Annotated in this window: 19 protein-coding genes (2 of these 19 cut by a window edge); 11 read left to right on the top strand and 8 right to left on the bottom strand. The window is 74.2% G+C overall.

Features of this window, described 5'->3' with window-relative positions; translation table 11 throughout:
- The 3 genes in view from ACWCHM_RS18280 to ACWCHM_RS18270 are tightly spaced (at most 59 nt apart) and all read left to right on the top strand, a layout consistent with a single transcriptional unit that may run on beyond the window.
- Nucleotides 1–4,278: the 3' portion of a type I polyketide synthase gene (locus tag ACWCHM_RS18280; RefSeq protein WP_454223105.1), read on the top strand. It extends 486 nt beyond the left edge of the window; only the last 4,278 of its 4,764 coding nucleotides appear in the window; the start codon falls outside the window, past its left edge; it ends in the stop codon at nucleotides 4,276–4,278.
- Nucleotides 4,279–4,337: 59 nt separating this feature from the next.
- Nucleotides 4,338–20,345, top strand: a complete 16,008-nt coding sequence (locus ACWCHM_RS18275; RefSeq protein ID WP_454219123.1) for an SDR family NAD(P)-dependent oxidoreductase — start codon at nucleotides 4,338–4,340, stop codon at nucleotides 20,343–20,345.
- An 11-nt stretch (nucleotides 20,346–20,356) separates the two neighbouring features.
- On the top strand, nucleotides 20,357–21,262 hold the full coding sequence (locus ACWCHM_RS18270) for a proline iminopeptidase-family hydrolase (protein WP_204957227.1): 906 nt from the start codon (nucleotides 20,357–20,359) through the stop codon (nucleotides 21,260–21,262).
- 24 nt (nucleotides 21,263–21,286) lie between these two features.
- Here the strand turns inward: ACWCHM_RS18270 and ACWCHM_RS18265 are convergent, their stop codons facing one another.
- Nucleotides 21,287–21,751 carry a winged helix-turn-helix transcriptional regulator gene (locus ACWCHM_RS18265; protein ID WP_204957228.1) on the bottom strand — a complete coding sequence of 155 codons (465 nt, stop codon included), beginning with the start codon at nucleotides 21,749–21,751 and terminating at the stop codon, nucleotides 21,287–21,289.
- Between the two features lie 121 nt (nucleotides 21,752–21,872).
- Here ACWCHM_RS18265 and ACWCHM_RS18260 point away from each other — a divergent pair, with 121 nt between their 5' ends.
- The gene (locus tag ACWCHM_RS18260) at nucleotides 21,873–22,739 is read left to right on the top strand and encodes an aldo/keto reductase family oxidoreductase (protein ID WP_421488951.1); all 867 of its coding nucleotides are present in this window, start codon (nucleotides 21,873–21,875) and stop codon (nucleotides 22,737–22,739) included.
- Nucleotides 22,740–22,803: 64 nt separating this feature from the next.
- On the opposite strand, the gene ACWCHM_RS18255 is transcribed toward ACWCHM_RS18260, so the two are convergent.
- Nucleotides 22,804–23,058, bottom strand: coding sequence for a phosphopantetheine-binding protein (locus ACWCHM_RS18255; protein WP_204957229.1), 255 nt, complete (start codon nucleotides 23,056–23,058; stop codon nucleotides 22,804–22,806).
- A gap of 157 nt (nucleotides 23,059–23,215) precedes the next feature.
- Between ACWCHM_RS18255 and ACWCHM_RS18250 the strand changes: the two genes are divergently transcribed.
- Nucleotides 23,216–24,811 (top strand): D-alanine--poly(phosphoribitol) ligase, encoded by a 1,596-nt coding sequence (locus tag ACWCHM_RS18250; protein WP_204957230.1) that lies wholly within the window; start codon nucleotides 23,216–23,218, stop codon nucleotides 24,809–24,811.
- A gap of 129 nt (nucleotides 24,812–24,940) precedes the next feature.
- Here ACWCHM_RS18250 and ACWCHM_RS18245 read toward each other — a convergent pair whose 3' ends face one another.
- The 4 genes from ACWCHM_RS18245 to ACWCHM_RS18230 form a co-directional block, all read right to left on the bottom strand.
- Nucleotides 24,941–26,485 carry an AMP-binding protein gene (locus ACWCHM_RS18245; RefSeq protein ID WP_454219119.1) on the bottom strand — a complete coding sequence of 515 codons (1,545 nt, stop codon included), beginning with the start codon at nucleotides 26,483–26,485 and terminating at the stop codon, nucleotides 24,941–24,943.
- A 25-nt stretch (nucleotides 26,486–26,510) separates the two neighbouring features.
- Nucleotides 26,511–27,440: an ACP S-malonyltransferase gene (locus tag ACWCHM_RS18240; RefSeq protein WP_204957232.1), complete on the bottom strand. Its 930-nt coding sequence runs from the start codon at nucleotides 27,438–27,440 to the stop codon at nucleotides 26,511–26,513.
- Between the two features lie 64 nt (nucleotides 27,441–27,504).
- The gene (locus ACWCHM_RS18235) at nucleotides 27,505–28,761 is read right to left on the bottom strand and encodes a pyridoxal phosphate-dependent aminotransferase (protein WP_281899269.1); all 1,257 of its coding nucleotides are present in this window, start codon (nucleotides 28,759–28,761) and stop codon (nucleotides 27,505–27,507) included.
- Nucleotides 28,762–28,790: 29 nt separating this feature from the next.
- The gene (locus ACWCHM_RS18230) at nucleotides 28,791–30,137 is read right to left on the bottom strand and encodes a KamA family radical SAM protein (protein WP_281899267.1); all 1,347 of its coding nucleotides are present in this window, start codon (nucleotides 30,135–30,137) and stop codon (nucleotides 28,791–28,793) included.
- A gap of 356 nt (nucleotides 30,138–30,493) precedes the next feature.
- Here ACWCHM_RS18230 and ACWCHM_RS18225 point away from each other — a divergent pair, with 356 nt between their 5' ends.
- From ACWCHM_RS18225 to ACWCHM_RS18210, 4 genes are all read left to right on the top strand, one after another.
- Entirely contained in the window at nucleotides 30,494–31,681 is a 1,188-nt protein-coding gene (locus ACWCHM_RS18225) for a cytochrome P450 (RefSeq protein ID WP_204928163.1), read from the top strand.
- Nucleotides 31,678–31,914 (top strand): ferredoxin, encoded by a 237-nt coding sequence (locus ACWCHM_RS18220; protein WP_088642118.1) that lies wholly within the window; start codon nucleotides 31,678–31,680, stop codon nucleotides 31,912–31,914. The genes ACWCHM_RS18225 and ACWCHM_RS18220 overlap by 4 nt, the downstream gene beginning before the upstream one ends.
- Nucleotides 31,915–32,060: 146 nt before the next feature.
- Nucleotides 32,061–53,282 (top strand): SDR family NAD(P)-dependent oxidoreductase, encoded by a 21,222-nt coding sequence (locus ACWCHM_RS18215; RefSeq protein WP_454219116.1) that lies wholly within the window; start codon nucleotides 32,061–32,063, stop codon nucleotides 53,280–53,282.
- A 218-nt stretch (nucleotides 53,283–53,500) separates the two neighbouring features.
- Nucleotides 53,501–53,767, top strand: coding sequence for a PqqD family protein (locus ACWCHM_RS18210; RefSeq protein ID WP_204928161.1), 267 nt, complete (start codon nucleotides 53,501–53,503; stop codon nucleotides 53,765–53,767).
- 106 nt (nucleotides 53,768–53,873) lie between these two features.
- Here the strand turns inward: ACWCHM_RS18210 and ACWCHM_RS18205 are convergent, their stop codons facing one another.
- A complete protein-coding gene (locus tag ACWCHM_RS18205) occupies nucleotides 53,874–54,482 on the bottom strand; it encodes a TetR/AcrR family transcriptional regulator (RefSeq protein WP_204957237.1) in 609 nt (202 codons plus the stop codon).
- Nucleotides 54,483–54,564: 82 nt separating this feature from the next.
- On the opposite strand from ACWCHM_RS18205, the gene ACWCHM_RS18200 reads away from it, so the two are divergent.
- Nucleotides 54,565–56,313: an MFS transporter gene (locus tag ACWCHM_RS18200; protein ID WP_204957238.1), complete on the top strand. Its 1,749-nt coding sequence runs from the start codon at nucleotides 54,565–54,567 to the stop codon at nucleotides 56,311–56,313.
- Nucleotides 56,314–56,613: 300 nt separating this feature from the next.
- On the top strand, nucleotides 56,614–57,390 hold the full coding sequence (locus ACWCHM_RS18195; RefSeq protein ID WP_454219113.1) for a thioesterase II family protein: 777 nt from the start codon (nucleotides 56,614–56,616) through the stop codon (nucleotides 57,388–57,390).
- Between the two features lie 174 nt (nucleotides 57,391–57,564).
- Here ACWCHM_RS18195 and ACWCHM_RS18190 read toward each other — a convergent pair whose 3' ends face one another.
- Nucleotides 57,565–57,671, bottom strand: partial view of a DUF5988 family protein gene (locus ACWCHM_RS18190; RefSeq protein WP_204957240.1) — the 3' end only. 163 nt of this gene lie beyond the right edge of the window; 107 of the gene's 270 nt are visible here — the last part of the coding sequence; the start codon falls outside the window, past its right edge; the stop codon is at nucleotides 57,565–57,567.

Here is a 57,671-nt window from a genome sequence, read left to right as displayed (position 1 = left end):
CCGAACAGCTGGGGCGCCGGCAGCATCGTGTCCGGCCGGCTGTCGTACACCCTCGGGTTGGAGGGGCCGGCGGTCACCGTCGACACCGGCTGCTCGTCGTCGTTGGTCGCCCTGCACTGGGCCTGCCAGTCGCTGCGCTCCGGGGAGTCGTCGCTCGCCGTCGCCGGTGGGGTCACCGTGATCGGCACCCCCGACGCGTTCGTCGAGTTCTCCCGGCAGCGGGCGCTGTCCTTCGACGGCCGCTGCAAGTCGTTCGCCGCCGCCGCCGACGGCACCGGCTGGGCCGAGGGCGCCGGGTCACTGGTGCTGGAACGGCTCTCCGACGCCCGCCGCAATGGCCACCCGGTGCTCGCCGTCATCCGGGGCTCCGCGATCAACCAGGACGGCGCGTCCAACGGCCTCACCGCCCCCAACGGGCCCTCCCAGCGTCGGGTGATCCGCTCCGCGCTGGCCAACGCCCGGCTCGCCGGGCAGGAGATCGACGCGGTCGAGGCGCACGGCACCGGCACCCGGCTCGGTGACCCGATCGAGGCGCAGGCGCTGTTCGCCACGTACGGCCGGGACCGGCCCGCCGACCGGCCACTGTGGCTCGGTTCGCTGAAGTCCAACATCGGCCACTCGCAGGCCGCCGCCGGGGTCGGCGGGGTGATCAAGATGGTGCAGGCGATGCGGCACGGGGTGCTGCCCCGTACCCTGCACGTCGACGAGCCCAGCGGCGAGATCGACTGGTCGCCCGGCACGGTCAAGCTGCTCACCGAGCCGGTGGAGTGGCCGCAGACCGGCCGGGCCCGCCGCTGTGCGGTCTCCTCCTTCGGCATCAGCGGCACCAACGCCCACGTCGTGCTCGAAGAGGCGGTCCCGGCCGAGGAGGACGAGCAGCCGGCCACCCCGGCGGTGCTGCCGTGGGTGCTCTCCGGGCACACCGACCGGGCGCTGCGGGCCCAGGCGCGGCGGCTGCTGTCGCACCTGGACGCCGTACCGGCCGACCCGGCCGCCGTGGGGCGGACGCTGGCCGGCCGGGCGCGGCTCGACCATCGGGCCGTGGTGCTCGGCGGCGACCTGCCGGACCTGCGGACGGCGCTCGGCGCGGTCGCCGACGGGCTGCCCGCCGCCACCTCGGTCACCGGCACCGCCGACGCCGCCGGTCGGATCGTGTTCGTCTTCCCCGGCCAGGGCGCCCAGTGGGTCGGCATGGCCGCCGCGCTGCTGGACTCCTCGCCGGTGTTCGCCGAGCAGATGGGCCGCTGCGCGGCCGAGCTGCGCGCCTACGTCGACTGGGACCTGCTCGACGTGGTCCGGGGGGTGCCCGGCGCGCCCTCCCTGGAATGGGTGGACGTCGTCCAGCCCGCCCTGTGGGCGATGATGGTCTCCCTCGCCGCCACCTGGCGCAGCTACGGCGTGGAACCCGACGCGGTGGTCGGCCACTCGCAGGGTGAGATCGCCGCCGCCTGTGTGGCCGGCGGGCTCTCCCTGGCCGACGGGGCGCGGGTGGTGACCCTGCGCAGCCGGGCCATCGGCGAGAAGCTGGCCGGCCGGGGCGGCATGGTCTCGGTCGGGCTGCCGGCCGACCGGGCGCAGGAGCGGATCGCCAGGTGGGCGGGCGACATCTCCCTCGCCGTGGTCAACGGTGCCGGTTCGGTGGTGGTCTCCGGCACCCCGGAGGCGCTGCGCGAACTCATCGCCGAGCTGAGCGGGGAGGGGGTGCGGGTCAAGCAGGTCGCCGTCGACTACGCCTCGCACTCCGCGCAGGTGGAGCTGCTGGAACACCGGCTGCTGGAGGACCTGGCCCCGATCAACCCGAAGACCGGGACGATCCGGATGCTCTCCACCGTCACCGGCGACTGGGTGGACACCGCCACCCTCGACGCCCGCTACTGGTACGACAACCTCCGCAACACGGTCCGGTTCGACCCGGCGATCCGCTCTCTCGCCGGGCAGGGCTGGACCGGGTTCGTGGAGGTCAGCCCGCACCCGGTGCTCGGCATAGGGATGCAGGAGACGCTGGAGTCGGCGGACCGGCCGACGGTGGTCACCGGCACCCTGCGCCGCGACGACGGCGGCCTGGACCGGCTGCTCACCTCCCTGGCCGAGTTGTACGTCCGGGGCGTCGACGTGGACTGGGCCGCCGCCCTGCCCGGCACCCGCCGGGCCGACCTGCCCACCTACGCCTTCCAGCACGAGCGTTACTGGATCGCGCCGACCGTCGCCGCCCCGGTTTCCGGCGGCACCGACGCCGGGTTCTGGGACGCCGTGGAACGCGCCGACGTCGACCTGCTCGCCGACGGGCTCGGCGTCGACAGCGCACTGGTCGGGGAGGTGCTGCCCGGCCTGACGTCGTGGCGGTCCCGGCAGCGTGACGTCGCCACCGTGGACGGCTGGCGGTACCGGGTGGTGTGGCGGCCGACCGAGGTGCCCACCGGCGGGCAGCTCACCGGCGTGTGGTGGGTGGTCGCCCCGGCGGCACTGGCCGACGACGAGCGGCTGCGTACGCTCGCCGACGGCCTGACCGCCCGGGGCGCCGAGGTGGTCACCGTCACCGGCACCGACCACGCCGGCCGGGAGGCCCCCGCCGGGGTGCTCTCCCTGCTCGCCCTGGACGACGGCCCCGACCCGCTGGGTGTCGGCCTGTCCGCCGGGATCACCGCCACCGTGTCGCTGGTGCACGCGCTGGCCGCGTCCGACTTCACTGGCCGGCTCTGGTGCGTCACCGCCGGTGGGGTCGGGGTGGACCGGTTCGAGCCGGTCGCCGACCCGGCCCAGGGCGCACTGTGGGGCCTGGGCACGGTGCTCTCCCTCGACTACCCCGGCTGGTGGGGCGGCCTGGTCGACCTGCCCGCCGAGTGGACGCCGCAGACCGTCGACCGGCTGGCCGACGTGCTGACCGGCGGCGGCGAGGACCAGGTGGCGCTGCGGGCGGCCGGCACGCTGGCCCGCCGGATGGTCCGCCGTCCGGTGACCGGGGCACCCGAGCGGCGCTGGCGACCCGCCGGCACCGTCCTGGTCACCGGCGGCACCGGCGGGGTCGGCGGGCACGTCACCGAATGGCTGGTCGGCAACGGCGCGCAGCGGGTGGTGCTGGCGAGCCGGCGCGGCCCGGACGCCCCGGGTGCGGCCGACCTGACGGCCCGGCACCCGGAGGTCGAGGTCGTCGCCCTCGACGTGGCCGACCGGGACGCGGTCGCCGCGCTGCTGGCCGACCTCGGTGACGAGCTGACCGCCGTGTTCCACGCCGCCGGGGTGCTGCACCCCGAGGTGCCGTTGGGGCAGACCGGCCTGGACGACTTCGCCGACGTGTGCCGGGCGAAGGTGCTCGGCGCGGTGCACCTCGACGAGTTGACCGCCGACCGGCCGTTGGACGCGTTCGTGGTGTTCTCCTCAGGCGCTGCGGTGTGGGGCAGCGCCGGGCAGGCCGGGTACGCGACCGCGAACGCGTACCTGGACGCGTTGGCGCACCGGCGGCGCAGTCGGGGCGCGGTCGCCACCTCGGTCGCCTGGGGTAGCTGGGGCGGCGGCGGTGGCATGGCCGGCGGCGAGGTCGGGGCGCACCTCGACCGGCTCGGTGTCGGCGTGATGGACCCCCGGCTCGCCGTCGATGCGCTCGGACAGGCCCTCGACCACGACGAGAGCCACCTTGTCGTCGCCGACATCGACTGGGCCCGGTTCGCTCCCATCTACACCCTTTCCCGGCCCCGGCCGCTGCTGGCCGAGCTGCCCGACGCCGCACCGGAGGCCGCCGAGACCACCGAGGCGGGGGCGTCGTCGGCGCTCGCCGACCGGCTCGGCACGCTGCCCGAGGCCGAACAGCGCGCCCTGCTGCTGGAGACCGTCCGCACCAACGTGGCCGCCGTCCTCGGCTACGGCGACGCCGACCTGGTCGAACCGCAGCGGGCTTTCAAGGAACTCGGCATGGACTCGGTGACCGCCGTCGAGCTGCGCAACCGGCTCAGCGCCGCCACCGGCGTACGGCTCTCCGCCACCCTGGTGTTCGACCACCCCAACCCGACCGCCCTGGCCGACCAGCTCCGGGCCGAACTCGGCTACACCGGCGACACCGCCGGCGGCCTGCTGGCCGAACTGGACCGCCTGGAGGTCACCGTGGCCGGCCTGACGCCGGAGGAGATCGAACGCAACCGGGTCACCGCCCGGCTCCAGTCGCTGCTGGCGAAGCTCAACGAGACGCTCAGCACCACCACCGGCACCACCCTCGTCGACCGGCTGGAGACGGCCTCCGCGGACGACGTGTTCGACCTGATCGACAAGGAACTCGGCATGACCTGAGCCGCCACCGCGCTCCCGGAGCAACGTGTCCCGCTGGCAACGAGTTTGGTGAGGTTCGGATGGCGAACGAAGAGAAGCTCCTCGAGTACCTGAAGCGGGTCACCGCCGATCTGCACCGCACCCGGGAGCGGCTGCGCGAGGTCGAGTCGCAGGAGCAGGACCCGATCGCGATCGTCGGCATGGCCTGCCGCTACCCGGGCGGGGTCAACTCGCCCGAGGACCTGTGGCGGCTGGTCGCCGACGGTGTCGACGCCATCGGCGAGTTTCCCACCGACCGGGGCTGGGACACCGCCGCCCTCTACGACGCCGACCCGGACGCCGCCGGCAGCAGCTACGTCCAACAGGGCGGGTTCGTCCACGACGCCGACGAGTTCGACGCCGAGTTCTTCGGCATCTCGCCCCGCGAGGCGTTGGCCATGGACCCGCAGCAGCGGCTGGTGCTGGAGACGAGCTGGGAGGCGTGCGAACGGGCCGGCATCAACCCCGACACGTTGCGCGGCGGCCCGGTCGGCGTCTTCGTCGGCTGCGGCGGCCAGGACTACTGGGACCGGCTCACCGTGCTGCCCGAGCCGGTCGAGGCGTACATGAGCACCGGCAGCTCCGGGGCGGTCATCTCCGGCCGGGTCGCGTACAGCCTCGGGTTGGAGGGGCCGGCCGTCACCGTCAACACCGCCTGCTCGTCGTCGCTGGTCGCGCTGCACCTCGCCGCGCACGCGCTGCGGCAACGGGAGTGCGGGTTGGCGCTGGCCGGCGGCGTCACCGTCATGTCGACGCCCGGCGCGTTCGTCGCGTTCAGCCGGCAGCGGGGGCTCGCCTCCGACGGCCGCTGCAAGCCGTTCTCCGACGACGCCGACGGCACCGGCTGGGGTGAGGGCGTCGGCATGCTGCTGCTGGAACGGCTCTCCGACGCCCAGCGCAACGGCCACCGGGTGCTCGCCGTCATCCGGGGTTCCGCGATCAACCAGGACGGCGCGTCCAACGGGCTCACCGCCCCCAACGGGGTGGCCCAGCAGCGGGTCATCCTCCAGGCGCTCGCCAACGCCGGCCTCACCTCCGGCGACGTCGACCTGATCGAGGCGCACGGCACCGGCACCACCCTCGGTGACCCGATCGAGGCGGAGGCGCTGATCGCCACGTACGGGCGGGACCGGCCGGCGGACCGGCCGCTCTGGCTCGGCTCGGTCAAGTCGAACATCGGCCACGCCCAGGCCGCCGCCGCCGTCAGCGGCGTGATCAAGATGGTGATGGCGCTGCACAACGGCGTCCTGCCCAAGAGCCTGCACGTGGGGGAGCCGTCCACCCACGTCGACTGGTCCGCCGGCACGGTGCAGCTGCTCACCGAGGCGCGGCAGTGGCCCGACCACGGCCAGCCGCGCCGGGGCGGGGTGTCGTCGTTCGGGGTGAGCGGCACCAACGGGCACGTGATCCTGGAGCAGGCTCCCCCCGTTGAGGTCGTCGAGTCGGCCGGGACCGCCGAGCCGCCGGTGGTGCTCTGGCCGCTGTCCGGCCGGTCGGCGGCGGCGCTCGCCGGGCAGGCCGCCCGGCTGCGGGAGTTCCTCACCGACGAACGGCCGGTCGACGTCGGGTTCTCGCTGGGCACCACCCGGGCCGCCGGCGCGTACCGGGGTGTGGTGCTCGGCGACGACGTGGCCGGTCTGGAGACCCTGGCCGCCGGCGGTGGTGTGTCGGGTCGGGTGACCTCCGGTCGCACGGCGGTGGTGTTCACCGGGCAGGGTGCGCAGCGGGTGGGGATGGGTCGTGAGTTGGCGGCGGCGTTCCCGGTGTTCGCGGCTGCGTTGGACGAGGTGTGTGCGGCGTTCGGGCCGTTGTTGGATGGTGATCTGCGGGAGGTGATGTTCACCGATCCGGATGGTGTGTTGGATCAGACGGGGTGGACGCAGCCGGCGTTGTTCGCGGTCGAGGTGGCCCTGTTCCGCCTGGCCGAGTCGTGGGGTCTCAAGCCCGACTTCGTGGCCGGTCACTCGATCGGTGAGTTGGCCGCCGCCCATGTGGCCGGTGTCTGGTCGTTGGAGGACGCGTGCCGGGTCGTTGCCGCGCGTGGGGGTCTGATGCAGGCGCTTCCGGCGGGTGGGGCGATGCTGGCCATCGCCGCCCCACTGGCCGAGCTGGATCTCGGCGACGTGGACGTGGCGGCGGTGAACGGTCCCCGGGCGGTGGTGGTGTCCGGGACCGAGGAACAGATCGCGGCGCTGGAAGGCTCCCTCGAGGTGAAGACCCGTCGGTTGCGGGTGTCGCATGCGTTCCACTCGCATCTGATGGACCCGATACTGGCCGAGTACGGGCGGGTCGTAGACGGCGTGACGGCGAGCCCGGCGGGTATCCCGCTGGTGTCGACCGCGACTGGTGATCTCGCCACCGATGCCGAGTTGGGTTCGGTCGGGTATTGGCAGGGTCAGGTGCGGGGGACCGTCCGGTTCGCCGACGCGGTGGCGGCTCTCGCGGCCCGTGGGGTGACCCGGTTCATCGAGATCGGGCCGGACAGTGTGCTCACCGCGATGGTCGCCAACTGCGTCGACGACGCGGTGACCGTCGCGTTGCAGCGGCGGGACCGGGAACAGGTCACCGCGTACGCCGCCGGGATGGCGCAGGCGTGGATCAGCGGCGTCGACCTCGACTGGGCGGCGGTCAACCCCGGCGGCCGGACCGTCGACCTGCCCACCTACGCCTTCCAGCACCAGCGGTTCTGGCTGGACGCCCCGGCCGACCCCGGTGACGCCACCGCGATGGGCCTGGACTCCGCCGACCATCCGCTGCTCGGCGCGGCCGTCACCCTCGCCAACGCCGACGGGGCCGTCCTCACCGGCCGGCTCTCCCTCGACCGGCACCCGTGGCTCGCCGACCACGCCGTCGGCGGCGCGGTGGTCTTCCCCGGCACCGGCTACGTCGACCTCGCCCTGCACGCCGGTGCGCAGGTAGGCGTCGAGACCGTCGACGAGTTGACCATCGAAGCCCCGCTGGTCCTGCCCGAACACGGCGGCGTCCAGCTCCAGGTCGTCGTCGGCCCCGCCGGCACCGACCACACCCGCACCCTCCAGGTTTACGCCCGCAGCGCCGACACCGACGCCCCGTGGACCCGGCACGCCAGCGGGGTGCTCGCCCCCGGGCCGCGTACCACCGGGACCGCGCTCACGCAGTGGCCGCCGGCCGACGCCGAAGTGGTGCCCATCGACGACCTCTACCAGCACCTGGCGGCCGGCGGCCTCGTCTACGGCCCGGTGTTCCGGGGCCTGCGCCGGGTCTGGCGGCGCGGCGACGAGTTCTTTGCCGAGGTCACCCTGCCGGAGGGGGTGGACGCCGACGGGTTCGGCCTGCACCCCGCCGTGCTCGACGCCGGCCTGCACGCCCTCGGCCTCGCCGACGGGGACACCTTCCGGGGTCTGCCGTTCGCCTGGACCGGCCTCACCCTGCACGCCACCGGCGCGGCCGGTGTCCGGGTCCGGCTCACCCCGGTCGGCTCCGGGGTCCGGATCGCGGTCGCCGACGCGGTCGGCGCACCCGTCGCCACCGTCGACTCGCTGGTGCTGCGCCCCGTCCAGGCGACCCGTCCGGGCGGGGTCGCCGACGCGCTGTTCGACCTGACCTGGCCGGAGATCGGTACCCTCACCGGCACGGTCGTCCCCGCCTGGGCCCACCATCCGGCCACCGGCACCGCGCCGGCCACCCCCGAGGTGGACCTGCTGGTGCTGACCGCCGGCAGCGCCGGGGATGCCGCCGGTCCGCAAGCAGTGCACGACGAGGTGAACCGGGTCCTCGGCCTGGTGCAGGAGTGGCTGGCCGGCCCCGACACCCACCGGCTCGTGGTGCTCACCCGGCGTGCCGTCGGCGGCGACGGGACCGACCTGACCGGGGCGGCCGTCTGGGGGCTGCTCCGCTCGGCGCAGGCCGAGAACCCCGACCGGCTGCTGCTGGTCGACACCGACCCGGACGCGGACGTGGCCGGGACGCTCGCGCTGGCCCTGGCCACCGGCGAGCCACAGGTACGGGTCCGCGACGGCGTGGTCTCGGTGCCCCGGCTCACCCGTCAGGTCGTCGAACCGTCCACCCCGGACGCCCCGCTCTACGGCAGCGGCACGGTGCTGGTCACCGGTGCGACAGGTGCCCTCGGCGCGGCCGTGGCCCGGCACCTGGTGACCACGCACGGGGTGACCCGGCTGCTGCTGGTGTCCCGCCGGGGTCCCGCCGCGCAGGGGGCCGACGACCTGGTCGCCGAGCTGACCGCGGCCGGCGCGCGGGTCGAGTTGGTCGCCTGCGACGTGGCTGACCGGGATGAGTTGACCGCCGTGTTGGCCGGTGTGTCGGACCTGTCGGCGGTGGTGCACACCGCAGGTGTGCTTGACGACGGTGTGGTGTCGTCGCTGTCCGCCGAGCGTTTGTCGGCGGTGCTGCGGCCCAAGGTGGATGCGGCGTGGTTGCTCGACGAGGCGACCCGGGGTCGGGAGCTGTCGGCGTTCGTGTTGTTCTCGTCGTTGTCCGGGGTGCTGGGTGCGCCGGGGCAGGGTAACTACGCGGCGGCGAACGCGTTCCTGGACGCGCTTGCCACCACCCGTCGGGCTGCCGGGTTGTCGGCGGTGTCGTTGGCGTGGGGGCTGTGGGGTGAGGGTTCGGCGATGACCGACCGGCTCGGCGACGCCGACCGGGAGCGGATGTCCCGGGGCGGGGTGCTGCCGCTGACCACCGCCGACGGGCTGGCCCTGCTCGACACCGCCGTGGCCAACCCGTACCCGACCGCGGTGCCGGCCCGGCTCGACCTGGCTGCCCTGCGTACCCTCGGCGAGGACCTGCCGTTGCCGTTCCACGGCCTGGTCCGCCCGGCCCGGCGGACGGCCGCCCGTGCCGCCGCAGGCGTCGCCACCGGGTGGGCGGCGGACCTCGCCGCGCTGTCCGCCGAGGAACGCGAACGCGCCGCGACCGCCCTGGTCCTCAGCCAGGTAGCGGCGGTGCTCGGGCACGCCTCCGCCGAACGCATCGACGCCGGCCGGGCGTTCCAGGAACTGGGCTTCGACTCGCTCACCGCCGTCGAGCTGCGCAACGGGCTCTCCGCCGCCACCGGCCTGCGGCTGCCCGCCACCCTGATCTTCGACTACCCGTCGCCGCGTGACCTGGCCCGGCACCTGCTCAGCGAGATCGCCGGCCCGGACGGCGTCGACGCCGTCCGGAAGGTCGCCACGACCGTCGCCGAGGACGAGCCGCTGGCGATCGTCGGGATGGCCTGCCGCTACCCCGGCGGCGTCACCTCGCCCGAGGACCTGTGGCGGCTGATCGCCGACGGCGCGGACGCCATCGACGGTTTCCCCACCGACCGGGGCTGGGACCTGGCCCGGCTCTACGACCCGACCAGCACCCGCCCCGACACCACGTACGTGGACAGGGGTGGTTTCCTCACCGACGCCGCCGAGTTCGACCCGGTCTTCTTCGGCATCTCCCCCCGCGAAGCGGTGATCATGGACCCGCAGCAGCGGTTGCTGCTGGAGGTGTCGTGGGAGGCGTTCGAGCGGGCCGGCATCGACCCGGGCACGCTGCGCGGCTCGTCCACCGGCGTGTTCGCCGGGGTCATGTACCACGACTACGTCTCCGGGCACAGCGCCGGCAGTGTCGTCACCGGTCGGGTGGCGTACACGCTCGGGCTGGAGGGGCCGGCGGTGTCGGTCGACACGGCGTGTTCGTCGTCGTTGGTGGCGATGCATCTGGCGGGTCAGGCGTTGCGGTCGGGTGAGTGTGATCTGGCGTTGGCCGGTGGGGTGACGGTGATGGCGACGCCGGAGACGTTCGTGGAGTTTTCGCGGCAGCGGGGGTTGGCGCCGGATGGTCGGTGCAAGCCGTTCGCGGCGGCGGCCGACGGGACGGGGTGGTCCGAGGGCGTCGGCGTGCTGGTGTTGGAGCGGTTGTCCGACGCGGTGCGCAACGGGCACCGGGTGCTGGGCGTGGTTCGCGGTTCGGCGGTGAACCAGGACGGCGCGTCGAACGGGCTGACCGCCCCGAACGGTCCCTCGCAGCAGCGGGTGATCCGGCAGGCCCTGGCGAATGCCGGGGTGTCGGCGGCTGAGGTGGACGTGGTGGAGGCGCACGGTACGGGTACCACGTTGGGTGATCCGATCGAGGCGCAGGCGATTCTGGCGACGTACGGTCGGGATCGGGAGCGGCCGTTGTGGTTGGGTTCGGTGAAGTCGAACCTGGGTCACACGCAGGCGGCGGCTGGTGTGGCGGGTGTGATGAAGATGGTGCTGGCGATGCGGCACGGGGTGGTGCCGCGTACGTTGCACGTGGACGCGCCGAGCCCGCACGTGGACTGGTCCGCCGGCGACGTACGGCTCGCCACCGACGAGGTGAGCTGGCCGGAGCTGGACCGGCCGCGTCGGGCGGCGGTGTCGTCGTTCGGCATCAGCGGCACCAACGCCCACCTGATCCTGGAACAGGCCCCCGAAACCGCGCCGCCCGCGCCGCCGGCCCCGACGCCGGTGCCGCTGTGGCCGGTCTCCGGCCGGTCGGCCAGCGGCCTCGCCGCCCAGGCTGCCCGTCTCGCCGACTTCCTCGCCGACGCCGACCTGGACCCCGCCGACGTGGCGTTGACCCTCGGCACCGGCCGGGCGGCCCTGGAGCACCGGGGGGTGGCCGTCGGTGACGGCGTCGCCGGTCTCCGCGCCCTCGCCGCCGGCCAGGGCGTGCACGGCCACCTGACCACCGGTCGTACGGCGGTGTTGTTCACCGGTCAGGGCGCGCAGCGCGTCGGTATGGGCCGTGACCTCGCGGCGGCGTACCCGGTGTTCGCGGCTGCCCTGGACGAGGTGTGTGCCGCGTTCGCGCCCCTGCTGGACGGTGATCTGCGGGAGGTGATGTTCGCCGACCCGGACGGTGTCCTGGACCAGACGGGGTGGACGCAGCCGGCTCTGTTCGCGGTCGAGGTGGCCCTGTTCCGCCTGGCCGAGTCCTGGGGGTTGAAGCCTGACTTCGTGGCCGGGCACTCCATCGGTGAGCTGGCCGCCGCCCACGTCGCCGGGGTGTGGTCCCTGGAGGACGCGTGCCGCGTGGTGGCGGCCCGTGGCGGCTTGATGCAGGCCCTTCCGGCTGGTGGGGCGATGCTGGCGATCGCCGCCCCGTTGGCCGAGTTGGACCTGGGCGACATCGACGTGGCGGCGGTGAACGGTCCCCGTGCGGTGGTGGTGTCGGGGACCGAGGAGCAGATCGCGGCGCTGGAAGCCTCCCTCGAGGTGAAGACCCGTCGGTTGCGGGTGTCGCACGCGTTCCACTCGCACCTGATGGACCCGATGCTCGCCGGGTACGGGCAGGTCGTCGAAGGGGTCACCGCCAACCCGGCGGGCATCCCGCTGGTGTCCACCGCGACCGGCGGCCTCGCCACCGACGACGAGTTGGGTTCGGTCGGATACTGGCAGGGCCAGGTGCGGGGCACGGTGCGGTTCGCCGACGCCGTCGCCGCCCTCGCCGCGCGGGGGGTGACCCGGTTCGTGGAGATCGGGCCGGACAGCGTCCTCACCACCATGGTCGCCGACAGCGTCGGCGACGCGGTGACCATCGCGTTGCAGCGGCGGGACCGGGAACAGGTCACCGCGTACACCACCGGGATGGCGCAGGCGTGGACCACCGGCGTCGACCTCGACTGGGCCGCCATCCACCCCGGCGCCCGGCAGGTCGACCTGCCCACCTACGCCTTCCAACGCCAGCACTACTGGCTCTACGACCCGGCCCTCGTCGGCGCCGGCCTGCTCGCCGCCACCCACCCGCTGCTCGACGCCACCGTGCCGCTGGCCAACACCGACGGCGTCGTCTTCACCGGCAGGTGGTCGCTGCACACCCACCCGTGGCTCGCCGACCACGCCGTCGGCGGGACCGTCGTGTTCCCCGGCACCGGCCTGGTCGAACTCGCCATCCACGCCGGCGACCAGGCCGGCGTCGGCCTGCTCGACGAACTGACCCTGCACGCGCCGCTCGTCGTCCCCGCCGCCGGCAGCGTCGAGGTGCAGGTCGCCGTGGAGCCGCCCGACCCGACCGGCCGTCGGGCCGTCCTGGTGCACTCCCGGGAACGCGACGACGTCCCGTGGACCCGGCACGCCACCGGCGTCCTCACCGCCGGGGACACCCCGGGTGTCGCGCTCACCGCGTGGCCCCCCGCCGACGCCGAGCCGCTGCCGCTGGTCGGCCTCTACGACGACCTCGCCACCGGCGGCCTCGACTACGGCCCGGTCTTCCAGGGCCTACGCCGCGCCTGGCGGGCCGGTGACGAACTCTTCGCCGAGGTCGACCTCCCCGACGGTACGGAAACCGACGGCTACGGCCTGCACCCGGCGCTGTTCGACGCCGGCCTGCACGTCCTCACCCGCGCCGACGGCGACACCCCCCGGGGGCTGCCGTTCGCCTGGTCGGGGGTGACGCTGCACGCCACCGGCGCGACCAGCCTGCGGGTCCGGCTCACCCCGGCCGGCAGCGGGGTCCGGATCGCCGTCGCCGACGCGGTCGGCGCACCCGTGGCCACCGTACGGTCGCTGGTGCTCCGCCCCGTGCAGGTCACCGCCGGCACCGGTGTCGCCGACGCGCTGTTCGGCCTGGACTGGCAGCCGGTCACCGTCATCCCGACCGCCACCACCTGGACCTGGCACCCCGACACCGTGGGGGCCACCCCGACCGACGGCGGCCCCACCGACGCGGTGGTGCTGCGGGCCGGCGGCACCGACGACGTGCACGCCGAGCTGCACCGGGTGCTGGCGGTCACCCAGCGCTGGCTGGCCGGGGACGACCCCGCGCCGCTGGTCGTCCTCACCCGCCACGCCGTCGGCGACGACGTGACCGACCTGGCCGGCGCGGCGGTCTGGGGGCTGCTGCGTTCCGCGCAGGCGGAGAACCCCGACCGCATCCTGCTCGTCGACGCCGACACCGACCGGCCCGACGACGCCCTGCCGGCGGCCCTGGCGGCCGGCGACCCGCAGGTGTCGATCCGCGACGGCGTCGTCCGGGTGCCCCGGATCGTCCGCCGGACGCTCCCGGCGACCCCGTCGGACGCCCCGCTCTACGGCACCGGCACGGTGCTGGTCACCGGTGCGACAGGTGCCCTCGGCGCGGCCGTGGCCCGGCACCTGGTGACGGCGCACGCCGTGCCGAGGCTGCTGCTGCTCTCCCGCAGCGGCCCGGCCGCCGCCGGTGCCGACGACCTCGTCGCCGAGCTGACTGCCGCTGGCGCGCGGGTGGACCTGGTCGCCTGCGACGTGGCCGACCGGGACCAGTTGACCGCCGTCCTGGCCGATGTGCCGGACCTGTCGGCCGTGGTGCACACCGCCGGTGTGCTCGACGACGGCGTGGTGTCGTCGCTGACCCCGGACCGGGTCTCGGCGGTGCTGCGGCCCAAGGTGGATGCGGCGTGGCTGCTCGACGAGGCGACCCGGGGTCGGGAGCTGTCGGCGTTCGTGTTGTTCTCGTCGTTGTCCGGGGTGCTGGGTGCGCCGGGGCAGGGCAACTATGCGGCGGCGAACGCGTTCCTGGACGCGCTCGCTGCCACCCGCCGCGCCGCCGGGCTGCCGGCGGTGTCGTTGGCGTGGGGGCTGTGGGGCGAGGGCTCGGCGATGACCGACCAACTCGCCGACGCCGACCGGGAGCGGATGTCCCGGGGCGGGGTGCTGCCGCTGACCACCACCGACGGGTTGGCCCTGCTCGACACCGCCGTCGCCGGCGGACCGGCCACCCTCGTCCCGGCCCGGCTCGACGTGCCGACACTGCGTACCCTCGGCGACCGGCTGCCCCCGGTGTTCCGCGCCCTGACCGGGCCGACCCGGCGCACGGCCACCGCCGCCAGCGCCGTCGACCGGGCGGGCGGCGACTGGCTGGCCGGCCTGCCGGAGCAGGAGCGGGCCGGTGCCGTCCGGCACCTGGTGCACACCCACGTCGCCGCCGTGCTCGGCCTCGCCGGCCCGGACGCGGTCGAGGCGGACCGCACCTTCCAGAGCCTCGGCTTCGACTCGCTCACCGCCGTCGAGCTGCGCAACGCGCTCTCCACGGCGGCCGGCCTGCGACTCCCGGCCACTCTGATCTTCGACTACCCGACGCCGGTGGCCCTCGCCGAGTTCCTGTACGGCGAGCTGAGCGGCGCGCTCGACGTACCGCAGGAACGGCGCAGCGCCACCACGGCGTTCGGTGACGAACCGGTGGCGATCGTCGGGATGGCCTGCCGCTACCCCGGCGGGGTGTCCTCCCCGGAGGACCTGTGGCGGCTCGTCGCCGACGGCGTCGACGCCATCGACGGCTTCCCCACCGACCGGGGCTGGGACCTGGCCCGGCTCTACGACCCGACCAGCACCCGCCCCGACACCAGCTACGCCGACCAGGGCGGCTTCCTGCCCGGCGCGGCCGGCTTCGACCCGGCGTTCTTCGGCATCTCGCCCCGCGAGGCCGTGCTGATGGACCCGCAGCAGCGGCAACTGTTGGAGGTCTCCTGGGAGGCGTTCGAGCGGGCCGGCATCGACCCCTCCTCGGTCCGCGGCTCCGCCACCGGTGTCTTCGCCGGCCTGATGTACCACGACTACGTGACCGGGCACAGCGCCGGCAGCGTCGTCTCCGGGCGGATCGCCTACACCCTCGGCCTCGAAGGCCCCGCCGTCACCGTAGACACGGCGTGTTCGTCGTCGTTGGTGGCGATGCACCTGGCGGGTCAGGCGTTGCGGTCGGGTGAGTGTGATCTGGCGTTGGCCGGTGGGGTGACGGTGATGGCGACGCCGGAGACGTTCGTGGAGTTCTCGCGGCAGCGGGGGTTGGCGCCGGATGGTCGGTGCAAGCCGTTCGCGGCGGCGGCCGACGGGACGGGCTGGTCCGAGGGCGTCGGCGTGCTGGTGCTCGAACGCCTCTCCGACGCCCGGCGGAACGGACACACCATCCTCGGTCTCGTCCGGGGCTCGGCGGTCAACCAGGACGGCGCGTCGAACGGCCTGACCGCCCCCAACGGGCCGGCGCAGCAGCGGGTGATCCGGCAGGCCCTCGCCAACGCCCGGGTGTCGGCCGCCGAGGTGGACGTGGTGGAGGCGCACGGTACGGGCACCACGTTGGGTGATCCGATCGAGGCGCAGGCGATTCTGGCGACGTACGGTCGGGACCGGGAGCAGCCGCTCTGGTTGGGTTCGGTGAAGTCGAACCTGGGTCACACGCAGGCGGCGGCGGGTGTCGCCGGGGTGATGAAGATGGTGCTGGCGATGCGGCACGGGGTGGTGCCCCGCACGTTGCACGTGGACGCGCCGAGCCCGCACGTGGACTGGTCCGCCGGCGACGTACGGCTCGCCACCGAGGCGGTCGACTGGCCCGCCAACGGCCACCCCCGTCGGGCGGCGGTGTCGTCGTTCGGCATCAGCGGCACCAACGCCCACGTCATCGTCGAGGAGTACCCGCAGCCCGTCGTGGCCCCCGAGCCGACGCCGGCACCGGCCGTGGTGCTCTGGCCGCTCGCCAGCCGCTCCACCACCGGCCTCACCGCCCAGGCCACCCGGCTGCGGGACTTCCTCACCGACGAACGGCCGGTCGACGTCGGGCATTCGCTGGCCGTCGGTCGGGCGGCGCTGGATCACCGGGCGGTGGCCGTCGGTGGTACGGCCGCCGACCTGGCCTCCTCCCTGGAGGCGCTGACCTCGGGTGCCGGCCTGTCGGGTCGGGTCACTGCGGGTCGTACGGCGGTGTTGTTCACCGGGCAGGGTGCGCAGCGGGTGGGGATGGGTCGTGAGTTGGCGGCGGCGTTCCCGGTGTTCGCGGCTGCGTTGGACGAGGTGTGTGCCGCGTTCGGGCCGTTGTTGGACGGTGATCTGCGGGAGGTGATGTTCACCGACCCGGACGGTGTTCTGGACCAGACCGGGTGGACGCAGCCGGCGTTGTTCGCGGTCGAGGTGGCGTTGTTCCGGCTCGCCGAATCCTGGGGGTTGAAGCCGGATTTCGTGGCCGGTCACTCGATCGGTGAGTTGGCTGCCGCGCACGTAGCCGGGGTGTGGTCGTTGGAGGACGCGTGTCGGGTGGTGGCAGCGCGTGGTGGTCTGATGCAGGCCCTTCCGGCGGGTGGGGCGATGCTGGCGATCGCCGCCCCGCTTGCCGAGCTGGACCTCGGTGACATCGACGTGGCGGCGGTGAACGGCCCCCGCGCGGTAGTGGTATCCGGCACGGAGGAGCAGATCGGCGCGCTGGAAGCCTCCCTGGAGGTGAAGACCCGTCGGCTGCGGGTGTCGCATGCGTTCCACTCGCACCTGATGGACCCGATGCTGGCCGAATACGGGCAGGTCGTCGACGGGGTGACCGCCAATCCGGCGGGCATTCCGCTGGTGTCGACCGCGACCGGTGACCTGGCCGGTGACGACGAACTCGGCTCGGTCGAATACTGGCAGGGCCAGGTGCGGGGCACCGTCCGGTTCGCCGACGCGGTCGCCGCCCTCGCCGCACGCGGAGTCACCCGGTTCATCGAGATCGGGCCGGACAGTGTGCTCACCGCGATGGTCGCCGACAGCCTCGACGACATGGTGACCATCGCGCTGCAACGCCGGGACCGGGAACAGGTCGAGGCGTACGCCACCGGGATGGCGCAGGCGTGGACCACCGGCGTCGACCTCGACTGGGCGGCGGTCAACCCCGGCGGCCGGACCGTCGACCTGCCCACCTACGCCTTCCAGCACCAGCACTACTGGATGCAGGACACCGGCGCGGACCGGGACGTCACCGCCGCCGGGCTGCTCGACGCCGGGCACCCGCTGCTGTCGGCCGTCACCACCCTGCCCGACACCGACGGGCTGATCGCCACCGGGCTGCTGTCCCGGCGTACCCACCCGTGGCTGGCCGAGCACGCGCTGGGCGACACGATCGTGCTGCCCGGCACCGGACTCGTCGAACTCGCCGTCCGGGCCGGGGACCAGGTCGGCTGTGGCCGGCTGGCCGAACTCACCCTCCAGGCGCCACTGGTCGTCCCCGACGACGACGGCGTCCAGGTGCAGGTGGCCGTCGGCGCGCCCGGCGAGGACGGCGGCCGGCCGGTCACCGTCTACTCCCGGCACCGGGACGTGCCGTGGACCCGGCACGCCACCGGCCTGCTTACCCCGGCCCCGGTAGACCCGCCGGCCGACCCGGCGACCGCCTGGCCGCCGGCCGCCGCCACCCCCGTCGACGTCGACGGGATCTACGAGCGGATGGCCGACGCCGGACTGGTCTACGGCCCGGTCTTCCAGGGCCTGCGGACCGCCTGGCGGCACGGCGACGAGGTGTACGCCGAGGTGGCGCTCCCCGCCGACGTGCTCGACGCCGACCGGTTCCACCTGCACCCCGCCCTGTTCGACGCGGCCCTGCACGCCGTCGGGCTGAGCCGGGGCGAGGGCCGGCCCGGCGTCCCGTTCTCCTGGACCGGGGTCACCGTCCACGCCACCGGGGCGGACGCGCTGCGGGTCACCGTCACCCCCGCCGGCCCCGACGAGGTCGCCCTCACCCTCACCGACCGCAGCGGCGCACCCGTCGCCCGGGTCGACTCGCTGGTGCTGCGGGAGATCGACACGTCCCAGCTCGCCGCAGCCCGCACCGGTCGGCAGGACCACCTCTACCGGGTCGACTGGACCCCGGTGCCGCTGCCCGCCACCCCGGCCACCGGCCGGTGGGCGCTGGTCGGCGTCGACGAGTTCAAGGTGGCCGCCGCGCTCGACACCGTCGGCCTGCTCGCCGAGACCCACCCCGACCTGACCGCCCTCACCGCCGCCCTGGACGCGGGCGGGGCCGCGCCGGACGTGGTGCTGGTCGCCAGCGTCCAGCCCGACTCGCGGGACCTCGCCGCCGGTGCCCGGCACACCACCGGTCAGCTGCTCACCCTGCTGCAGGGCTGGCTCGCCGACGAGCGGCTGGCGTCGTCCCGGCTGCTGGTGCTCAGCCACGGCGCGCAGGGCACCCGCGTCACCGAACCGGCCGCCGCGGCGGTCTGGGGTCTGGTCCGGTCCGCCCAGTCGGAGAATCCCGGCCGGATCGTCCTGGTCGACCTCGACGACCACGACGGGTCGGCCCAGGCGCTCCCGGCGGTGCTGGCCGGCGGCGAACCGCAGCTCGTCGTCCGCGAGGGCGTCGCCCACGCCGCCCGGCTGGTGCCCGCCACCGCGCCCGACGGCACCCCCGGCAGCGCCTTCACCGAGGGTGGGACCGTCCTGCTCACCGGGGCCGCCGGCACCCTCGGCGGGCTCGTCGCCCGGCACCTGGTCGACACGTACGGGGTGCGGCACCTGCTGCTGGCCAGCCGGCGCGGGCCGGACGCCCACGGAATGGCCGCGCTGTGCGACGACCTCACCGCCCGGGGAGCGGAGGTCACCGTGGCCGCCTGCGACCTGGCCGACCGGGACGCGGTCGCCGCGCTGCTCGCCGCAGTGCCCGCCGGGCACCCGCTGACCGGGGTGGTGCACGCCGCCGGGGTGCTCGACGACGGGATCATCCCGTCGCTGACCCGGGACCGTCTCGACGCGGTGCTGCGCCCCAAGGTCGACGCCGCAACCCACCTGCACGAGTTGACCCGCGACGCGGACCTCACCGCGTTCGTGCTGTTCTCCTCGGCGGCCGGCGTGCTCGGTGGCCCGGGGCAGGGCAACTACGCGGCGGCGAACGCCTTCCTCGACGCGCTGGCGGGCGCGCGGCGGGCCGCCGGGCTGCCCGCCCAGTCCCTGGCCTGGGGGCCGTGGGCCGGCGGCGGGATGGCCGACGACCTTGGCGGCACCGACCGGGCCCGGATGTCGCGGGGCGGGGTGCTGCCGATGTCCACCGGGGAGGGGCTGGCCCTGCTGGACGCGGCGCTGGCCCGTGCCGAGGCGGTGCTCGTCCCGGTCAAGGCCGACCTGGGCACCCCGGCGGGGGACGAGGTGCCGGCGATCCTGCGGGCCCTGGTCACCCCGACCCGGCGGGCCGCGTCGGCAACGAACCGGCCCGATCCGGCGGCGCTGCGGCGTACCCTCGGCGGGCTGGACGCCGACGGCCAGCAGGCGTTGCTGGCCGACCTGGTCCGCTCGCGCGCCGCGGCCGTGCTCGGCCACGGCGGTGCCGACGACCTCGACCCGGCGCTGCGCTTCGTCGAGCTGGGCTTCGACTCGCTCACCGCGATGGAGCTGCGCACCGCGCTCAACGAGGCGACCGGACTGCGACTGGCCACCGGGGTGGTCTTCGACCACGGCAGCGTCGACGAACTCGCCGCGCTGCTGCGCACCGAGCTGGCCGCGCCACCGGCCGAGGAGCGGGCCGGCACGCCCGACGCCGCCGCCGACACGATGAGCGCGCTGTTCCGCACCGCCGTCAAGAGCGGCCGGGTGCAGCAGGGCCTGTCCCTGCTGTACGCGGTGGCCGACATCCGGCCCACCTTCGACGGCCCGGCCGACCTGCCGCAGGTCCCCGCCCCGCGCCGGCTCGCCCGGGGCGACCAGGGGCCGGCGATCATCTGCTTCCCGTCGCCGATGGCGCTCGGCGGCGACCAGCAGTACGCCCGGTTCACCGCCGAGTTCGGCGGCACCCGGGACGTGTGGACCCTGCCGGTGCCCGGATTCGGCCGGGACGAGAGCCTGCCCGCCTCCGCCGACGCGGCGGTACGGGTCTTCGCCGAGATGGTCCGTCCGATCGCCGAGCAGGGGCCGTACGTGATCGTCGGATACTCCTCCGGCGGGTTGTTCGCCCACGCCACCGCCGGTGAGCTGGAGCGGCAGGGGCACGGCCCGGCCGGGGTGGTGCTGCTGGACACCTACCTCACCACCGGCAGCACCACGGCGACGTTCTTCACCCACATGCTCGACTCGCTGCTGGACCGGGAGGCCACCTTCGGCGAGTTCAGCAGCGCCCGGCTGTCGGCGATGGGCCGCTACGTCCGGCTGTTGCAGAGCTGCCCGGTGGAGGCGATCGACACGCCGGTGCTCTTCGTCCGGCCGCAGGAGTCCATCGTGGCCGGCGGGGACGACGACGGGTGGCGGGCCACCTGGGAGACCCCGCACACGCTCCGGGAGGTGCCCGGCGACCACTTCACCATGATGGAGGGGCAGGTCGCCACGACCGCCGGGGTGGTACGGGACTGGATCGCGCAGTGACGACACCGGGAGTGGACGACATGACACTGGCACCGACCGCGAAGGGCACCGTCGAGTTCGGTGACCACCGGACCTGGTACCGGGTGACGGGCGAGCTGCACGACGGCAAGCCGCCGCTGGTGGTGCTGCACGGCGGGCCCGGCAGCACCCACGACTACCTGCTGAACATGGCCGGGTTGAGCCGGTCCGGCTGGCCGGTGGTGCACTACGACCAGCTCGGCAACGGCGGCTCCACCCACCTGCGGGGCCGGGGCGCCGACTTCTGGACCGTCGAGCTGTTCCTCGCCGAACTCGACAACCTGCTGGACCGCCTCGGCATCGCCGAGGAGTACGTGCTGTTCGGGCAGTCCTGGGGCGGGGTGCTGGCGGCGGCCCACGCGGCCGACCGGCCGGCCGGGCTGCGCGGCCTGGTGATCGCCAACGCGCCCGCGTCGTACCCGCTGTGGCTGCCGGAGCTGGACGTGCTGCGGGCCGCGCTGCCCCCCGGGGTGGACGCGACGCTGCGCCGGCACGAGGCCGCCGGCACCACCGGCAGCCCGGCGTACACGGCCGCGATGATGGTGTTCTACCAGCGGCACGTGTGCCGGCGGAAGCCGTTGCCGCCGGAGCTGATGGCCACCTTCATGGAGATCAACGGCGATCCGACCGTCTACCACGCGATGAACGGGCCGAGCGAGTTCCACATCACCGGCACGCTGCGCGACTACTCGCTGCTCGACCGGCTGCCGCAGATCGACACCCCGACCCTGGTGATCAGCGGCGAGTACGACGAGGTCACCCCGGCGGCCGTGCGCCCCTTCCACGATCTCGTCCCCGGGGCCCGCTGGGAGATCATCGAGGGGGCCAGCCACCTGCCCCACCTGGAGACCCCGGAGCGGTTCACCGAGATCCTCACCCAGTTCCTCGACAAGCTCTGAGCCCCGACCGCCCCGGCGGCCCGCTCAGGCGGGGCGGGCCGCCGGGGCGGGGTGCCGGGCGTCGTAGGCCGCCCGGTGGGCGTGCACGTCGTCCAGGTGCGTTTCGGCCCACGTCTTGAGGGCACGCATCGTCTCGTGCAGCGAGAAGCCGAGGTCGGTCAGCTCGTAGGTGACCGTGACCGGCACGGTCGCCGTCGCGGTCCGGCTGACCAGGCCGTCGCGTTCCAGGGTGCGCAGCGTCTGGGTGAGCATCTTCTGGCTGACCCCGGCGAGCAGGCGGGACAGCTCCGAGTAGCGCATCGGTCGGGGGGTGCCGGCGCAGTCCGCGCCGAAGGGGTGCGACCCGTCGGTACGCAGCGCGGCCAGCACCAGCGCGACCCACTTGTCGGAGATCCGGGCGAGCAGTTCCCGACTGGGACACTGTGCCACGAACGCGTCGTACGCCACCGCCGTCTCCGCGCGGCGCTCGGCCGCCGTCCTCGTCGTCATGGCCGTTCCTCCCACAGTCGGTGTGCTACGCACTTTCAGGTGCCTACTTCCCATCAGAAACCTACCTCACCGATAGTGGTCCGGTACCAGCCCGTTCACCAAGAAAGGCCGAGGTAACCGCATGCTCACCCGTACTCTGCCCGGCGGCACCTGGACGCTGGGCGACCTGACCGTCAGCCGGTTCGGCTACGGCGCCATGCAGCTCGCCGGCCCCGGGGTGATGGGACCGCCCGCCGACCCGGACGCCGCCCTGGCCGTCCTGCGGGAGGTCGTCGCCCTCGGCATCACGCACATCGACACCAGCGACGCCTACGGGCCGCACGTCACCAACCGGCTGATCCGCGAGGCCCTGCACCCGTACCCCGAAGGGCTGCACCTGGTGACCAAGGTCGGCGCGACCCGGGACCCGCAGGGCGGCTGGCCCATCGCGCGGGAGCCGGAGCAACTGCGCCGGGCCGTCGAGGAGAACCTGGAAAACCTCGGCGTCGAGGCCCTGGACCTGGTCAACCTCCGACTCGGCGACGCCATGGGCCCCGCGGCCGGCTCCCTCGCCGAGCCGTTCGAGACGCTCCTCGCGCTCCAGCAGGAGGGCCTGATCCGGCACCTGGGACTGAGCAACGTGACGCCGGAACAGGTCGCCGAGGCGCAGTCGATCGCCCCGATCGTCTGCGTGCAGAACCTCTACAACCTGGCGTACCGCCACGACGACGCGCTGATCGACAGGCTCGCCGGGCAGGGGGTGGCCTACGTGCCGTACTTCCCGCTGGGTGGCTTCAGCCCGTTGCAGTCCGCGGCGCTGTCGGCCGTGGCCGCCCGCCGGGACGCCACGCCGATGGCCGTCGCGCTGGCCTGGCTGTTGCAGCGCTCACCCAACATCCTGCTCATCCCCGGCACCTCGTCGGTGGCGCACCTGCGGGAGAACGTCGCCGGGGCGGCGCTGACCCTCACCGCCGAGGACCTCGCCGACCTGGAGGCGATCGGCCGCTGACCGGCAACCACGAACAGTGCCCGTGACCGGTCCGGTCACGGGCACTGTTCGGGACGCGTGCCGCTCACACCGCAGCGGGCGCGCCCCGCATGTCGGTCAGCACGCGCCACAGCGTCTGCGGGGTGGCGAACGTCTCCATCGACATCGCCTCGTCGACGAAGCGCACGTCGTACTCGCTCTCCAGGGTGGCCAGCAGTTCGACCATGGCGAGGGAGTCCAGGCCGGAGTCGCGCAGGCTGGTGCCGGCCAGCAGCGTCTCCTCGGGGTCGAGGAAGGGCAGGTGCTGGCGCAGGATGGCCTCGAACCGTTGATCCCACATGTCCGCGATTCCTTCCGGTGCAGGGTGAACAGACGCTAACAACGCCCGTGGGCGCTGACGACCCGACAATTCCCCGGCCCTCGGCCGACCCGGGTAAGGGGTCGTTAGGGGGGTCGATGCGGGTGGGGGCCGGCGGGGCCGCCGATACGCTCCGGCCATGAGTCGAGAGAACTTCGCGCGCACGCATGCCTCCGTGGAGACGCTGCACGAGTTCCTGTTGGCGGGCGCCCGGCTGACGCCCGACAAGCCGGCCGTCATCCAGGCCGTCGGCGGCGAGGTCGGCTCCATCTCGTACCGTCAGCTCGCCCAGCGGGTCGACGGCTACGCCGCTGCCCTCGACGAACTCGGCCTGGACATCGGCGACCGGGTGATCCTGGAGTCGGACACCTCGCCGACCGCCATCGCGGTCTTCCTGGCCTGCTCCTCGCTGGGCCTGACGTTCATTCCGGTCAGCCCGGAGACCCCGGCCCAGCGGCTCGCGCTGATCGCCGAGAGCACCGCCGCCGCGCTGCACCTGCAACCCGTCGACGGCCGCCGCGAGGGTGTGCCCGCGCCGCTGGGCACCGCCCGGTTCGGCCCGGACGGCATCCAGGTCGAGCGGACGCCCGCGCCGCGCACCCGGCACCGCCGGGAACTGGTGCCCACCGACCCGGCCTACATGATCTTCACGTCCGGCACCACCGGCCGGCCCAAGGGCGTGGTGATGAGCCACCGGGGCGTGCTCGCCTTCTTCCGGGGGATGCTGCGGCACGGCATCGTCTCCGCCGAGGACCGGGTCGCCACCACCTCGCCGTTGCAGTTCGACTTCTCGCTGCTCGACATCGGCCTGGCGCTGGGCAGCGGCGCGGCCGTGGTGCCGGTGCCCCGGTCGCTGCTGCGCTGGCCGCGCCGTTTCGTGCAGTTCCTCGCCGACAGCGGCGCCACCCAGGTCAACGGCGTGCCGTCGATCTGGCGGGGGGTGCTGCGGCACGAGTTCGCCGGGTTGGCCGCGCTCGGCGAGCAGATCCGCGGGGTGCTCTACTCGGGCGAGAACTTCCCCCTGCCCGAGATGCGGGAGCTGCAACGCGCCCTGCCGCACGCCCGGGTGGTCAACTGCTTCGGCAGCAGCGAGTCCATCGCCGCGTCCTTCACCGACGTGCCCAACCCGCTGCCCGAGGACGTCGACCGGATCTCCATCGGCCACGCCCACCCAGGCGCGGAGATGCTGCTGATCGACGAGGACGGCCGGCCGGTCGACGAGCCGGGTGTCGTCGGGCAGATCCACCTGCGCAGCGCCGCCCTGTTCCACGGCTACTGGAACGACCCGGAGGCCACCGCCGCCGCGCTGGTCCCCGACCCGCTCAACCCGGCCACCGGGCAGGTGGTCTTCCGCACCGGCGACCTGGCCTACCGGGGCGAGGGTGGGGAGCTGTACTTCACCGGCCGGGCCGACTCCCTGGTCAAGATCCGGGGCAACCGGGTCGAGCTGGGTGAGGTGGAGCGCCGGGTCCGCGAGTTCCCGGGCATCGCCGGCGCCGCCGCGCTGATGCTGCCGCAGGAGGGCAAGGACCCGGTGCTGGCCGCGTTCGTGGTGCTCGACGAGGGCGTCACCGGTGTGGAGGAGATGGAACTGGGCGCGTTCTGCCTGGAGGCGCTGCCCGACTACATGGTGCCGCAGCAGGTCCGGGTGATCGACGAACTGCCGGTCAACGCCAACGGCAAGATCGACCGCCGGGCCCTCGCCGAGCGCGCCGGACAGCCCGCGCAGCGCTGACCCGGCCCCCGACGGCCCCTGGCCGGTCCCTTCAGGAGGGGGACCGGCCAGGGGTTTTCTCCTGCCGGCACCCGGGGGTGGACGGCACGATGCCCGGCCCGGAGTGCTCCGGGCCGGGCATCGACAGGGTCAGTTCCCGGCGGCCTCGCGGGCCAGCCGGGCGCGGTCGACCTTGCGGTTGGAGTTCAACGGGAACTCCGGCACGTGCCGGTACGACCGCGGCAGCATCCCCTTGGGCAGGATCTGCCGCAACTGCCGGGACAGCTCCGCCGGGGCGGTCGGCGCACCCGTGTAGAAGACCACCAGTTCGGTGCCGCCGGCCCCGGTACGGGCCACGGTCACCGCGTCCTCGATGCCGGGGCAGCCCCGCAGGGCGTGCTCGATCTCGGCCAGCTCCACCCGCCAGCCGTGCACCTGCACCTGCGAGTCGAGCCGACCCAGGTAGATCAGCTCCTTGTTCTCCAACCGCCGGACCCGGTCCCCGGTGCGGTACCAGCGCCGGCCGTCGCGCAGCAGGAACCGGCCCTCGTCGTCGGCCGGGTCGAGGTAGCCGGGGGTGAGCTGCGGGCCGGTGATGCACAGCTCCCCCTCCACCTCGCTGGCCGTGCCGTCGGCGTCGAGCAGCACCCCGTCGTGCCCGTCGTGCAGCGTCCCGATCGGGACCAGCCCGTTGACGCACAGCCCCGGCGAGGTCTGCGGCGACCAGCGGTGCCCGGTGATGGTCACGGTCAGCTCGGTCGGGCCGTAGATGTTCTCCAGCGTCGACCCGGAGGCCGATGCCTGCCAGTCCACCGCGTCCGCCGCGTGCAGCGCCTCCCCGGCGAAGAAGCTCCACCGCAGCGACGGCATCGCCGCCACCGCCAGCCGGCCGGTCCGCCGGACCAGGGTGATCGCGCTCGGGGTGGAGAACCACACCGTCAGGCCCCGCTCGGCGACGAACGCCGGCACGTCGCGGTAGGCCGCCGGCGGCACCGGGTGCACGCTCGCCCCCGCACCCCAGGCGCAGAACAGGTCGAACATCGCGCAGTCGAAGTTCAGGTCGAACGACTGGGAGAACCGGTCGTCCGGACCAAAGTCGTATCGGTCGTCCAGCACCGAGAAGTAGTGCCGCAGGTTCCCGTGGGTGATCGGCACCCCCTTGGGCCGCCCCGTCGACCCCGAGGTGAACAGCACGTAGGCGACGTCGTCCGGGCCGGCGGCGCGGGGCGTGGCCAGCGGCGTCGCCCCCACCACCGGCAGCCGCAGCCCGCTGCCGCTGCCGCGCGGGTCCACCACCGGCGCGAACACCGGCACCCCGGCCACCGCGTCGCCCAGCTCGGCCCGGACCGCCAGCCCGGCCTCGTCGAGCAGCAGGGTGGACACCCCGCACGCGGTGAGCATCCCCGCCGTCCGGGCCGCCGGGAACTCCGGGTGCAGCGGTACGGCGGTCGCGCCGACGTACAGGGTGGCCAGCAGCCCGGCGTACGACTCCAGGGTCTTGCCGGCCAGGATGCCGACCACCCGGGGCGGCCCGTCCGGGCCGGCGGCCAACGCCCCCGCCCAGCGCAACGCGGTGGCGTGCAGCTCCTCGTAGCTGACCGGCCCGGACGGCAGATGCAGGGCGGTGGCCCGGGGCGCCGCGGCCAACCCCTGGAGGAACCGGCCGTGCAGGGCGTAGTCGGTGTGCTGGGTCATCTCGTCCTCCGTGCTCTGCCGACCGTCAGGCGGCAACGCTGCGGCGGATCGGCCGCAGCGCCCGCCGGGGGTCCACGATGGTGGTCCGGAAGTTGCGGACGGTCGCGCCGACCCGGCCCCACAACCGGTCCGGTCCGCAGACGTGCACCGTCTGCACCCCGGACCGCTGGAACGTGGCGACCACCTCCGGCCAGCGCACCGGGGTGACGATCCCGTCGAGCAGCATCGTCCGTACGCCGTCGGCGGTGGTGCGTACGGTGCCGTCCTGGTCGGCGACGACCGGGATCTGCGGGTCGGTGAAGTGCAGCGACCCGAACAGCTCCGCCTCCACCCGGTCGCGCAACGGTCCGAACGCGGCGGCGTGCAGCGGCGGGTCCATCACGTACAGCGGCAACCCACCGCCGGCCCGCAGCCGCTGCGCCAGCCAGTCGGTGCGCCCCTCGTGCAGGGTCACCATCCAGAAGTCGGTATCCACGTAGCAGGAGATCTCGTACCACTCGCCGGCCTCGTCCAGCTCGGCCAGGATCTCCCGCAGCCGCTCGGCCGGGGTACGGACGAACGACATCGTCACCACGCCCCGCTGCTCGGCGGTGAAGTACTCCGTCTCGATCCGGGACAGCCGCGCCGTCATCCGGACCGCCTCGGCGAAGTCCAGCGCGCCGCTGAACACGGCGGCGGCCTTGCCCCCGAAGCTGGGCCCGGCGATCAGGTCCGGCCGCAGGTCCATGGTCCGTTCCGCCCACCGGGCCAGCGCCACGCAGTTGACCAGGAAGGCCACCTGGGCGTACTCGGAGTAGTCGCTGTCGCTGTCGCGGTACCTGGCGAACAGGTCGTAGTCCAGGGCGTCGCTGGCGGTGGCGAGCAGCTCGCGGGCGTCCCGGTCGATGAGCATGAACTTCGCGACGTCGGCGAAGTCGCACGGACCCATCCCGGGGAAGACGATGGCGCTGGTCATCTGGGGCGTCCTTGTCGTCGGGGCAGACCGGCACCGGCGCGGTCGGCGGGGGAGTCGGTGCGGGTCACCGGGGAAGCTTGGCCAGGGCCTGCTCGATGCGGACCAACGCGTCGGCGACGTGCGGCACCGTCAGCGGGTCGGCGGCGGTCTGCGTCTGCCGCTGCTGCTCCCGGGTCTCGCCGTAGAGCATGCTGGTGGCGGCCCGGAACCGCAGCGCCTCCGGCCGGTCGCCGAAGTGGTGGCCGGAGAGCACCGCTATGCCCAGCTCCTCCAGCAGGTAGCGCTGCAACCCTGCGCCGTCGGTGATGCCCTGCTCGGCCAGCGGCTCGCGCAGCGGCGCGAAGTCCGGGTAGACGTAGAACGCGCCGGTCGGCGGCCGGCAGGTGGCACCCGCCTCCACCATGATCCGGTGCACGGCGCCGGCCACCGCGCCGTGCAGCGCGGCGTCCTCGACGAGCCGCTCGCGGATCTCCGGCGGCTCGGCGAAGGCGTACCGGGCGACCGACTGCATCGGCCCGGCCAGGGTGGACCAGATCTCGCTGGCGACCGAGGCCACGTCGGCCCGGAGGCGTTCACCCCATCCACCGGCGGGGAACCGGGCCGCGCCGATCCGCCAGCCGCCGAGCGCCAGGTTCTTGCTGAGCCCGGTGAGCACCACGGTCCGCCGGGGGGCGACCTCGGCGGGGGAGAGCAGGTCCGTGCCCGGGGTGTGCAGGATGTCCCGGTAGATCTCGTCCGAGACGATCAGCAGGTCCTCCTCCTCGGCGATCGCGCACAGCTCGCGGACCAGGTCGTCCGGGGCGTGCGTGCCGGTCGGGTTGTCCGGCGAGGTGAGCACCAGAAGGCGCGGGTCGTGACCCAGCACCCGGGCGGCGCGGATCGTCTCCCGCAGCGCCGCCGGGTCGGGCACCCCGCCGCACGACTCGGGGACCGGCACCCCCAGCGCGGTCTTGCCGGCCAGCCGGGCCTGCGGGGCGTAGGTGACCCAGCTCGGCGCGGCGAGCAGGGTGTCCCCGCCGACGACCAGTTGCAGGGCCATCAGCAGCGGCTTGCTGCCCGGCGCGATGATCACCTGGTCGGCCTCGGTGGGCAGCCGGCGACGGGAGAAGTACCCGGCCACCGCGTCCCGGGTGGCGGCGTCGCCGACCACCGGCCCGTAGGCGTTACGGTCGCCGCCTTCGGTCAGTGCCCGCAGCAGCGGCGGGAACACCGGCAGGCGGGACTCGCCGAAGCCCAGGTGCACGATGGACTCGCCGGCGGCGATGCGCTGTGCGACCAACTGGTCGAGTGCGAGGTTGGGCGAGATCTTCCGGCCGGCCATCGCCAGCTCCCTTCGGGTCGGTGGGTGGTTCAGGCGGTGACGGCCGCGCCGGGGCGGGCCGCGCTGGGGCTGACCGCGGCGAGGATGTCCGCCGGGGCGCTCGGGTCGATCTCCAGGTCGCTCAGCCAGGCCGCGTCGGCCGACCAACGGGCCCGGAACGGCCTGCCGACCAGCCGCCGGTCGCGAGCCTGGATCAGCCGGAGCTGGAAGAAGTCGCCGTCCGGGGTCCGCTCGACGCCGTCGACCAGGACCTTGCCGGGGGTGGCCGACATGACCGGTCCGCGCACCGTCCGGGCCAGGCCGGGCAGGTCCTGGTACGCGGTACGGAAGATGTCGGCGGCCCGGGTGAGCGGCACCTGGAAGTAGTCCCGGGGACCGGTGTCCCGCTCGACGAACATGTAGTAGGGCACCGCGCCGACAGCCAGCTCCGCCCGCCACATCTCGCTCCAGGCGCGGGCGTCGTCGTTGACGTAGCGGATCAGCGGGGCCTGGCAGTAGACCACCGCCCCGGTCGACCTGATCCGGGCGATGGCCCGGCCGGCGACCTCGGTGGCCAGCTCCCGGGGGTGGCTGAAGTGCGCCATCACCGCGACACTGCGCCCCGACGCGACCACCTGCTCGAACAGCCGCAGCAGGTCGTCGGCGTCGCTGTCGGAGACGAACCGGTACGGCCAGTAGGCGACCGCCTTGGTGCCGAACCGGATGGTGCGCACCGTGTCGACGGCCAGCAGCGGCTCCACGTGGCTGCGCAGCCGCTCCGTCGACATGATCATCGGGTCGCCCCCGGTGACCAGCACGTCGGTCACCGCCGGGTGCCGGTGCAGGTAGCTCACCAACTGCTCCGGGCCGGGTGCGGCGAACCGCAGGTCGGCGTCCCCGACGAACTGTGCCCACCGGAAGCAGTAGGTGCAGTACGCGTGGCAGGTCTGCCCCTGCTGCGGGAAGTACAGCACCGTCTCCCGGTACTTGTGCTGCATGCCCGGCAACTCCTGGCCGTCCAGGCTGGGCACGTTGTGCTGCTGCTGCCCGGACGGGTGCGGGTTGAGCCCCGCGCGGATCCGGGCCACCTCGCCGCGCAGCCCCTTACGGTCACCGGCGCGCAGCAGGTCGCCGACGATCCGCTCGTCGGCGGCGGCGAGCATGCCGCGCTGCGGGAACACCAGCCGGAAGATCGGGTCGTCCGGGATACGGTCCCAGTCGATCAGGTGCGACAGGACGTACTCGTTGACCCGGAACGGCAGCACCTGGGAAATGGTGCGGACCGCGTGCAGATTGTCGGCCGACAATCCGTACCGGGCGCCCAGCTCATCGATGTGGTGCGGCCCGAAGGAGTGGAACCGCCCCGGATCGGCGGTCGTGGAAACGAGCAGGGACATCAACCATCCTCCATGGGGGGTTGCGCCCACCGACGTGGCGTGACTCAATCACCGGTGCGCGCCCGCGAGAATCGCTCGACGGTCAACAGCGCGTTGCCTCGCCCACACGCTAGTGGCGGCCCGTCCGCCCGGACCCCTAGCGGAACCCCAGAGCCGCCCCTTAGCGCAGTCGGTAGGGGGAGGCTAGGGGCGTCGCGGGGGTGTAGGTGGATTTCCTTTCCTGATTACGTATCCCTCGCCTGGTCCGGCCGGCGCCCGGCGTGTCGCCCGGATACGCCGTACCGCACCGAGCGGCCGAAGAACATCGACGCCAGCGCCGGATCACGTGCGCCCGGTGCGACCCGAGGGAGTGCTCCGTGACGATCGATCAGGAGATCCGTAAATATCCGTTCAGCGAGGCGCCCGGGATCGACATCGACCCCGTCTACGGGCTGCTGCGCAGCACCGAGCCGCTGGCCCGGGTGCAACTGCCGTACGGCGAGGTGTCCTGGCTGGCCACCCGGTACGAGGACGTCAAGACCGTGCTGACCGACCCGCGGTTCAGCCGGGCCGCGGCGCAGGGCAAGGACCAGCCCCGTACCCGCGAGGAGATGACCTACGAGGGCATCATCGGGCTCGACCCGCCGGACCACACCCGGCTGCGCAAGCTCGCCGGCAAGGCGCTGACCGCCCGCCGGGTCAACGAGATGCGCGAGGGCGCCCAGCGCATCGCCAACGAGTACGTCGACGAGATGATCGCCAAGGGCTCCCCGGGTGACCTGGTCGAGCTGTTCGCCCTGCCGTACCCGATCACCGTCATCTGCGAGCTGCTCGGGGTGCCGTTCGAGGACCGGGCCCAGTTCCGGATCTGGACCGAGGGGCTGACCAGCACCAGCGAGCAGCTGATGGTCTACGCCGAGCAGCTGTTCGGCTACATGGGCAAGCTCGTCGCCCAGCGCCGTGAGCAGCCCACCGACGACCTGCTCGGCGCGCTGGTCAAGGCCCGCGACGAGGGCGACCGGCTGACCGAGCAGGAACTGCTGTCCATCGCCGGGGTCGGGCTGCTGCTCACCGGCGTCGAGACGGTCTCCACGCACATCCCCAACTTCGTCTACGCGCTGCTCACCCACCCGGAGCTGATGGCGCAGCTGCGCGCCGACCGGAGCCTGGTGCCGGCGGCCGTGGAGGAGCTGCTGCGGATGATCCCGCTGAACCCGGCCGCCATGTTCCCCCGGTACGCGGTGGAGGACGTGGAGCTGAGCGGGATCACCGTGCGTGCCGGTGAGCCGGTGCTGGTCTCCCTGCCCGGGGCCAACCGGGACCCGGAGATCTTCGACAACCCGGAGACCTTCGACTTCACCCGCGAGCAGAACCCGCACGTCGCGTTCGGCCACGGCCCGCACCACTGCCTCGGCGCGCAGCTGGCCCGGATGGAGCTGCAGGTCGCCCTGCACACCATCCTGGACCGGTTCCCCGAGCTGAGCCTGGCCGACGGCGACGCGGGCGTGTCGTGGAAGTCCGGCCTGCTGGTCCGGGGCCCGAACAAGCTGCTGGTGGCCTGGTGACCGCTGTGGACACCAGGTGGACCGTCACCGTCGACCGGGACGCCTGCATCGGCACCGGGGTCTGCGCCGGCGCAGCCCCCCGCCAGATCGAGATCCGGGCGGGCAAGGCGTCCGCCCTGGCCCCGGAGACCGCCCCCGACGAGGCGGTCATCGACGCCGCCGACATGTGCCCGATGTCCGCGATCACGGTCCGCGACGCCGCCTCCGGCGCGCTGCTCGCGCCCGAGGAGTAACACCGCCCCGACCGGTGAACCCACCGGTCGCCGCGAGGCCGCCGCGACCGGTCCCCCTACCGGTCGCGGCGGCCTTGCCGTGATCGGGCGCCGAAAGCCGACACACCGAGCCGGGCGTCGAACCCGGAGACCTAGTGGAGCGTGCCATGAGCGAGTCCGTGAACCCCACCGGTGCCGAGCCCGACGCCCTGTCGGCACTGCGGCGACGGCTGGAGGGCCGCACGGCCGACGAGCAGGACCGGGCGCTCACCGCGCTGGTCCGGGAGCAGGCCCGCGACGTGCTGCGGACCGTACTGCCGGACGGCCCGGACGCGGTCGAGCCCGGCCGGCCCTTCCGCGACCTGGGCTTCGACTCGCTCGCCGCGGTCGAGCTGCACCGTCGGCTCGCCGCCGCGACCGGCCTGGACCTGCCGGTCACCCTGGTCTTCGACCACCCGACGCCGCAGGCGGTCGGGCGGCTGCTGCGGACCCTGCTCGGTGGGGACGCCGCGCCCGCGCCGGTCGCCGCGCCGCTGCGCCGGCCCGCCGCCGACGACGAGCCGATCGCGGTGGTCGGTATCGGCTGCCGCTACCCGGGGCACAGCACCTCCGCCGACGACCTGTGGCGGCTGGTCTTCGAGGGCCGCCACGTGATCAGCGACTTCCCGACCGACCGGGGCTGGGACACCGACGGCCTCTACGACCCGGACCCGGGCAAGCCGGGCAAGACCTACGTGCGTCAGGGCGGTTTCCTGGAGGGCGCGGCCGAGTTCGACGCGGACTTCTTCGGCATCAGCCCGCGCGAGGCGATGACGATGGACCCGCAGCAGCGGCTGGTGCTGGAGACCGCCTGGGAGGCGCTGGAGGACGCCGGTATCGACTCGGCGTCGCTGCGCGGCAGCCAGACCGGTGTCTTCATCGGCGCCGAACCGCAGGAGTACGGCCCCCGGCTGCACGAGGCCCCGGAGGGCCTGGACGGCTACCTGCTCACCGGCAACGCGCCGAGCGTGGTGTCCGGCCGGCTCGCCTACACCTTCGGCTTCGAGGGCCCGACGCTGACCGTGGACACCGCCTGCTCGGGTTCGCTGGTCGCCCTGCACCTGGCCTGCCAGGCCGTGCAGCGCGGCGAGTGCACCACGGCGTTGGCCGGTGGGGTCGCGGTGATGGTGCACCCGGGCGCGTTCACCGCGTTCAGCCGGCAGCGGGGCCTCGCCCCGGACGGGCTGTGCAAGCCGTTCGCGGCGGCGGCCGACGGCACCGGCTGGGCCGAGGGGGTCGGCATCCTGGTGCTGGAGCGGCTCTCCGACGCCCGCCGCAACGGCCACCGGGTGCTCGGGGTGATCCGGGGTTCGGCGATCAACCAGGACGGCGCGTCCAACGGGTTGACCGCCCCGAACGGGCCGTCCCAGCAGCGGGTGATCATGTCCGCGCTGGCCTCGGCCGGTCTGGCCGCCACCGACGTCGACCTGGTCGAGGCGCACGGCACCGGCACCCGGCTCGGCGACCCGATCGAGGCCCAGGCGATCATCGCCACCTACGGCCGGGAACGCCCCGCCGACCGGCCGCTGTGGCTCGGTTCCCTCAAGTCCAACATCGGCCACTCGCAGGCCGCCGCCGGCGTCGCCGGGGTGATCAAGGTGCTGATGGCGATGAAGCACCGGGTGCTGCCGCAGACCCTGCACGTCGACGCGCCCACCCCCAACGTGGACTGGTCGGCCGGCACCGTCGCGCTGCTCACCGAGGCCCGCCCGTGGGACGACCCGGGCCACCCGCGCCGGGCCGGGGTCTCCTCGTTCGGGGTCAGCGGCACCAACGCGCACGTCATCGTCGAGGAGCCGCCGGCTGTCGACGACGAGGCCGTGCCGGCCGTGCCGCAGCTGCCCAGCGAGGTGCTGCCGGTGGTGCTCTCCGCCCGCAGCGAGGCGGCGCTGCGCGACCAGGCCGCCGCGTTGCTCGCCGTCGTGAACACCGACGGGGACGCCCCGGAACTGCTCGACGTCGCGTACTCGCTGGCCACCACCCGGACCGCGCTGGAGCAGCGGGCGGTGCTGGTGGCCCGGGACCGGCCCGGGGCCAGCCGTGACCTGGCCGCCCTCGCCGCCGGTGGCGACGTGCCCGGCGTACACCTGGGCCAGGCCACCGGTGGTGGGCTCGGTTTCCTGTTCACCGGGCAGGGCAGCCAGCGGCTGGACGCCGGCCGGCGGCTGCACCGCAGCTACCCGGTCTACGCCGCCGCGTTCGACGACGCCTGCGGCTGGCTCGACCTGCAACTGGACGTGCCGCTGGCCGACGTGCTGTTCGCCGAGCCCGGCACCGCCGAGGCGGCCCTGCTCGACCAGACCGCCTACACCCAGTGCGCGCTGTTCGCGGTGGAGGTCGCCCAGTTCCGGCTGCTGGAGTCGTGGGGGATCCGGCCGGACCTGCTCGCCGGGCACTCGATCGGTGAGCTGGCCGCCGCCCACGTCGCCGGGGTGCTTTCCCTGGAGGACGCCGCCCTGCTGGTCGCCGCGCGCGGCCGGCTCATGCAGCAGCTCCCCGCCGAGGGCGCGATGATCTCGGTGCAGGCCACCGAGGAGCAGGTCCGCCCGCTGCTGGCCGGCCGCGAGGAGCAGGTGGGCCTGGCCGCGGTGAACGGACCGACCTCGGTGGTGGTCTCCGGCGACGAGGACGCCGTGCTGGAGGTGGTCGCCGCCCTCGCCGCCGCCGGGCACAAGACGAAGCGGCTCAAGGTCAGCCACGCCTTCCACTCGCCGCTGATGACGCCGATGCTCGCCGAGTTCGGCCGGTTGGCGCACGTGCTCACCTACCGCCCGCCGACCATCCCGGTCGTCTCCACGGTCACCGGCCGGCCGGTGCTCGCCGGTGAACTGTGCGACCCCGACTACTGGGTGCGGCACGTGCGTGACAGCGTCCGGTTCGCCGACGCCGTCCGGGCGATGGTCGACGAGGGGGTCACCACCTTCCTCGAACTGGGTCCGGCCGGCGTGCTCTCCGCGATGGGTCCGGCCTGCCTCGACGACGACGCCGACGTGGTCTTCGCCCCGCTGCTGCGCGCCGACCACGACGAGGAGACCGACGTCGTCACCGCCGTCGCCCGCGCCCACGTGCGGGGCGTGCCGGTGGACTGGACGGCGTTCTTCGCCGCCCGGGGGGCCCGCCGGGTCGCGCTGCCCACGTACCCGTTCCAGCGTCGCCGGTTCTGGATGGAATCCGGTGGCGGCAGCGCCGACGCGACCGGCTTCGGTCAGCTCGCCGCCGGGCATCCGCTGGTCGGCGCGGTCGTCGGCCTGGCCGGCGGCGAGGGCGTGGTGCTCACCGGTCGGGTGTCGCTGCGCAGCCACCCGTGGCTGGCCGACCACACCATCTCCGGGGTGGCGCTGCTGCCCGGCACCGCGTTCGTCGAGCTGGCCGTGCGGGCCGGCGACCAGGTTGGCTGCCCCACCGTCGAGGAGCTGACCCTGGAGGCTCCGCTGGCGCTCGACGAGCGCGGTGTCGCCCTCCAGGTGGTCGTCGGCGTCGCCGACCCGGCCGGCCGCTGCCCGGTGGCCGTCTACTCGCGGCCCGACGGGTCCGACCCGGACGACCAGCTCTGGACCCGGCACGTCAGCGGCTTCCTCACCCCGGAGCCCGCCGACGCCGGGCAGCCGCTCACCCAGTGGCCGCCGCGCGACGCCCGCCCGGTCGACCTGGCCGGCATCTACGCCGAACTCGCCGACCAGGGCTACGGTTACGGCCCGGTCTTCCAGGGCCTCAAGGCCGTCTGGCGACACGGCCAGGAGGTGTACGCCGAGGTCGCGCTCCCCGCCGACAGCCGGGCCGAGGCGGCCCGGTTCGGCCTGCACCCGGCGGTGCTCGACGCCGCCCTGCACGCCATCGACGCGGCCCGCCGGGGCGAGCCCACCGACGACGAGGTGCGCATCCCGTTCGCCTGGAACGACGTCACCCTGCACGCCGCCGGTGCGGCCGAGGTGCGGGTGCGGATCGCCCCGGCCGCCGGAGACAGCGTGTCGGTGACCCTCGCCGACGCCACCGGCGCACCGGTGGCCACGGTGCGGTCGTTCGTCTCCCGGCCGGTCTCCACCGCCCAGCTCACCGCGGCCCGGGGCGGCTACCACGAGCGGCTGTTCCGGCTGGAGTGGACGAAGCTCGGGCACCGGCCCGCCCCGGCGGGCACCCCCCGCTGGGTGGTGCTCGGCGACGAGCGGATCGGCTCGGCCACCCGGCACGCCGACCCGGCCGCGCTGGGTGCCGCGATCGACGCCGGCGCGACCGCGCCCGAGTTCGCGTTCGTCGGCGTCGCCGCCGGTGACGTCCGGGCCGCCACCGCCGGTGCGTTGACGTTGGTGCAGCAGTGGCTGGCCGACGCGCGGCTGGCCGGCACCCGGCTGGTCTTCGTCAGCCGTGCCGACGACCTCGCCACCGAGGCGGTCTGGGGTCTGCTGCGGGCGGCGCAGACGGAGAACCCGGACCGGTTCGTCACCGTCCGGCTCGCCGACGCTCCCGCGCCGCTGCTGGCCGCCGCCCTGGCCACCGGCGAACCGGAACTGCGGGTACGCGACGGGGAGATCAGTGTGCCCCGGCTGGCCCGGGTCGCCACCACCCCCGACGGCAGCGACGACGCCGGTTGGCCGACCGACGGTACGGTGCTGGTCACCGGCGGCACCGGCGGGCTCGGCGCGCACGTCGCCAGGCACCTGGCCGGCAACCACGGCGTACGTCATCTGCTGTTGACCAGTCGTCGTGGGCCGGCGGCGGCCGGTGTGGCGGAGCTGCGCGCGGAGCTGGAAGCGGCCGGCGCGAGCGTCGAGGTGGCCGCCTGCGACGCGGCCGACGCCGATGCCCTGGCCGCGCTGCTCGCCGCCGTCCCGGCCGACCGGCCGCTGCGGGCGGTGGTGCACGCCGCCGGCATCGTCGACGACGGGACGATCGGCTCGCTCACCCCGCAGCGGATCGACGCGGTGCTGAAGGCCAAGCTGGACGGCGCGGTCAACCTCGACCGGTTGACCCGCGACGCCGACCTGACCGCGTTCGTGCTCTTCTCCTCCCTGGCGAGCCTGCTCGACTGCGCCGGGCAGGGCAACTACGCCGCCGCGAACGCCACCCTGAACGCGCTGGCCGCCGACCGCCGGGCGCAGGGCCGGCCCGCCGTCGCCCTCACCTGGGGTCTGTGGACCGGCGACAGCGGCATGGGCGGCCAGTTGGACGCCGCCGCGTTGCAGCGCATCGAGCGGTCCGGCATGCCCGGCCTCAGCCCGGCCGAGAACCTGGCCCTGCTCGACGCGGCGCTCGGCGTCGACGAGCCGGTGCTCGCCCCGATCCGGGTCGACCTGACCGCGCTGCGCAACCGGCCCGACGGGGTGCCGGCGCTGCTGCGCGGCCTGGTACCGCTGCCGGCCCGGCGGGCCGCGCAGGCTGCCGGCCCGGCGGACGCCGCGCAGGGGCTGGCCCGGCAGTTCGCCGGCCTCACCCCGGCCGAACGGGACCGGGTCACCCTCGACCTGGTCCGCGCGCACGTGGCCGCCGTGCTCGGCCACGACGGCGCGGAGGCGATCGAGCCCCGCCGCGCCTTCAACGAGCTGGGCTTCGACTCGCTGGCCGCGGTGGAGCTGCGTAACCGGCTCAACGCCGCCACCGGGCTGCGGCTGCCGGCGACCCTGGTCTTCGACTACCCGACGCCGGTGGCGCTCGCCGAGTTCGTGGTCTCCACCGTGCTCGGCACCGACGTGGACGTGGTGGTGCCGGAGCTGGCGTCGGCCTCGTTCACCCAGGAGCCGATCGCGATCGTCGCGATGAGCTGCCGCTTCCCCGGCGGGGTGAGCACCCCGGAGCAGCTGTGGGAGTTGCTGGAGGGCGGCGTGGACGCGGTCTCCCCGTTCCCCACCGACCGGGGTTGGGACCTGGCCGGCATGTACGACCCGGAGCCCGGCAAGCCCGGCAAGACGTACTCGATGGAGGGTGGTTTCCTCTACGACGCGGCCGACTTCGACGCGGACTTCTTCGGGATCAGCCCGCGTGAGGCGGTCGCGATGGACCCGCAGCAGCGGTTGCTGCTGGAGACGTCGTGGGAGGTGCTGGAGCGGGCCGGGATCGACCCGACCTCGCTCAAGGGCAGCCCGACCGGTGTCTTCGCCGGCGTCATGTACCACGACTACGCGCTGCGCCTGCACCAGGTGCCCGACGAACTGGCCGGCTACCTGGGCAACGGCAGCCTGGCCAGCATCGTCTCCGGCCGGGTCGCCTACACCCTCGGCCTGGAGGGGCCGGCGGTGTCGATCGACACCGCCTGCTCGTCGTCGCTGGTGGCGATCCACCTGGCGGTGCAGGCGCTGCGGGCCGGGGAGTGCTCGCTGGCCCTGGCCGGTGGCGTCACGGTGATGTCCACCCCGGACACGTTCATCGACTTCAGCCGCCAGCGGGGCCTGGCCAAGGACGGCCGGTCCAAGTCGTTCGCCGCCGGGGCCGACGGCACCGGCTGGGGTGAGGGCGCCGGCATGCTGCTGCTGGAGCGGTTGTCCGACGCACGGGCCAACGGCCACCAGGTGCTCGCGGTGATCCGGGGCTCGGCCACCAACCAGGACGGCGCGTCCAACGGGCTCACCGCGCCGAACGGCCCCTCGCAGCAGCGGGTGATCCGGCAGGCGCTGGCCTCCGCCGGTGGCATCCCGGCGACCGAGGTGGACGCCGTCGAGGCGCACGGCACCGGCACCGCCCTCGGCGACCCGATCGAGGCGCAGGCGCTGCTGGCCACGTACGGGCAGGGCCGGCCGGGTGAGCGTCCGCTCTGGCTCGGCTCGATCAAGTCGAACATCGGGCACACCCAGGGTGCGGCAGGTGTCGCGGGCGTGATCAAGATGGTGTTGGCGATGCGCAACGGGCTGCTGCCGCGCACCCTGCACGCCGACGAGCCGTCGCCGCAGATCGACTGGTCGGCCGGTGAGGTGCGGCTGCTCACCGAGGCGCAGCCGTGGCCGGCGCTGGACCGGCCGCGCCGGGCGGGCGTGTCGTCGTTCGGGATCAGCGGCACCAACGCCCACGTCATCGTGGAGGAGGCCCCGCCGGTCGAGCTGGAGGGCGAGATCGTCGCGCCGCCGGCCGTGCTGCCGTGGGTGCTCTCGGCCAAGACCGAGGAGGCGCTGCGCGCCCAGGCCGCCCAGCTCCGGGCCGCCGTGTCCGCCGCCACCACCGACCCGGGCGACCTCGCGTACACGCTGGCGAAGGGGCGGGCGGCGCTGGACCGGCGGGCCGTCGTCGTCGGTGACGTCACCGACTTCCTGACCGGCGCGGACGCCCTGGTCGCCGGGGCCGCGGTGCCGACGCCGTTGCAGGGCGGCTCCGGGGTGGTGTTCGTGTTCCCGGGGCAGGGTTCGCAGTGGGTGGGGATGGCGGTGGAGTTGTTGGATTCGTCTCCGGTGTTTGCGGAGCGGGTCAATGAGTGTGGGGTGGCGTTGTCGGAGTTTGTGGAGTGGCGGTTGGTGGAGGTTTTGCGGGGTGTGGAGGGTGCTCCGTCGTTGGAGCGGGTTGATGTGGTGCAGCCGGTGTTGTGGGCGGTGATGGTGTCGTTGGCGGGGTTGTGGCGGTCGTTTGGGGTGGTGCCGGATGCGGTGATTGGGCATTCGCAGGGTGAGATTGCGGCGGCGGTGGTGGCGGGTGGTTTGTCGTTGCGGGATGGGGCGTTGGTGGTGGCGTTGCGGAGTTTGGCGATTGCGGAGGTGTTGGCGGGTCGGGGCGCGATGGCCTCCATCGGCCTGCCCGCCGAGCGGGTCCGCGAGCGCCTCGACGCCTACGACGGCCGGGTGTCCATCGCCACCGTCAACGGGGTGTCGTCGGTGGTGGTCTCCGGTGACCCGGACGCCGTCGACGACCTCGTCGCCGCCCTCAGCGCCGAGGAGGTGCGGGCCAAGCGGGTGAACGTGGACTACGCGTCGCACTCGGCCCAGGTGGAGCTGATCGAGCAACGGCTGCGCGAGGACCTCGCCGAGGTGTCGCCCCGGTCGTCGACCGTGCCGTTCTACTCCACGGTGACCGCCGGGGTGCTGGACACCACCGGTCTGGACGCCGGTTACTGGTACACCAACCTGCGGCAGACCGTCCGGTTCGAGGAGACCACCCGGGTGCTGCTGCGGGCGGGGATGCGGGTGTTCCTGGAGTGCAGTGCGCATCCGGTGCTGACCATGGGTGTCGAGGAGACGGCCGCCGATGCGGGGGTCGAGGTGGCCGCCGTCGGGTCGCTGCGCCGGGGCGAGGGCGGGCTGCGTCGCTGGCTCACCTCGCTGGGTGAGGCGTTCGTCCGTGGGGTGCCGGTGGACTGGTCGTCGGCGTTGCCGGCGCGTCCGCGTGGTGAGGTGCCGCTGCCGACGTACCCGTTCCAGCGTCGCCGCTACTGGATCGACGCGACCAGCGGCACGACCGACGTGGCGTCGGTGGGCCTCGGCGCGGCCGGCCACCCGCTGTGGGGGGCGTCGGTGGCGATGGCCGAGTCGGGCGAGGTGCTGTTCACCGCCCGGATCTCGCTGGACACCCACCCGTGGCTGGCCGACCACGCCGTCAACGGCACCGTCCTGCTGCCCGGCGCGGCCTTCGTCGAGATGGTGCTGCACGCCGGTGACCACGTCGGCCTCGGCCACCTGGAGGAGCTGACCCTGCACGCCCCGCTGCTGCTCGCCGAGCGCGCGGCCGTGCAGGTGCAGCTGCTGATGACCGCCGCCGACGAGTCGACCCGGCGGACCGTCAGCGTCCACTCCCGGGCCGAGCATGCCGAGGCGGAACAGCCGTGGACCCGGCACGCCACCGCCGTGCTCACCGACACCCCGGCCGCCGCCGGCTTCGACCTGTCGGCGTGGCCGCCGTCGGGGGCGGTGCCGGTGGCGACGGCGGGGTTGTATGACGAGCTGGTGGTGCAGGGGTACGAGTATGGTCCGGTGTTCCAGGGGGTGCAGGCTGCCTGGCGGGTTGGTGAGGTGGTGTTTGCTGAGGTTGCGCTTCCGGAGGAGGCGCATGGTGAGGCGGCGCGGTTCGGGGTGCATCCGGCGTTGTTGGATGCGGCGTTGCAGGTGGTGGGGATCGGTGAGCCGGTGCCGGTGGGTCGTCCGCCGTATCTGCCGTTCGCCTGGACGGATGTGACGCTGCACGCCACGGGCGCGACCGCCCTGCGGGTGCGGGTCACCCCGACCGGCCCGGAGGCGGTCACCCTGCATCTGGCCGACCCGACCGGTGCGCCGGTCGCCGAGATCGGCTCCCTGGTGTCCCGGCCGGTGCAGCTCGCCGCCGCCACCACCGAGGGCAACCTCTACCGGGTCGACTGGACCACCGTCGCGGTGCCCGCCACCCCGACGACGCCCTCGTGGTCCCACCTGGCGGATCTCGCCGACGAGGTGCCGGAGCTGGTCCTCGCCCGGCTCACCGATGACGGACCGGTCGCCGACGTCGAGGTCGCCGCGCGGACCGCGGTGGGTACGGCGCTCGCGCTGCTGCAGCGCTGGCTGGCCGACCCCCGGTTGGCCGAGTCCCGGCTGGTGGTGCTCACCAGCGGCGCCGCCGACCAGGTGACCGACCTGGTGCACGCCCCGGTGTGGGGTCTGGTGCGGGCCGCCCAGGTGGAGAACCCGGGTCAGTTCGTGCTGGTGGACGCCGACCCGGAGACCCCGGTGGAGGAGATCCTGGCGGCGGTCGGCACCGGTGAGCCGGAGTTGTCGGTGCGCGACGGTCAGGTGCGGGTGCCGCGCCTGGCCCGCGCCGCCGCCGGGGACCCGGTGTGGCGGGCCGACGGTGCGGTGCTGGTGACCGGCGGCACCGGTGTGCTGGGCGGGTTGGTGGCCCGGCACCTGGTGGAGGTGCACGGGGTGCGGGACCTGGTGCTGACCTCGCGGCGTGGCCTGACCGCGCCGGGTGCGGAGGAGCTGCGGGACGAGTTGACGGCGTTGGGTGCCTCCGTGGAGGTGGTGGCCGCCGACCTGGCCGACCGGGACGCCGTCGCCGGGGTGCTCGACGCCATCCCGGCGTTGACCGCCGTCGTGCACACCACCGGCGCGCTGGACGACGGCACCGTCGCCGCGTTCACCGACGCGCAGCTCGACACCGTGTGGCGGGCCAAGGCCACCCCGGCCTGGCATTTGCACGACCTCACCCGGGACCGCGAGCTGTCCGCGTTCGTGCTGTTCTCCTCGGCCGCCGGCGTGGTCGACGGCTCCGGGCAGGGCAACTACGCCGCCGCCAACGTCTTCGTCGACGCCCTGGCCGCGCACCGGCGGGCCCTCGGTCTGCCGGCCACGTCGCTGGCCTGGGGTTTCTGGGAGCAGCGCAGTGGGATGACCGCGCACCTCGGCGACGCCGACGTGGCCCGGATGGCCCGCTCGGGCGTGCTCGGCATCGGCACCGACCAGGGCCTCGCCCTGCTCGACGCGGCAGTGGCCACCGACGAGGCGCTGCTGGTGCCGGTCCGGCTGGACACCGCCGCGCTGCGCGCCCAGGGTCAGCAGCTCCCGGCCCTGTTCCGGGGCCTGGTCCGGCTCCCGGCCCGGCGCGCCGCCGGTGCGACCGCGACGCCGGTCGGCGGCTCGGCCCTGCACCGGCAACTGCTCGGCCTCGCCGACGCCGACCAGCGGCGGCTGCTGCTCGACCTGGTCCGGGCCAACGTCGCCGGGGTGCTCGGCCACGAGAGCCCGGCCACCGTCGAGCCGTCCCGGGCGTTCCGGGAACTCGGCTTCGACTCGCTGGCCGCCGTCGAGCTGCGCAACAAGCTCAACACCGCCACCGGGCTACGGCTGCCGGCGACCCTGGTCTTCGACTACCCCAACCCGACCGCGCTCGCCGACTACCTGCACACCAGGATCCTCGGCGCGGCCACCCCGCAGGCCCCGACCGTGGCCACCCCCGTCGCCGACGACGAACCCGTCGCCATCGTGGCGATGAGCTGCCGTTTCCCCGGCGGGGTCCGCACCCCCGAGGACCTGTGGCGGCTGCTCGCCGACGGCACCGACGCGATCACCCCGTTCCCCACCGACCGGGGCTGGGACCTGGCCGGCATGTACGACCCGGAGCCCGGCCGGACCGGCAAGACGTACGCCATGGAGGGTGGTTTCCTCTACGACGCGGCCGACTTCGACCCCGACTTCTTCGGGATCAGCCCGCGTGAGGCGGTCGCCATGGACCCGCAGCAGCGGCTGCTGCTGGAAACCTCGTGGGAGGCCCTGGAGCGGGCCGGCATCGACCCGAACTCGCTGCGCGGCAGCCTCACCGGCGTCTTCGCCGGGGTCATGTACCACGACTACGCCAGCCGGCTGCCCGAGGTGCCCGAGGAACTCGCCGGCTACCTGGGCAACGGCAGCATGGCAAGCGTCGCGTCCGGCCGGATCGCCTACACCCTCGGCCTGGAGGGGCCGGCGGTCAGCGTCGACACCGCGTGCTCGTCGTCGCTGGTCGCGATCCACCTGGCCGTGCAGGCGCTGCGCTCCGGCGAGTGCTCGCTGGCGCTGGCCGGCGGCGTCACCGTGATGTCCACCCCGGACACGTTCATCGAGTTCAGCCTCCAGCGGGGCCTGGCCGCCGACCACCGGTGCAAGTCCTTCGCGGCCGGCGCGGACGGCACGGCGATGTCCGAGGGCGTCGGCATGCTGCTGCTGGAGCGGCTGTCCGACGCCGAACGGCACGGCCACCACGTCCTCGCGGTGGTGCGGGGTTCGGCGATCAACCAGGACGGCGCGTCCAACGGCCTCACCGCCCCGAACGGTCCCTCACAGCAGCGGGTGATCCGGCAGGCGCTCGCGGCGGCCGGTGGCATCCCGGCGACCGAGGTGGACGCCGTCGAGGCGCACGGCACCGGCACCACCCTCGGCGACCCGATCGAGGCGCAGGCGCTGCTGGCCACGTACGGTCAGGAACGTCCCGGGGATCGGCCGCTCTGGCTCGGCTCGGTGAAGTCGAACATCGGGCACACCCAGGGTGCGGCGGGTGTCGCGGGCGTGATCAAGATGGTGTTGGCGATGCGCAACGGGGTGCTGCCCCGCACCCTGCACGTGGACGAGCCCACCCCGCAGGTGGACTGGTCGGCCGGTGAGGTGCGGCTGCTCACCGAGGCGCAGCCGTGGCCGGCGCTGGACCGGCCCCGCCGCGCCGGGGTTTCCTCGTTCGGCATCAGCGGCACCAACGCCCACGTCATCCTCGAACAGGCGCCCCCGGCCGAGGAGCCGCCGGTCGACGCCCCCGAGCCGGAGCTGCTGCCCTGGGTGCTGTCGGCCCGTACCGACCAGGCCCTGCGGGAGCAGGCCGCCCGGGTGGCCGACGTCGCGGGCGACGGGTCCGTCAAGGCCGGTGACCTCGCGTACGCGCTGGCGACCGGTAGGGCGCTGCTCGACCGCCGCACGGTGATCGTCGGTGACCGGAGCGACTTCGTCGCCGGGGCGCGGGCGTTCGCCGCCGACGGCACCGCACCCGGCGTGCTCCAGGGCGGCACGGTCTTCGTGTTTCCGGGGCAGGGTTCGCAGTGGGTGGGGATGGCGGTGGAGTTGTTGGATTCGTCTCCGGTGTTTGCGGAGCGGGTCAATGAGTGTGGGGTGGCGTTGTCGGAGTTTGTGGAGTGGCGGTTGGTGGAGGTTTTGCGGGGTGTGGAGGGTGCTCCGTCGTTGGAGCGGGTTGATGTGGTGCAGCCGGTGTTGTGGGCGGTGATGGTGTCGTTGGCGGGGTTGTGGCGGTCGTTTGGGGTGGTGCCGGATGCGGTGATTGGGCATTCGCAGGGTGAGATTGCGGCGGCGGTGGTGGCGGGTGGTTTGTCGTTGCGGGATGGGGCGTTGGTGGTGGCGTTGCGGAGTTTGGCGATTGCGGAGGTGTTGGCGGGTCGGGGCGCGATGGCCTCCATCGGCCTGCCGGCACAGGCGGCGGCCGAACGGCTGACCGGCTACGCCGACCGCATCTCGATCGCCACCGTCAACGGCACCTCCTCGGTCGTCGTCTCCGGTGACCCGGACGCCGTCGACGACCTGGTCGCGACGCTGACCGCCGAGGGCCTGCGGGCCAAGCGGGTGAACGTGGACTACGCGTCGCACTCGGCGCAGGTGGAGCTGATCGAGCAGCGGCTGCGTGCCGACCTCGCCGAGGTCACGCCGCGGGCCGCCACCGTCCCGTTCTACTCGACAGTCACCGGCGGGGTGCTGGACACCACCGGTCTGGACGCCGGTTACTGGTACACCAACCTGCGGCAGACCGTCCGCTTCGAGGAGACCACCCGCGCCCTGCTCGACGCCGGGATGCGGGTGTTCCTGGAGTGCAGTGCGCATCCGGTGCTGACGATGGGTGTCGAGGAGACCGCCGCCGATGCGGGGTTCGAGGTGGCCGCCGTCGGGTCGCTGCGCCGGGGCGAGGGCGGGCTGCGTCGCTGGCTCACCTCGCTCGGTGAGGCCTTCGCCCGGGGCGTCACCGTCGACTGGTCGCCGGTGCTGCCGGCGCGTCCGCGCGGTGAGGTGCCGCTGCCGACGTACCCGTTCCAGCGCCGCCGCTACTGGCTGAACGCCACCGGTGGCAGCGCCGACCTCACCTCCGCCGGTCTCGGTTCCGCCGGGCACCCGCTGTGGGGGGCCGCCGTCACCATGGCCGAGTCCGGTGAGGTGCTGTTCACCGGCCGGATCTCGTTGGACACCCACCCGTGGCTGGCCGACCACGCCGTCAACGGCACCGTCCTGCTGCCCGGCACCGGTTTCGTCGAACTCGTCCTGCACGCCGGGGACGACGTCGGGCTCGGTCACCTCGACGAGTTGACCCTGCACGCCCCGCTGATCCTGCCCGAGCAGGGGGCCGTACAGGTGCAGTTGCTGCTCGCCGCCGCCGACGACACCGGCCGCCGCACGGTCACCGTGCACTCCCGGCCGGAACACACCGGCAGCTGGGTCCGGCACGCCACCGGCGTGCTCTCCGCCGACGTCACCGACCCCGGCTTCGACCTGCGGGAATGGCCGCCGTCGGGGGCGGTGCCGGTGGCGACGGCGGGGTTGTATGACGAGCTGGTGGTGCAGGGGTACGAGTATGGTCCGGTGTTCCAGGGGGTGCAGGCTGCCTGGCGGGTTGGTGAGGTGGTGTTTGCTGAGGTTGCGCTTCCGGAGGAGGCGCATGGTGAGGCGGCGCGGTTCGGGGTGCATCCGGCGTTGTTGGATGCGGCGTTGCAGGTGGTGGGGATCGGTGAGCCGGTGCCGGTGGGTCGTCCGCCGTATCTGCCGTTCGCCTGGACGGATGTGACGCTGCACGCCACGGGCGCGACCGCCCTGCGGGTGAAGGTCACCGCCAGCGGCCCGGAGTCCGCCACCCTGCACCTGGCCGACCCGGACGGCGAACCGGTCGCCGTGATCGGCGCGCTGGTGTCCCGGCCGGTCCAGCTCACCGCCGCCGCCCCGACCGACGGGGACCTCTACCACGTCGACTGGGTGACCGTGCCCACCGGCACCGCCGCCGAGTCGTGGGGCTACCTGGAGGGCCTCGGCCTCGGCGTCCCCGACGTCGTGCTCGCCCCGCTCACCCCGCCCGCCGCCGAACTCGACCCGGCCACCGCCGCCCGTACGGCGGTGGGGGAGACCCTCGCCCTGCTCCAGTCCTGGCTGGCCGACCCGACCCAGGCCGCCGCCCGGCTGGTCGTGATCACCGACGGTGCCGTCGACGGCGGCACCGACCTGGCCCACGCCCCGATCTGGGGCCTGGTCCGCGCCGCGCAGGCGGAGAACCCCGGCCAGCTCGTGCTGGTGGACGCCGACCCGGAGACCCCGGTGGAGGAGATCCTGGCGGCGGTCGGCACCGGTGAGCCGGAGTTGTCGCTGCGCGACGGTCAGGTGCGGGTGCCGCGCCTGACCCGCGCCACCACCACCGGTGGGTCCTGGCGGGCCGACGGCACCGTCCTGGTCACCGGCGGCACCGGTGTGCTGGGCGCGCTCGTCGCCCGGCACCTGGTGACGGTGCACGGGGTGCGGGACCTGGTCCTGACCTCGCGGCGCGGGCTGACCGCGCCGGGTGCGGCGGAGCTGCGCGACGAGTTGACCGGCCTCGGGGCCACCGTCGAGGTGGTGGCCGCCGACCTGGCCGACCGGGACGCCGTCGCCGGGCTGCTCGACGCCATCCCGGCGCTGACCGCCGTCGTGCACACCACCGGGGTCCTCGACGACGGCCTGCTGACCGCCCTGACCCCGGCACAGCTCGACACCGTGTGGCGGGCCAAGGCCGACCCGGCCTGGCACCTGCACGAGCTCACCCGCGACCGGGAGCTGTCGGCGTTCGTGCTGTTCTCCTCCGCCGCCGGGGTCCTCGACGGGGCGGGCCAGGCCAACTACGCCGCCGCGAACGTCTTCCTCGACGCCCTGGCCGTGCACCGGCGGACGCTCGGTCTGCCGGCCACGTCGCTGGCCTGGGGTTTCTGGGAGCAGCGCAGTGGGATGACCGCGCACCTCGGCGACGCCGACGTGGCCCGGATGGCCCGCTCCGGCGTCCTGCCGCTGGACTCCGACCGGGGTCTGGCCCTGCTGGACGCGGCGGTCGCCGGCGACGAGGCGCTGCTGGTGCCGGTCCGGCTGGACACCGCCGCGCTGCGCGCCCAGGGCCAACACCTGCCGGCCCTGTTCCGCGGCCTGGTCCGGCTCCCGGCCCGGCGGGCGGCAGGTGGCCAGGCCACCCCGGCCACCGGCTCCGGCCTGCACCGGCAGCTCGTCACCCTCGGCGCAGACGACCAGCACCGGGTGCTGCTCGACCTGGTCCGGGCCAACGTCGCGGCCGTCCTCGGCCACGACAGCGGCACCGCCGTCGAGCCGGCGCGGGCGTTCAAGGAACTCGGCTTCGACTCGCTGGCCGCCGTGGAGCTGCGCAACAAGCTCAACACCGCCACCGGGCTGCGGCTGCCGGCGACCCTGGTCTTCGACTACCCCAACCCGACGGCGCTGGCCGGTTACCTGCACGGCACGCTCCTCGGCGGTCCGGCGCAGGCACAGCCGACCACCGTGGTCCGGCCGGTGGTCGACGAACCCGTCGCCATCGTCGCGATGAGCTGCCGCTTCCCCGGCGGGGTCCGCACCCCCGAGGACCTGTGGCAGCTCCTGGTCGACGGCGCGGACGCCATCTCGCCGTTCCCCACCGACCGGGGCTGGGACCTCGACCACCTCTACGACCCGGAGCCCGGCAAGCCCGGCCGGACGTCCTCGCTGGAGGGTGGTTTCCTCTACGACGCGGCCGACTTCGACCCGGACTTCTTCGGCATCGGCCCGCGTGAGGCGGTCGCCATGGACCCGCAGCAGCGGCTGCTGCTGGAAACGTCGTGGGAGGTGCTGGAGCGGGCCGGGATCGACCCGACCTCGCTCAAGGGCAGCCCGACCGGGGTGTTCACCGGCGTGATGTACCACGACTACGGCAGCCGGCTGTCCGAGGTGCCCGAGGAGTTGGCGGGTTACCTGGGCAACGGCAGCATGGCGAGCGTCGCGTCCGGCCGGATCTCGTACACCCTCGGGCTGGAGGGGCCGGCGGTCAGCGTCGACACCGCGTGCTCGTCGTCGCTGGTGGCGATCCACCTGGCCGTGCAGGCGCTGCGCTCCGGCGAGTGCTCGCTGGCGCTGGCCGGCGGGGTCACGGTGATGTCCAAGCCGGACACGTTCCTCGACTTCAGCCTCCAGCGGGGGCTGGCCTCCGACGGCCGGTGCAAGTCCTTCTCCGCCGACGCCGACGGCACCGGAATGTCCGAGGGCGTCGGCATGCTGCTGCTGGAGCGGCTGTCCGACGCCGAACGGCACGGCCACCACGTCCTCGCGGTGGTGCGGGGTTCGGCGATCAACCAGGACGGCGCGTCCAACGGGTTGACCGCCCCGAACGGCCCCGCCCAGCAGCGGGTCATCCGGCAGGCGCTGGCCGCCGCCGACGTCCGCCCCGACGAGGTCGACCTGGTCGAGGCGCACGGCACCGGCACCACCCTCGGTGACCCGATCGAGGCGCAGGCGGTCCTCGCCACCTACGGTCAGGACCGGCCGCAGGACCGGCCGCTCTGGCTCGGCTCGATCAAGTCGAACATCGGCCACACCCAGGGCGCGGCCGGCGTCGCGGGTGTGATCAAGATGGTGTTGGCGATGCGCAACGGGCTGCTGCCCCGCACCCTGCACGCCGAGCAGCCGTCGCCGCAGGTGGACTGGTCGGCCGGGGGGGTGCGGCTGCTCACCGAGGCGCAGCAGTGGCCGGCACTGGAGCGGCCCCGCCGCGCCGGGGTCTCCTCGTTCGGCATCAGCGGCACCAACGCCCACGTCATCATCGAGCAGGCGCCGGCGGTCGAGGCGACGCCCGCCGACGGGGACGCCCGGCACACCCCGCCGGTGCTGCCCTGGCTGCTCTCCGCCCGCTCGGCGCAGGCGCTGCGCGCCCAGGCCGGGCTGGTCGCCGACACCGGGGCCACCCTCGACGTGGCGTACTCGCTGGCCACCACCCGGGCGGTGCTGGAGCGTCGGGCCGTGGTGGTCGCCCCCGCCGGGGACGACGCGGTCCGCGCCCTGCGCGCCGCCGCCGAGGGCACCGACCCCGCCGAGTGGGTGCAGGGGACGCCGTCAGCGGGCAGGTTCGCCATGCTCTTCACCGGCCAGGGCGCACAGCGCCTCGGCATGGGCCGCGAGCTGGCCGCGGCGTACCCGGCGTTCGCCGAGGCGTTCGCCGAGGTGTGCGCCCACCTGGACGCGCAGCTCGACCGGCCGCTGCGGGAGGTGCTCTACACCGAACCCGACGTCGCCGACGCCGCGCTGCTCGACCAGACCGTCTACAGCCAGAGCGCGCTGTTCGCCATCGAGGTGGCGCTGTACCGGCTGCTCGAATCCTGGGGCGTCCGGCCCGACCTGGTGGCCGGGCACTCCATCGGCGAGATCAGCGCCGCACACGTCGCCGGGGTGCTGTCGCTGCCCGACGCGGCCACCCTGGTCACCGCGCGTGGCCGGCTGATGCAGGCGATGCGGGAGGACGGCGCGATGGTCGCCGTCGAGGCATCCGAGGACGAGGTACGCCGGGAGCTGGCCGGCCGGGAGACCGAGCTGGGTGTCGCGGCGGTCAACGGACCCCGGTCCGTGGTGATCTCCGGTGACCACGACGCCGTCGGTGCCCTCGCCGACGACTGGCGGGCCCGGGGACGCCGCACCAAGCGGCTGCGGGTCAGCCACGCGTTCCACTCCCCGCACATGGAGCCGATGCTCGCCGAGTTCCACCGGGTCGCCGCCGGGTTGACCTTCGCCCCGCCGCAGGTGCCCGTGGTGTCCAACCTGACCGGTCGGCTCGCCGACCCCGACGAGATCACCACCCCCGGCTACTGGGTGCGGCACGTCCGGGAGGCGGTCCGGTTCAGCGACGGGATCGCCACCCTGGAGGCGGCCGGCGTCACCACGTTCCTGGAGGTCGGGCCGGACGCGGTGCTCACCGCGATGGGCCGGGAGTGCGTCACCGACACCGGCGGTGTCGCCCTGGTGCCGGTGCTGCGCGGCGGCCGGGACGAGGCGGCGACCCTGCTGACCGCCCTCGCCACCCTGCACACCCGGGGCGTCCCGGTGGACTGGCGGGCCTGGTTCGCGCCCACCGGCGCCCGGGTCACCGACCTGCCGACGTACCCGTTCCAGCGGCGTCGGCTCTGGCTGGACGCCCCGGCGGGCGGCGGTGACGTGCCGGCGCTGGGTCAGCGCCCGGCCGCCCACCCGCTGCTCGGCGCGGTCGTCGGGCTGGCCGGTGTCGACGGCACCGTGCTGACCGGCCGGCTGTCGCTGCGGACCCACCCGTGGCTTGCCGAACACGACCTCGCCGGGACGGTGCTGCTGCCCGGCACGGCGTTCGTCGAGCTGGCCGTCCGCGCCGGTGACCAGGTCGGCTGCGCCCAGGTGGAGGAGTTGACGCTGGAGGCCCCGCTGGTCGTCCCGCCCCGGGGCGGCATCGACCTCCAGGTGGTGGTCGCAGCGCCCGACGCGACGGGACGCTGCCCGGTCACCGTGCACTCCCGGCCTGAGGACGGCGTCGACGGGTGGACCCGGCACGCCACCGGCGTGCTGGCCCCGGCCGCGTCGACCGCGCCGGCCGGCGCGGCCGGCGACGCCTGGCCGCCGGCCGGGTCCACCCCGGTCGACCTGGCCGGCCGCTACGACCGGCTGGCCGACGCCGGCTACCACTACGGCCCGCTGTTCCAGGGCCTGCGGGCCGCCTGGCGCAACGGCGACGAGGTGTACGCCGAGGTGGCGCTCCCCGACGAGGCGACGTCCACGGCCGACCGGTTCGGCCTGCACCCGGCGCTGTTCGACGCGGTGCTGCACACCCTCGACCTGACCGGGGACGAACCGGACGACGACCTGCTCCGGCTTCCGTTCGCCTGGCGCGGGGTCACCCTGCACGCCACCGGCGCGACGGCGCTGCGGGTGCGGCTGCGCCCGACCGGCCCGCAGGAGGTGTCGTTCGACCTGGCCGACACCACCGGCGCGCCGGTCGCCTCGGTGGCCTCGCTGGTGGTCCGGCCGCTGGCCGCCGACCAGCTGGGCGGGGCGCGGGCCGCACACCGCTCGTCGCTGTACCAGCTCACCTGGGCCGCGGTGGAGACGCCGCAGGGCACCGGCGACGCCACGACCGTGGTCCTCGGCGACGACGACCTCGGCCTCGGGGTGCCCCGGTACGCCGACCTCGCCGCGCTCGCGGCGCAGGCCGACGGCACGCCGGGCACCGTCGTGGTGGCCTGGCGTTCCCCGTCGGACTCGCCCTCGGTGGTGGCCACCGGGGCGCTGTCCCTGGTACAGGGGTGGCTCGCCGACGACCGGTTCGCCGGTGCCCGGCTGGCGTTGGTGACGACCCGGGCGGTCGCCACCGCCGACGGCGAGGACGTGCCCCGACCGGTGGACGCCACCGTCTGGGGGCTGGTCCGGGCCGCGCAGGAGGAGAACCCGGGCCGGCTGGTCCTGATCGACGTCGACGGGCCGGACCCGGCGGCGGTGCGGGCGGCGCTGGCCGTCGACGGCGAACCGCAACTGGCGGTCCGTCGGGGTGGTCTGCTCGCACCCCGGCTGGCGGCGTTGCCGGTGCCCGACGGTGAGCTGCCTGTAGGCCCCGACCCGACGGGCACGGTGCTGGTCACCGGCGGCACCGGCGGCCTGGGCCGGTTGCTCGCCGAGCACCTGGTGACCCGGCACGGCGTACGGCGGCTGCTGCTGGCCAGCCGGCGCGGTCCGGCGGCCCCGGGCGTGGACGAGCTGGTCGGCCGGCTGACGGCGGCCGGCGCGGAGGTGACGGTGGCCTCCTGCGACCTGGCCGACCGGGCGGCGGTGGCGGCCCTGCTCGACGGGGTGCCCGCCGAGCACCCGCTGACCGGGGTGGTCCACGCGGCCGGGGTGGTCGACGACGGGCTGCTGCCGACGTTGACCCCGCAGCGGGCGGCGGCGGTGCTCGGCCCCAAGGCGGAGGCCGCCCGTCACCTGCACGAACTCACCCTGCACCGGCCGCTGCGCTGGTTCGTGCTGTTCTCCTCGGCGGCGGCCACCCTGGGTGGCGCCGGCCAGGCCAGCTACACCGCGGCGAACGCCTACCTCGACGCCCTCGCCCAGCACCGGCGGGCGCACGGTCTCGCCGGCACCGCGCTGGCGTGGGGCCTGTGGGCCGAGGCGGGCAGCGGGATGACCGGTCACCTCGGTGCGGCGGACCTGCGCCGGATGGCCCGTTCCGGGGTGGCCGCACTGTCCACGCCCGACGCGTTGGCGCTGTTCGACGCGACCCTCGGGCCGGTGCCGGCGGTGGCCCTGCCGGTCCGGCTTGACCTGGCCGCGATCCGGTCCCGGGCCGACGGGGTGCCGCCGCTGTGGCGCGGCCTGGTCCGGACGCCGGCCCGGCGGGCGGCGGCCGGTGCGGCCGGCCCGGTGGCGGGGGAGCGGCCGCTGGCCGACCGGCTGGCCGGCCTGTCGCCGGATGACGCCGACCGGACCGTGACCGAACTGGTCCAGGCCCGCGCGGCCGAGGTGCTGGGGCACGACCGCCCGCACCTGCTGGACGTGGACAAGGGCTTCCTGGAGCTGGGCTTCGACTCCCTGGCGGCCGTGGAGTTCCGCAACAGCCTCGGTGCGGCGACCGGGCTGCGGTTGCCGGCGACTCTCATCTACGACCACCCCAGCCCGGCGGCGGTGGCCCGGTTCGTCCGGTCCGAGATGGCCGGTGACCTGCCGGCCGCGCCGTCGCTGGAGGCGGAGCTGGCCCGGTGGGAGACGCTGCTGGACGGCACCGTGCCGGACGAGGCGGAGCGGGGCCGGATCACCGTCCGGCTCCAGGCGCTGATGTCCCGGTGGAACGCGGCGTACGGGGCGGCCGAGGTGACGTCGGACGCCCGGGACCTGGCGTCGGTCACCGCGGACGAGTTGTTCGACATCCTCGACGACGAGTTGGAAGCGTCGGACTGACCCTCTTCCGAGGAGGCCCGAGGTCCGCCGACCCCCACGGGTGGCCGGCGGACCTCGGGCTTCCTCCCCGCGTACGGGTGGGGTTTTGTCCACCTTCGACGTGGGTCCATGGCCGTACCGTGTCACCGTCCGACCTCATACCGTAGTGAGCGGGCCTGGTGGACGTCACGGTTCGCCGCAGGGTGCCACCAGGGTGGACACGGGGAGAGGCAGGGAGGATGCGGGTGCGACTCGAACAGGGCATCGTCGCCAAGGTCACCCGGAACGGGCAGCTTGAGCTGATCTCCGAACGGAGCGGGCTGCGATACCGGTTCGGGGCGACCGCCGCCGCGATGTGGATCGCGTTGCAGCAGCAGGGCGGTTCGCTGGAGCGGGCGGCCGGTGTGCTGGCCCGGCAGTGGTCGGCCGATCCGGCGGTCACCCGGCGCGACTTCGACGTCTGGCTGGAGGACATGCTCCGCGCCGGCCTGGTCCGGGTGGAGTGACCGGTCCGGCGGGTCCGCCCCGACCCCTATCCCGACCCCCTGTACGCGGGCGGCGGTGGGTCGTACCCCTGTCCGGTCGGTCGGGACGCGACCCGGCGGGTGGGGGTCAGGCGTCGGAGGACGGGGTTTCGGGGTCGCCTGATTCGTTGACCGCGCCGACGATCACCCGCAGTGCCTCGGCCAGGTCCTTGCCGGAGGGGGCGGCCTCGGGATCGAGCAGCCGCTGCACCGTCAGGCCGGTCATCAACGCCAGCAGGAACGAGCCGACGGCCTTGCGGGTCGCCTCGGGGACGTTCTCGCCCCCGTTGCGGATGACGAAGGTGGCCAGCGCGGGCCGGGCCCGGGTGTACGTCTCGGCGAGCTGTTCGCGCAGCACCGGCAGGTGCTCGGCCAGCGCGAACGCCTCGATTCCGGCGACCCAGAGCGGCCGGTGCGTGCCGAACGACTCCACCAGGCCGGTCCACATGGTCTCCAGCCGGTCCATCAGGTCGGGCTGGGTGCCGTCGCGCAGCACCCGGTCGATCTCGACGCCCCACTCCTCGAACGCCTGCACCAGGGCGGCGGTCAGCAGCGCCTCCTTGGAGCCGAAGTGGTAGCCGATCGACGCCAGGTTCGTGTCCGACGCGGCGACGATGTCGCGGGCGGTGGTGCGTGTGTAGCCGCGCTCGTAGAGGCAGACCCTGGCCCCTGCCAGCAGGCGTTCCCGATGACCCACGGGCGTCACCCTACTCGGAACCACCCCCTAATTCATCCATCGGATGTATACGAGCGTCTAAATCCGGTGGTAGCTTTCGGCCATGGCTACAGCGCAGGCAAAGGCCGGCCGCCGCGAGTGGATCGGCCTCGCGGTACTCGTCATGGTGACACTGATCATCAGCATGGACATGACCGTGCTGTCGTACGCTCTGCCGTTCATCACGGCGGACCTTGAGCCGACCAGCAGTCAGCTCCTCTGGATCACGGACGTCTACGCCTTCGTGCTGGCCGGCCTGCTGATTCCGATGGGGACCCTGGGGGACCGGATCGGGCGCCGCCGGCTGCTGATGATCGGCGCGGCGGTGTTCGGTGCCGCATCCGTGGCCACGGCCCTCTCCACCAGTCCCGGCATGCTGATCGGGACCCGGGCGGTGATGGGTGCCGCCGGTGCGACGCTCATGCCGTCGACCATGTCGTTGATCCGCAACATGTTCCACGACGAGAACGAGCGCCGGGCCGCGATCGGCATGTGGGCGGCCGGCTTCTCCGCCGGTGGCGTCATCGGCCTGGTGGCCGGCGGGGCGCTGTTGCAGTACTTCTCCTGGGGCACCGTCTTCGAGATCAACGTGCCGATCATGCTGCTGCTGCTGATCCTGGCCCCGTTGCTGCTGCCCGAGTTCCGCAACCCCGCCGCCGGCCGGCTCGACCTGCTCAGCACGGTGCTGGCGTTCGTCGCCGTGCTGCCGATGATCTGGGGCATCAAGCAGTTCGCCGAGGACGGCATGACCTGGCCACCGGTGGCCGGTGTGCTCGCCGGTCTGCTCTTCCTGACCGTGTTCGTCCTGCGTCAGCGCCGGCTCGCCGACCCGGTGATCGACGTCCGGCTGTTCCGCGCCCCCGCGTTCAGCGCGGCCGTGGTGATGAACGTGCTCGCCAACTTCGCGCTGGTCGGGTTCATGTTCTTCATCAGCCAGTACCTCCAGTTGGTGCTCGGGCTGCGGCCGTTCACCGCCGGCCTGTGGTCGCTGCCGGCCGCCGGCGCGGCGGGCATCGGCGCGGCGGTGCTCGCGCCGATGCTGGCGCAACGCTTCCGGCGGGCCTACGTCGCCGCCGGGGGGCTGCTGGTGGGTGCCGCCGGCTGCCTGGTGCTCGCCCAGGTCGGTGACGACTCGGGGCTGGCCATGGTGGTGGTGGGCCAGGCGCTGATGACGGGTGGCATCGCGATGGTGCTGACGCTCAGCGCCGAGTTGATCGTCTCCACCGCGCCGCCGGAGCGGGCCGGCGCGGCGGCCGGGCTCTCCGAGACCGGCAGCCAGTTCGGCGCGGCGCTCGGTGTGGCGATCCTCGGCAGCATCGGCACGTACGTCTACCGGCGGCAGCTGTCCGGTGGGGCCCCCGACGGCGTCCCGGCCGACTCCTGGGCGACCGCCCGGGAGACCCTGGGTGGCGCGGTCGAGGAGAGCCGTACCCTCTCCGCCACCGCGGCGGACACGCTGGTCGCGCTGGCCCGGGCCGCCTTCGCCGACGAACTGCGGGTCGCCGCGGTCGCCGCGGCCGGCATCCTGGTGGTGACTGCGGTCCTGGCCGCCGTGCTGCTGCGCAACGTGGGGGCCTCGGTGCCCGGTCAGGATCCGTCAGGCGGACCCGCCGACGCCGGGCCCGCCGGCACCCCGGCGGTCGACCCGGACGCTGCGGCCGTCTCGGCCGATCCGGCCGGGACGGGGGGCGACCCGGCGACCCGGGCGGAGCAGACCGCGGCGGAAGGACGCCTCGACACCGAGCCGCCGGCGGTCCGGATCGGGCCGGACTCGACCCCCCAACCGTCCCGGCCGGCACATCCGGTGGCCTGACCGTACGGTTCCGACGGTGGCGTTCCCGCGGTGGGCGGGGACGCCACCGTCGTCCGTGCCGCCGGTCGTGACGGTGCCGGCCTAGGGGCCCGGTGCCCCGCTTAGGGGTTGTCCCGGCGTTTCGGACGTTCCTACGCTCGCTTCGACAGCGGGCACCGGCGTCACACGGGGGGCGTCGGTTCGACATCCGTGCCCGGCGGGTCGGTCGGTGCGTCGGTCGAGCCGTCGGCACGGGGGTTGGCCCGCTGGAGACGTCCTGCTGTGGGCGCACCCGCAGCGCCGATCCGTAGGGGACCAGTGATGACGGCAACGCTCGAGAACGACCTCTGGGTGCGGCGGTTCCACCCGTCGCCGACCAGCGCGATCCGGCTGGTGGCGTTGCCGCACGCCGGTGGCTCGGCCAGCTATCTGTTCCCGGTCTCCCGGGCCCTCACGCCCGCCGTGGAGGTGCTGGCGATCCAGTACCCGGGTCGGCAGGACCGCCGGCACGAGCCGGTGCTGGATTCCGTCACCGCCCTGGCCGACGGGGTGTTCGAGGCGCTGCGGCCGTGGCTGGACCGGCCGGTGGCGCTCTTCGGGCACAGCATGGGTGCCGTGCTCGCCTACGAGGTGGGGCTGCGGTTGCAGACGCGGACGGGTCAGCCGCCGGTGCGCCTGTTCGCCTCCGGTCGCCGGGCGCCGTCCCGGGTCCGCGACGAGCGCTACGTGCACACCCGCGACGATGCCGGCGTGCTGCGGGAACTGGCCCGGCTCAGCGGTTCGGACCCGAGGGTGCTGGGTGACCCGGAGCTGCTGCCGATGATCCTGCCCGCGGTGCGCGGCGACTACAAGGCGGTGGAGACCTACCGGACCGACCCGGACCAGCGCCTGGACGCCCCGATCACCGTGCTGACCGGGGACGCGGACCCGGTGACCACGTTGGACGAGGCGCACGACTGGGCGAAGCACACCAGCGGCGAATGCGACGTGCGGGTCTATCCGGGTGGGCACTTCTACCTCAACGACCACGCCGCCGACGTGATCAAGCTGATCGGCGCGCAGTTGCACCACGCGGTCTCCGGCGGCCCGGCGGCCTGACCGGATCCGCGCCCGCTACCGGGAGGATCGTCCCCCGGGACGGGCGTTGCGGGGTGGGAACCGGTGGGCACCCGCCCGACGCCGCCGAACCGGGCGACGGGGCACCGAGCGCACCGGGTGCGGACAACACGACGGGCGGGACGCCGGTGGCCGGCGCCCCGCCCGTCGTACCGCTCATTCGGCGATCTTCGTCCGCATGGTCCAGCGGAAGACCACCACCCGCGAGGCGTCGTCGTTGAGGCCGTCGTGGTCACTGGAACGCTCGAAGTGCTCGTAGCCGC

The organism is Micromonospora sp. SCSIO 07396, assembly GCF_053667945.1.
This window is presented reverse-complemented; position numbering and strand designations above follow the sequence as displayed.

Coding starts and splice junctions, on each gene's coding strand:
- ACWCHM_RS18275 (WP_454219123.1), top strand. CDS start 4,338: ATGGCGAACGAAGAGAAGCTCCTCGAGTACCTGAAGCGGGTCACCGCC.
- ACWCHM_RS18265 (WP_204957228.1), bottom strand. CDS start 21,751: ATGACGACGAGGACGGCGGCCGAGCGCCGCGCGGAGACGGCGGTGGCG.
- ACWCHM_RS18260 (WP_421488951.1), top strand. CDS start 21,873: ATGCTCACCCGTACTCTGCCCGGCGGCACCTGGACGCTGGGCGACCTG.
- ACWCHM_RS18255 (WP_204957229.1), bottom strand. CDS start 23,058: ATGTGGGATCAACGGTTCGAGGCCATCCTGCGCCAGCACCTGCCCTTC.
- ACWCHM_RS18250 (WP_204957230.1), top strand. CDS start 23,216: ATGAGTCGAGAGAACTTCGCGCGCACGCATGCCTCCGTGGAGACGCTG.
- ACWCHM_RS18245 (WP_454219119.1), bottom strand. CDS start 26,485: ATGACCCAGCACACCGACTACGCCCTGCACGGCCGGTTCCTCCAGGGG.
- ACWCHM_RS18240 (WP_204957232.1), bottom strand. CDS start 27,440: ATGACCAGCGCCATCGTCTTCCCCGGGATGGGTCCGTGCGACTTCGCC.
- ACWCHM_RS18235 (WP_281899269.1), bottom strand. CDS start 28,761: ATGGCCGGCCGGAAGATCTCGCCCAACCTCGCACTCGACCAGTTGGTC.
- ACWCHM_RS18230 (WP_281899267.1), bottom strand. CDS start 30,137: ATGTCCCTGCTCGTTTCCACGACCGCCGATCCGGGGCGGTTCCACTCC.
- ACWCHM_RS18215 (WP_454219116.1), top strand. CDS start 32,061: ATGAGCGAGTCCGTGAACCCCACCGGTGCCGAGCCCGACGCCCTGTCG.
- ACWCHM_RS18210 (WP_204928161.1), top strand. CDS start 53,501: ATGCGGGTGCGACTCGAACAGGGCATCGTCGCCAAGGTCACCCGGAAC.
- ACWCHM_RS18200 (WP_204957238.1), top strand. CDS start 54,565: ATGGCTACAGCGCAGGCAAAGGCCGGCCGCCGCGAGTGGATCGGCCTC.
- ACWCHM_RS18195 (WP_454219113.1), top strand. CDS start 56,614: ATGACGGCAACGCTCGAGAACGACCTCTGGGTGCGGCGGTTCCACCCG.